The organism is Streptomyces sp. NPDC025784 (assembly GCF_055558435.1).
Genome location: NZ_JBVHMN010000006.1, coordinates 340,733 through 397,816, shown reverse-complemented (window position 1 = coordinate 397,816; position 57,084 = coordinate 340,733). Strand labels below are relative to the sequence as shown.

Below are 57,084 nucleotides of genomic sequence, written 5' to 3'. Positions count from 1 at the left end.
AGTGAACCATCATTCAGAGTTTCCCGCTACGACCGGTCGCCCGGTCAGGCTCGTCAGGAGAACGTGATGCACCTCGGTGCCCTGCTGGACAGCGCTGTTCGCTCGGCCGGAAACAAGGAAGCCGTCGTCTACGGCGGGCAGCGATGGGCCTACGAGGAGTTCGCCGAAGCCGCCCGCCGTGCCGCGACCGTGCTGCGGCAGGCCGGGCTGCGGCCCGGCGACCGACTGGCCGTGATGACGGCGCAGATCCTGTACACCTCGGGCACGTCCGGCACTCCCAAGGGGTGCGTGCACACCCGTCGCGGGGTCGCGCTGACGGCGACGTACACCGCGGCCGCGATCCCCCTCCACCGGGATGAGCGCTTCTTGATCTGCATGTCGATCTGGCACGCGCGGCACGCTGGAGACCATCCAGCGGGAACGCGTCACCGCGATGTTCGGGGCGCCCATCGCGCTCGTCGCCCCGGTGCAGACCGTCGAGGACTTCTCCGACCACGACCTCACGTCCGTCCGCTCCTGGATCTACGGAGCCGGACCGCTCGACGAGGAACACCGCACGTCGTCTGATGAAGGCGTACGGATCGGACGACTTCCACCAGGTGTACGGGATGAGCGAGATGGGCCCTGTGGGGTCGTCGTTGTCTCCGGCGGAACAGGTGGAGAGGGCCGGCGCGATCGGGCGCGGCGGCATGCCGGGCGTGGATCCGAGGGTCGTCCGACCGGACGGCGTCGACGCCGGCCCGGGGCAGACCGGTGAGATCTGGCTGCGCTCCGACACCCGTATGGTCGGATACCTCGACGACGCACCGGCCACTGCCGAGGCGTTCGCGGGGGACCGGTACCGGAGCGGCGATCTCGGCCGGGTCGACGAGGACGGCTTCGTCACCGTCGTCGACCGGATGAAGGACGTGATCGTCACCGGTGGTGAGAACGTCGCCTCCCAGGAGGTCGAGGGGGCGCTGCGAGCTCACCCGGACGTCCTCGACGTCGCCGTCGTCGGGCGCCCGCACTGGGGCGAGACCGTGGTGGTCGTCGTGGTGGCTCGGGGGAGTGCGATGCTGGGCCTGGCGGGGATGCGCGCGTGGCTGGATCCGCGGATCGCCCGCTACAGGATCCCGCGCGAGCTCGTCCTGCGGCCGGAGCTGCCCCGTACGCCCTCCGGCAAGGTCACCAAGCATGTGCTCCGGGCCGAGATGAGCGCGTAGACGTACGTGCGGCGGGCGCCGTACCCCGCGGGCGGCACGGTGCGGGGCCCGCGTATGGTCACGACATGTCCGAGGAGCAGGTGGAGCAGGCGCGCAGAGGGCCGGGACGACCCCGGGAGGAACGCGTCACCCGAGCCGTGCTGGACGCCGTCGTCGAGCTGGTGGCGGAGAACGGCATGGGCGCGCTGACCATGGACGCCGTCGCGGCTCGTGCCGGGGTGAGCAAGCCCGCCATGTACCGGCGCTGGTCCACGAAACAGGACCTCGTCATCGCCGCCGCCGAGTCCAGGATCGGGCCCCTGACCGTGCCGGACATGGGTGACTTCCGGGCCGAGCTGCGGGCCGTGCTGACGGCTCGCACGAAGGCGTACCGGCAGCCCGGTGTCGGCCGCCTGCTCGCCGGTGTGATCGGCTCCGCCGCCGAGGCGGATGCGGAACCCGCCGCCTATCGTGCCTACACCGCACGGGTCATGAGCGAGACCCGGCATCTGCTGGAACGCGGTGTCGCGCGCGGAGACGTGCGCCCGGACGTCGACGTGCCGGCCGCGGCGACGCTCGTGGCGGCCTCGCTGGTCTTCCGGCTGGTCGGCGAACAGCGCCTGCCGGACGAGGCGCTCGTCGAGTCCGTAGTGGATCTGATCGGACGGGCGGTCGCCGCCCGGGCGTGACCACGGGGCGGCGCCCCTTGTGACCACGGGGCGGCGCCCCTTGTGACGACGGGCCGACGCCCCTCGTCGAACTCCTTGAGCGCGCGGCGCGTTGTGACGCCGACGCGCCCTCCGGCATGCCCGGAAGAGCATCCGGAGCCGGCGGACCTGCTGGAAAACAACCTGTCCCGACCCCTTGCCCCGCCGCATCGCAATATCGATACTGCCGGTTACGTAATCAGCGGACCGCTGTCGGGAGGAACCCCATGCACGACGTCGCGACCCATCCTGTGAGCAACCCCAAGCCCGTCCTGGACAAGCCCCTCATGCACTACGGGAGCCGTGTCCTCGAACGGCTCGCGCCCGGCGCGGAGCCGTGCGCCTACCGGCTGATCGAGATCAGCCCGATGACCCCGCACTTCGGCGCCGTCCTCGGCGGAGTCGACCTGACCCGGCCGATCACCGAAGAACTCGCCGAGGAACTGCGGCGGGCGCTGCTGGAGTGGAAGGTGATCTTCTTCCGGAACCAGACCGGCTTCACCGCCGACCACCAGCTCGCGCTGTCCGGCATCTGGGGCCCGCCGGAACCGAACCCGTTCTTCCCGAAGGCCGGAACCGCGGGCGTCTCCCGGCTCGCCAAGGACGCCAAGGCGGCCGGCAACAAGAACATCTGGCACAGCGACCACTCCTTCATGGCCGCTCCCGCGCTCGGCTCCGTCCTGCGCGCGGTGGAGGTGCCCGCAGCGGGCGGCGACACCATGTGGGCGGACATGGGTGCGGCCTACGACAACCTTCCGGACGAGACGAAGGCGCGGATCGAGAACCTCACCGCGGTCCACGACTGGGAACCCAGCTGGGGCGCCCTCATGAACGACGAGCAGAAGACCGCCTTCCGCCGGCACTGGCCGCAGGTCGAACACCCGGTCGCGGTCCGCCACCCGCGCAGCGGCCGCAGGACCCTGTACGTCAACGAACCTTTCACCACCCGCATCAAGGGGCTGTCCGACGCGGAGAGCCGCGAACTGCTCGACATCCTGGTCCTCCAGGCACGCATCCCCGAGTACCAGGTCCGCTTCCACTGGGAGCCCGACTCGATCGCCGTCTGGGACAACATCGCCACCCAGCACTACGCGATCAACGACTACTTCCCGCAGCGCCGCGTGATGGAGCGCATCGCCATCGCCGGGGTCCGGCTGTCCTGAACCGGCTTCGGCCCGCACAGCCCGCCGTCCCAGGCGGTGCGGGCCCGGCTCGTCGTCCTCCACGGCCTACCGCGTACGGCCGTCAGCCCTCTTCCTCAGGAGCACCCATGACCGCCGTACCCGCCGCGACCCGGCACTCCGCTGGGCCCACCGGAGCCACCGGCAGCCCCAGTGCCCGCGCCTGGACGGTCACCGCGCTGCTCGTGGTCTTCATGATGGTCAACTTCGCGGACAAGTCGGTCCTCGGTCTGGCCGCCGACGAGATCCGCGGGGACCTCCACCTGAGTGCCACGCAGTTCGGCCTCGCCAACAGCGCGTTCTTCCTGCTGTTCTCCGTCGCCGCGGTCGTCGTCGGACTGGCCGCCGACCGGGTGTCGCCCAAAGCACTGCTCCTGGTGATGGCCTTCCTGTGGTCGGTCGCCCAGGTCCCCGCGGCGATCGGCGGCGGGCTCACCGTGCTGGTCGTGTCACGTGTCTTCCTCGGGGCGGCGGAAGGCCCGGCCTTCCCCGTCGCCCAGCAGGCCACGCTGGCGTGGTTCCCCGACCACCGGCGCAATCTGCCCGGCGCGCTGATCACTCTCGGCGTCACTCTCGGCGTGATCGTCTCCGCCCCCGGTCTGTCGTGGGTGATCCAGCACCACGGCTGGCGGGCGGCTCTGTGGGTCCTCGCGGCCGCCGGCCTGGTGTGGGTCGCGGCCTGGGCCAGGTTCGGCGCGGACGGCCGCCACGGCACAGCGCCCCAGGACACCGCCGTGCGTCCGTCTGCGCGGACCGCACCTCCGTACCGGAAGATCTTCGCCAGCCGCACCTGGATCGGCGCGACCCTGGCCTACTTCACCAGCTACTGGGCCGTCGCGTTGATGCTCGTGTGGCTGCCGTCCTACCTCCGCAACGCCCTCGGCTACTCGGCTCACGACGCCGGCATCGTCGTCGTGGTCCCCTGGACGATCGGTGCCGTCGTACTGCTCGCCCAGGCCGGGATCACCGGGCGTCTGATGCGGCGGGGCGTCAGCACCCGTCGGGCCCGTGGCTGGGTCGGCGGGTGGCTGCTCGCCCTCGGCGCCGCCTGCTGTCTTGCCCTGCCGCTCGTCGACGGCCCTGCCCCGAAGACCGTCCTGGTCGCTCTCGGCTTCGGGCTCGGCGGATCGTACGCGACCGTCGCCGCGACCACCGTCGCCGAACTCGCGCCGCCCGCCAGGAGCGGCGGTGCCCTGGGCACGATGAACGCGGTGGTGACGGCGGCCGGTCTCGCCGCCCCCGTCGCCGTCGGCGCCCTGGTCGACGCGCAGGGCAGCGGTGGCTACGAGAGCGCCGTCCTGCTGTCCGGCCTGCTCCTCGCCGCCGGAGCCGCCGCGTCCTTCCTGCTCGTCGACCCGGCCCGGGACGTCGCCCGGCTCGGCAGCTGACCCGTCCCACCGGGCCGCATGCCGCAGCGGCCCGCGCACCCGTCACCGCACTGGAGTGGACCCTTGAACGCCGCACCCGCACTCGAACGCACCACCCTCGATCACGCCGTCGCCGATCTGCGCGACCACGCCGCCACCTGGTCCGCCACGGCGCTCCCGGAACGGATCGCCCTGTTGGAGCGGATGCTTCCCCGCATCGCCGCCGGAGCAGCCGAGGTCGTTGCCGAGGCCGCCCGCGCCAAGGGGTACGGACCCACATCGGTGTGGGCCACCGAAGACTGGGTGACGGCACCGTGGGCGCTGGCGCAGACCGTGAGCGCCTACCTGCACGTGCTGCGGCGCCTCGCCGCCGGACAGGACCCCGTCGCGGCGAAAGCCGTGCGTGAGCGCGACGGCCGCACCGTCGTCGACGTCTTCCCCGCCACCGTCTCCGACCGCCTGCTGCTCAACGGCTTCAGCGCCGAGGTGTGGACACTGCCCGGTACGACCCGCGAACAGGCGCTGGTCCGTGCCGCGGGGCAGTACCGCGGCGCCGCGTCCGGCCCGCGCGTCGCGCTGGTGCTCGGCGCCGGCAACGTACCTGCCATCACACCGCTCGACATCCTGCACAAGCTGTACGCCGAAGGGCAGGTCGTCCTCGCCAAGATGAACCCGGTGAACGCCTACCTCAGGCCTCACCTCGAGAAGGTGTTCACCGAGTTCGTGGACCGCGGCTGGGTCCGCTTCGTCGACGGCGGCGCCGGGGAGGGCGCCTATCTCACGGCGCACGTGGGCGTCGACACCATCCATGTCACCGGCAGCGAACGCACCCACGACGCCATCGTCTGGGGCACGGACGAGCGGGCCGAGCAGCGCCGCCGTGACGACACCCCGCTCAACGACAAGCCGTTCACGAGCGAGTTGGGCGGGGTGAGCCCCTGCATCGTGGCTCCCGGGCCGTGGAGCGCGGCGGACTTCCGCTACCAGGCCGAGCACATCGTCACCAGCAAGATGAACAACTCCGGCCACAACTGCGTCGCCAGCCAGATCCTTGTCGTGCCCCGCCACTGGGACGGCACCGAGCGGCTGCTCGCCGAGGTCCGCCGCGTGCTCGGCGAACTCCCGTCCCGCACCGACTACTACCCCGGCGCGGGCGAGCGCCTCGAAGCGGTGACCCGGGCCCACCCGGAGGCCGAGTCGCTGGGCGGTGACAACTGCCGCCTCCTCGTCCCGGACATCACCGACGAGGACGACCCGATGCTCACGGTCGAGGTGTTCGCCAGCGCCCTCGGAGTCGTGCGGCTGCCGGGCGACGACGCGTCCCGGTTCCTGCGCGCGGCCACGGAGTTCGCCAACGACAAGCTGCCCGGGACTCTCGGCGCCACGCTGCTGGTCCATCCTCGAACCCACCGCGCACACCGCACCGCCGTGGACACGGCCGTCACCGCACTCCGGTACGGCACGGTCGGTGTCAACTGCTGGTCGGCGTTCGGGTTCCTCCTGGGCTACACGCCCTGGGGCGCCCACCCGGGACACAGTCGCCAGGAGATCGGCAGCGGCATCGGATTCGTGCACAACGCCTTCATGCTGGAGGACGTCGAGAAGACCGTCCTGCGGGCGCCGTTCGCCCCCGCACCGCGCGGCCTGTTCACCGGATCGTTCTCGCTGTCACCCCGCCCCCCGTACTTCGTCACCAACCGCACGGGCCGCATCACGATGGCGCGTCTCACGGCCTACACCTCGGACCCGAAGGCGGTCAGGCTGCCGGGCATCTTCGTCTCCGCTCTGCGCGGCTGAGGTCAGGGCTTCGACCGCGTTGCGACGGTGCACCGCGCGACGCGTGGCGAGGCGGACGCGGAAACGCTGGGGCCCGGCCCGCACCGCCCGGTCGGCGGCGCGGGCCGGACCCACGGCTGGTGATGTCCGTCAGGCCCCGGTCGACACCGGTGCCGACGCGGACACGGCGGGCAGGTCCGGTTCCCGCGGCGGTCTCGGCGGCGACGCGCCGCAGGTGGTACGTCCGCAGCCACAGGGTGCACCAGATGCCGATGACGGAGACCGCCATGAGCGCGACCGCCGGGGGCCAGGAGGCGCCTCCGGCCGGGGACGACAGTCAGACCGCGGTGTCCGGTGCGAAGCCGGCGAAGACCAGGTTGCAGTACGACGCCCACGAGGCCGGCGGCGACGACCTCGTGCGCGCCGATCCGGTCGCCCAGAAGCGGCAGGAACGGGGTGACCACGAATTCCAGGAACGCGGCCAGGGTGAGGCCGTTGAGGAGCATGGACTCGGACAGGCGCAGGTCGTCGGTGCCGTAGGACAGCAGGTAGCTGGTCACGACGTAGTAGCCGCCGGTCGCGGTGGCGAGCGCGAACACGCCCGTGAGAACCGTCTTCCAGCTCTTGTGCAGCACCTCGGCGACGGGCAGCCTGCGGTCGCCCTGCTCCGCCCGGTCGGCGTGGATGTCTTCCATCACCGGGGAGTCCTCCAGCTCGGTGCGCACCACCAGGCCGATGACGACGAGGACCGAGGAGGCGAGGAAGACCTCCTGGGCGCGCAGCAGATGGTCCGCCATGATCTCGTCCGGCTCGGAGAGGTGGAAGTTCGGTCCGTGGTTGCCGATCTTCACTCCGGCCGGGCCGGTGAGCAGATCGCGGGCCGCGTCGCACAGCTGCCCGTTGGGGTCGCCGCCCGGGAAGCGGCCGGTGTCGATCGGTCCTCTCGCGTGGCCCCGCTCGCCCTTCGCGCCGCGTCCGCGGTCGCCCTTCGCGCCCGTCCACGGTGGCCCTTCGTGCGCCGCCCCGGTCGCCTTTCGTACTCCGCCCCGGCCGCCGCCTCAGGTGGTCCGCGGCCCGAGGTCGTAACGCTCCTTGACCAGCTCCAGATGCAGCCAGCTCTCCACCTCGCGCACCTCGGGCAGGGCGCGCATGTCCTCCAGCGTCGCGCGCACCGCGCCGAACGACTCCGCCGTGACGGTGCCGACCAGCTCCGCGCGGCCCAGGCAGGTCGACAGGAACGTGACCCTCTCGAACTTCGCCACCTGCTCGGCCACGGGTGCGGCCTGTCCGGCCACCCGCAGGCTGAACCCGCAGAGGTAGCCCATGCCCAGCACGTCGGGCCGGACCAGCGCGACCACCTTGGCCACGCCGCCGTCCAGCAGTCGCAGGGTCCGCGAACGGGTCGCGCCGGCCGACAGTCCGACGCGACCCGCCAGTTCCGCGAAGGGCAGCCGCCCGTCCTCCTCCAGTTCGGCGAGGATGCGGTCGTCCAGCGCGTCCTGCAGGGCGACCGTGGGCTCCTCGGGCAGCAGATACGGATCCTTCACATGCCGGGTCGCCACCAGTGGATCCACGCTGCGGACCCCGGGCAGGGCGCGGATGCGCTCGACGGTCCGCTCCAGTTCGGCGAAGCCGGACGTGCGCAGTTCCGTCATGATCGACCGTCGTCCGCTGGTCAGCGTCACGAACGGGGCCTCGGGGAGCGTGGCGATCTCCCGCGCGACCGGGGCGGCGGGACCGTCGGTGTCGATGGCCAGATGGGCCGAGGCGGTCAGTCGCCGCACGGCCGGATGCACGATGGCCACGACACGCACGACCCCCGACTCCTGGAGCCGCTGCACCCGCATGCGGGTCGCCGGACGGGACAGGCCGACCCGCTGGGCCAGCGTCTCGTACGTCAGACGGCCGTCCGTCTGCAGCTCCCGCACGATCGACAGGTCGGTCTCGTCGAGATCCACGTGAAGGTCCCCTCCGTTGGCTGGTTCTCCGCCCGGCCCCGGGGTCGGGCGGCCGTTCGCTCATTGTCGGTCAGCCGGCGGGGTGCCCCGGCACCACGGGGGCGAGGTCGTCCGCTTGCCGCTGGAACAACCATCTCATCCGGGCTGGACAATGCATGCTGCCGAAACGTAGGTTCTGTGCCACATTGACGAGCGAATCATTGATGGAGGATGGTGTGACGCGACCCGTCGCCGTGATCACCGACACGGGGGAACTCGATCCCGAACCCGGAGTCGGACTCCTGGACGAGGCCGGATTCGAGGTGCGCGTCGTCGGCAGCCCCGACGCGGACGCGATCGCCGCCGTCGCTCACGACGCCGACGCCGTCATCGTCGGCTACGCCCGGATCGACGGCGCGCTGCTGGACCGGATGCCCAAGGTGCGGATGCTCGCCACCATGTCCGCCGGCCACGACATGATCGACACCGTCGAGGCCTCCCGCCGGGGTGTATGGGTGGCCAACCTGCCGCACTCGGCAACCGAGGACGTCGCCGTCCACGCCCTGGCCCAGGCCCTCTCGCTGACCCGGCGCCTTCCGCAGGCCGACGTGGTCGTCCGGGCGGGCGGCTGGAGCACCGACTTCGGCGAAGTGCCGCGCCGGGCCGGCGAGATGACCCTCGGGCTCCTCGGCATGGGCCGCATCGCCCGTACCCTGGCCCGCCTCGCCGCCCCGGTCTTCGGCCGGGTCGCCGCACACGACCCGCACGCCGCGGACTGGCCCGACGGAGTCGAGCGGCTCCACCTGGACATCCTCGTCGAGAACGCCGGCGTGCTGTCGCTGCACGTCCCCTCCACCCCGCGGACCCGCGGCATGGTGAACGCCGAACTGCTCGCACGGATGCCCCAGGGCAGCGTGCTCGTCCACGTGGCCCGCGGCGACCTCGTCGACCCCGAAGCCCTCCTCGCGGCGCTCGACACGGGGCACCTCGCGGGTGCGGCCCTCGACGTCTTCCCCGTCGAACCCCCCGCCGCCACCGACCGCCTGCGCACCCACCCGCGACTGCTGCTCTCGCCACACAGCGCCTTCCTCACCGACGCCTCGCTGCGCGCCTACGCGACAGAGCCCGCCCGCAACGTCATCGCCTGGTGGAGGACCGGACGGCCCCACACGCCCGTGACCGTCCCGGCAGGAGTCGCCGCACCCGCCTGCGACATCACCGCCCGCACGCCCCGTACGCAAGGAGCACCCGCGTGACCGACACCCTCACGACCGCCGCCGCAGTCGACGCCACCGCGGAGGAAGAGCGGCGGCTGCGACGCGAACTGGCCGCCGTCTACCGGCTCGTGGCCCACTTCCGCATGACCGACCTGATCTTCACCCACATCTCGCAGCGACTGCCGGGCCCCGACAACCACTTCCTCATCAACCCCTATGGACTCCTCTTCGAGGAGATCACCGCCTCCAACCTGGTGAAGATCGACCTGGACGGCAACCCCGTCGAACCCACACCGCACCGGGTCAACCCGGCCGGATTCGTGATCCACAGCGCGATCCACAAGGCCCGCCCCGACGCGCACTGCGTGCTGCACACGCACACCAAGGCCGGCTGCGCCGTGGCCGCCCAGCGCGACGGGCTGCTGCCGGTCAACCAGATGTCGATGGAATTCCACAACCGCGTCGGCTACCACGACTACGAAGGCGTCGCCCTCAACCTCGACGAGCAGCAGCGCCTCGTCACCGACCTCGGGCGCCACCCGGCGCTCATCCTGCGCAACCACGGACTGCTCACCGTCGGCGAGAGCGCCGCCCGGGCGTTCCTGCGCATGTACTACCTGGAGAAGGCCTGCGAGATCCAGGTCACCGCCCAGGCCGGCGGCGTCCCGCTGGTCCTGCCTCCCGCCCAGGTCTGCGAGTACACCGCCCAGCAGCTGGCCGGCGAGGCGGACGCCGACTTCCAGGACGACATCGCCTACGACCTGGCCTGGGCAGCATTGCTGCGACTCGTGGAGCGGATCGCTCCCGACTACAAGGACTGATCGAGGCCGGCGTGTGGTGATCCGGCCGGGCCGGGGCGACCGTGGTGCGTCGGCCCGGCCCGCCGTCGACTGTCGGGCGACTGACCTGGGCATTCGAAAGCGGTTCGACGGAGTTGCCGCGTTCTCTCTTGTCAGGGCCATGCCCTACTCCTACAGTCTCGTTCAAACCGGGAGGATGGGAGCGCTCCCACCTTTCGACTTGTGGGAGCGCTCCCGCGATCGTCCTCGTCTCCCGGCACCCCCCCACAGAGAGGACCACCATGAGATCGCTCCGGCATCAAGCGCGCACGGCTCGCGCCCTGTGTGCGGCGCTCCTCATGACCTTGGGCGCCTTCGCGGGGCTCGCGATCGGCGCGGGTTCCGCGCAGGCCGACACCTCGATCTGCGAGGCGTTCGGCACGACCACGATCCAGGGCCGCTACGTCGTCCAGAACAACCGGTGGGGCACCAGCGCCCCGCAGTGCATCGACGTCACCGGCACCGGCTTCCGGATCAGCAGGGCGGACGGATCGGTTCCCACCAACGGCGCTCCGAAGTCCTACCCGTCGGTCTACAACGGCTGCCACTACACGAACTGTTCGCCCGGAACCAACCTCCCCGCCCGGCTGGACGGCATCTCCAGCGCCCCGACCTCCATCTCGTACACCTATGGGGGCGGCACGACCTACGACGCCGCCTACGACATATGGCTCGACCCGACCCCGCGGAAGGACGGTGTGAACAAGACCGAGATCATGGTCTGGTTCAACCATGTGGGGCCGGTGCAGCCGGTGGGATCCCCGGTGGGCAGCGCGGCGGTCGCCGGACGCGACTGGCAGGTGTGGTCGGGCAACAACGGTTCCAACGACGTGCTGTCCTTCGTCGCACCCTCCGCGATCGGCAGCTGGAGCTTCGACGTGATGGACTTCGTCCGCCAGGCGGTGTCCCGCGGACTGGCCCAGCCCTCCTGGTACCTGACGAGCATTCAGGCCGGCTTCGAGCCGTGGGAGAACGGGACGGGACTCGCCGTCGACACCTTCTCCGCGAGCGTCGACACCGCCTCGGGACCGACCGGCCCGGGTGACCCGCAGCCGTCCGGCGCCTGCACTGTCACGTACGGCACCAATGTCTGGCCCGGCGGCTTCACGGCCGACGTCACCGTGACCAACACCGGCTCGACCGCCGTCCAGGGATGGAACCTCGCGTTCGCCCTGCCGTCGGGACAGCGGATCGCCAACGCCTGGGACGCCACGGTCTCTTCGGCCGCGGGAGCGGTCACGGCATCCGGCCTCGCGTACAACTCGCGCATCCCGGCGGGTGGCAGCCAGACCTTCGGGTTCCAGGGCACCTACGGCGGCTCGTTCGCCAAGCCCGCGCAGTTCAGCCTGAACGGCTCCGCCTGCACGGCCAACTAGCGAACCCGACGGGCTGATCACCCGTCCCGGTGTCCCGGTGCCGGGGTCCGTCCGACTTCCTCGCCCCGCTCGGGCGGACCCCTCCCGGCACCGGTGTCCCAAGGCCAGGGGAACGCTGCCGTCACCGGCGCGTCAGGCGCAGGGCGACGAAGTGCCAATGCGTCTCGACCGCCTCGGGGTCCGCCGCCGCGCGGTCCCGCAGACCTGTGGCGAACGCCGCCGCCAGCGCATCGACCTCGACGTCGCTGCGGCCGGGCGCCAGCGAGCTGAACAAGGAGGGCAGGAAGGCGGCTTGGAAGAACGCCGTCACCTCGTGCGCGAACTCCTGGGCGTCACCGCTCCGCTCGAACCGCTCCAGCAGATCGTCGGGGAGCGCGACGAGAGTGTGCTCCTCGACCCGGAAGGCGTCCGACACGGGCCCCGTGCGCAGGGGAGCGAGGAACTCCTCCTCGGTGCGGTTCCAAGTGGGGATGGTCATCCGCGCGTACTCGTCCGGCGTGATCTCCTTCTGCCGCACCAGGTCGCCGAGTACGGCGTCGGCGGCGTCCATCAGCCCCTCGGCGGCACTGGACCCGTCGTCCGCGGACGCGCCGCCGAGGACCACGAGCTGCCCGCCGGCGCGCAGCTCCCGCGCCCGCAGTTCGAGGAAGGTCTCCCAGTCGCGCCGGGACTGCGCCCGCAGCGCCTCGCGCACGTCGCCGGTCGCCCGGGAGCAGAAGATGTGGTCGGGGACGGGCCGGGGGAGACGGGACAGCCAGTGCACGGCGATCGCGCTCCAGACCACGTGCAGCTCCGCGGGCGGGAACAGCGGTTCGTAGAAGGAGCGGGCCTCGGCGCAGGCGAATACCTCCGGTTCGTGCGCGTAGGACTGGGGGGAGCCGGTGACGGTGGAGAACAGCGCGTTGAAGTCGTTCGCCGGGATGTCGGTGTGGACCACCACGACGGGCGTGACGGCACTGGTGCGTTTCCGGATGTCCTCGACGAGAGCCCCCATGGGTTCGAGCGAGTTGGTCCCGGCGGCGACCCCGAGATCGGCGACGCGGAACACCTCGTCACCCTCCGGGAGCGGAACCACTTCCAGCGCCCGGTGCAACAGGGGCATCCCGTAGTCGGCGGCGTGGTGTTGGGCCCTGGAGTGCAACGCGTACCCCTGGCCCATGGCGCCCTCGGCGGGCCGGGGAGCGACTCGTCTGCTCATGACGACCTCGCCTCGCCGGCAGTCACATCCCCCACGTCATCGTATCCACGATGGGGAGGCCGGGCGACATCACGGAGCGGGGCCGACGGCGCACGTCGCTGCGAGTCCTTACGCAATGCTGACGCCTCGGGAGAACGCTTCCGGCGGGCCCGGACCATGCGGCAGCCTGGGCTCGCCCGTCGTCGAGCGGCATGCCGATTCCGGACCCGGACGCGCGAGGCGCGGCGAGACGGAGCTGCCGCAGCGGTCGGCGGAGCACGGCTGCCCGCACCGCCGGGTCGGGCGTGGCAGGCATCGTCGCGGTGATAGGAAAGCGGCCGCCGCGGCGCCGGTGCCCCGGTCGCCGGACCGGGGCACCGGAGTGCCGTGCGAGATCCGCTCGCCCGGACCGAACCCCGGGGTCTTGATGGCGCGGGCCGGTGCCGGGGTGACCGGTCTCCGGGGGGAATGCTTGCGCGATCTTGACGCCATGGAGGCGGTCGGCCTGGTCGTTGGCTCCTACAATCGTGCTCGAATGCACGTGCGGGGGTGCGCGAGACAATTGAGGAGACACGGTGGGAGCGGGGGACAACAACCCGGCGCGGAACGTGATGTGGCTCTTGATCGCAGTCGCGACGCTCGCCGTAGGGGTGGGATCGGCCGTGGCGATCCGCGGAGCGCTGGAGCGGGAACGGGAGTTCCGCGCCGCGCCGGCCTGCACCTCCGTGCCGGTACGAGCGTCAGGATGCCTGTGGAAGCAGAAGTTCACCGTTCGGACGGCCGACACGCGCCGTGGTAAACGCGCCGCACCGGAGGCGCAGTTGGTGCTGCCCTCCGGCAAACCGTGGCACGTGACCTTCCGGAAGGCCGATCCGGTGGTCTCGGAGATGAAGCCGGACGACAAGGTCGTCGGTTTGATCTGGCACGGGCAGGTCGTCGAGGTACGGGATGCCGACGGACGGCGGCAGCAGACGTCCGAAGGGCCCGTGGGGTGGCCCGAAGACCGCCTCGGCGGTGCGCTCGCCTGCCTCTCGTTCGGCCTGACTGCCCTGGTCGGAGCGGTGTGGGGCCTCTTCGCCCGGGACAACAGGCGTCAGGCGACAGCGGCGAGGATCGTGCGGTGGCACGGCGTGGGCATGGGCGGGGCAGCCATCCTGACGCTCTGGGCCCAGTCGGCCAATGACTGGCCGATGTGGGCGATTCCGGTGATCTGGGGGTCGGTCGCCGCGCTGCTCCTCGTCACCATGCTGGGCTTCGCTGTCGGCGCGGTCCGCGGCGACCTGGACGACGAGACTCCGTCCTCCCCAGGACCGTCGTCACCGCCCCCGCCTCCACCACCGGCCCTGCCGACGGGCGGACCGGGCGGGAGGGCGACCGGCTGAGGAATTCGGTGCGGCCGACGGTGTGGTTCCGATGCGGTGTTCGCGACGGGGCGCCCGGCGTGATCGGCGGCCACCGTTCTCCGAGGCGTCGCCGGTCGCCGCCTGAACGATCGGTTTCCTCTACGGGTACCGGTCGAAAACTTTCGCTGGACCGATCGATGATCACCCGCGCACGCTGGGCCTGTGCCAGAGACTGTTGCCTCCCCCCGATCTCCCTGCGGCCCGTACGGCCCCCCGCCCGCACCCGGCGGGGTGACGGCCGAGTGGGCCGAGCCGACCGGACCGGTCACCCCGCCCGGCGGGAGGCCGACGGCGTGCTGACTCACTTCGTGGCCGCGCTCGGTGTGCTCTGTCTGCTCGTCGTGGTGCCCGGCCCCGACATGGCTGTCGTGACCCGGCGTGCCGTCGCGGCCGGCACGCCCGACGCGTTGCGGACCGTGGGCGGCATCGCGACCGGGCTGCTGGTCTGGGGCGCCCTGACCGTGGCGGGTCTCGCAGCGGTGCTGGCGTCTTCACCCATGGCCTACCTGACGGTCAGACTTCTGGGCGCGGGCTACCTGGTGCTCCTGGGGGTACAGGCGCTGCTACACAGCCGCCGCCCCCCGCCCACGGACGAGGGCAGGAGCAGTGCCCGTCTCGCGGGGAGCCCCTGGCGAACCGGTCTGATCGGCAACGTCCTCAACCCGAAGATCGCGGTCTTCTACACCGGACTGCTGCCCACACTCGCCCCTGCCCAGATGCCCGTCACGTGGGCCATGACGGTCCTGGTCCTCCTCCACACCGGTCTGACCCTGGCATGGCTGGGCAGTTACGTGCTGCTGCTGGCCAAGGCCCGGCCCGTCCTCGAAAGACCGGGGACGTTCCGCCTGCTCGGGCGGGCCACGGGCGTCGTGCTGATCGGGTTCGGCCTCGCGGTCGCCACCGCCGCCCACTGATCGCGTACCGAGTCGGCCGCCGTCACGGCGCGTTCGGGCGGCAGGGTCACGAGCCGGCGTTCGACTCGTGGCCGTTCCTGGGCCTGGACAGGCGTTCGCGCACGGCCCGACAGGCGCGTCCCCAGTTGGTGACCATGTACCAGCCCGAGCACAGGCTCAGGAGCGCACAGCTGACGAAGGTCTTTCGGTCGTCGCTGAGGGCCGTGCGATAGACGGCGTATCCGGTGAAGCAGGTGAGGAGGCCGGCGAGCAGGGTCCAGAAGGCGATTCTCATGGTGGCTCCCAGGATCACGCGACGAGGCGCCACCGTAGCTTCGGCACCCGCTTTGCGGGCCCTTTGGTCCTTGTTGGTGAACTCCTGACCCGGCGTGGCCACTTGAGTCACGACAATGATCCGCCACACGACGCACCAGGTGTCTTGACCGCACGCCTGTCCGACGACGTCACGGGACGACACCGCGCCTCCTCCTCAGGACGCGGACCCCGTCGGCGAAGCGCTGGACGTGGCGTTCTTCGGCGGTGCGGTGCGCAGACCGAACTGGGCCGCCTCGAGGGTCCCTGTTCCCGTACCCGCGGCGTGGAGGTCGGCGAGCGAGAGGGTGAGATCGTTGCGGGCGGCGTAGCGGGTGTACCAGATCTCGTCGATGGCGAGCTTCTTGAGGGCGGTCTTCTGCGCCTGGGTGGGGTCGGTGACGTACTGCCGGGCGACGATGAGCTGATCGGTGTCGGTGAAGGAGAAGTCGGCCTGGTCCTTGCCGTTCCTGTAGGTCCAGCGGACCGTGCTGAAGTAGTCGTCGGGGTAGGCGGAATCGGGGTGTGCCACGGGATCGGACTCCTGGGCCGTGACCTTCTGCGGATCGAACGCTCCGACCAGGCGCTCGCCGGACTTGGTGTCGTCGACGAGGAAGACGGGGACGACTGCGGAACCGTACTCCTTGCGGAGATGGAGATCGGCGCCGATCACCGCGTACGGGCCGACGGCTCCGCGGCCCCAGCGCCAGTGCTCGACGGAGTAGGGGAAGGGCCGGTTGCCCCAATTGTGGTCGTGGTAGCCGAGCCCGGTGAACGACCGCTTCTCTCCCTTGACGGTGACCGTGCCGGTGGCCGTGCCCGACGGCACCACGCACAGCCAGCCGAAGTAGTCCTCCGTGTCGCCGAAGTAGATGATGCCCGTGCCGGGGCGGAAGGGGGCCACCGTACTGGTCAGGGTCAGGTCGACGGTCACGTCGCCCGACTGGCCCTTCATGTGGTACGTCTTCAGGTCGCCGGTGAAGGTGAACGGACCCAGGCGCACGTTGCAGTGGTCCTTCGAGCTGCTGAACTCGTCCCAGCCGTAGGTGTGGACTCCTCCGTGGCTGGTGCCGTCGGGGTCGGTGACGATGACGCTCGACTTGGGCCTGCGGCCGGCCTCGCCCGGCTCGGGCACGAAGCCGTCGTCGACGCGGGTGCTGAGAGTGAAGGACACGACGGTGCCGTCGTCCCCGGTGAAGTCGGAGTACCACCACTCGAAGACGTTCGGGTCGTCGTTGTCCGCGGCGGTGCGGAAACCGTCCTCCCAGCTCTGGACGCTGTCACGCTTGAGCCCCGAGCGCGCGAAGTCGGCATCGGTGTGTCCGTATCCGTTGGACGTCAGCACACCTTCCGGCCCGGTGCCACTCGGTGTGGCCGCCGCGGCTTGCGTCTGCCGGTCCCGGGTGCACGCCGACGCGGCCAGACCCGGCACGGCAGCGAGCGCCCCCGCGGTCGCCGCCCTCGTCAGGAAGGCGCGACGGGACGGACGGGCGGTCTCATGAGCCATGGGATCTTCCTCGCATTCCGGTGCACGCGGCGCTGTCGTACAGGCCGCTCCCCGGCCTGCTCCCAACCGACGGCCTGCCTTCAGTCGACGCCGCCGGGGAGGCACGGGCATCCAGGAGGGACCCGAACGGGTGAGAGCCGTCACCGAACCCGCGGCATGCGACGAAGCCGCTCTCCGCGCCGCGGGTGACGAGCGGCCTCAGGACGACGGGAGCGCGTCGTGGTGGCCGACCGTGATGTGGCGTTCGCGACCCGGTGTCTCGAGTTCGTCGACCACGGCGACTGCGAGGTCCTCGGCGCTGATCCACGACCGGCCGTCGGCACCGGTGAGCAGGGTGTCGGTCCCGCGTCGGTAGCGGCCGGTCCTCTCACCGGGTTCGAGCAGTGCCGGCGGGCTCAAGTACACCCAGTCGCCGGTGTCATGGGCCTCGCAGATCCGTAGTTGAGCGATCCCGGCCGCGGCGACGGCCTTGTATGCGGCCGGCACATAGGCGTCGTTGTCGGCGACCGGCAGTTCGCGGTGGCCGGGGCTGCGCAACGCACCGGCCCCGCCGACCACGAGGACGCGGATCCCCAGCTCCGCGGAGATGTCCAGCACCATCCGGGTGGTGCCGACCAGGAACTCCTCGTCGACCGGATCGGTCCGCACCGCCAGCACGAGCACGTCCGCCACGCCCTTCGAGGAGGAGCCCGCAAGGGCCTCGCGGACGGCGTGCGCGTCGCCCGCGTCGACTGCCTTCGCCGTCACGTTCGCGGACCGGCGCGCCGACTCACGCTCCGACGCACGCGCGGGCTTCCGGGACAGGGCGAGCACCTGGTGCCCTCGTGCGCCGGCCTCGTCGGTCACACGGCTGCCGACCATGCCGGTGGCGCCGAGCACCGCGATCCTCATAGGTGTCCTCGCCGGATCCGCCCGCACCGTACTCCTCGCCACCGAACCGTCCCTCGCTGAACTCGTCAGTACCGAACTCTCCTTCACCGGTCCCGTCTTCATCGAACCCGTCCTCCTCCGGTCCGGTCTTGACCGCGATTCCGGATCTCGTCCCGGATCCGGTCCTCCGCTCGGATTCGCCGCTCTCCCTTGTGCGGGCCTGCGGATGCGCGGCGCGTGACCGGGCGGTGCAGGCCGTTCAGGCTCGGGGGATCGAGCTGCGCGGCGAGCAGGGCGGCCAGGGCGAGCACGAAACCGAAGGCCTGCGGCAGGCTGAGCGACTCGCCCGACACGATCCCTATGACGGTCGCGACAAGCGGTGACAGCAGCACCAACGGTGCGGACGCACCGACCGGCAGCTTCCCGATCCCGCGGAACCACAGCGCGTACGCGATCAGCCCACCCATGCTGCCGAGCCACAGGTAGCCGACGGTCGCTCCGGCGTCGATCCGCTCCGGCACGCCCTCGATCGCGCAGGTGAGCGGGAGCAGCAGCAGCCCGCCGGCCGTCAGTTGCCAGCCGGCCAGGGCCAGCGGACCGACCCCGGCGGGACGGCCCCACCGCTTGGTCAGGACGACCCCGCCGGCCATGGTGGCCGTACCACCGAGACCGGCGAGCACCCCGACGACGTTCAGCCCCGCCTCGGGCCCGAGCACGACGAGCCCGACACCCACGACACCGAGCACGCCCCAGGTCAGTCGCCACACCGTCGGCCGGTCGTGCAGCACCGCGACAGCCAGCCCGGCGACCAGCAGCGGCTGGGTGGCGCTGAGCGTGGCGGCGACACCGCCGGGGAGTCGTTCGGCCGCCAGGAACAGGAGCGGGAACAGTGCACCGATGTTGAGCGCGCCGAGAACGGCGGCCCTCCACCACCAGTCCCCGTGCGGCAGCACGCGGGTGATCGCCAGCGCGACCAACCCCGCGGGCAGGGCCCGCATCAGCCCGGCGAAGAGCGGATGCCCGGGCGGCAGCAGCTCCGTGGTCACGATGTACGTGGTGCCCCAGGACGCGGGAGCGAGCGCGGTCAGTGCGACGGTGGCCGCCCGCCCCGCGTACGCGGTGTGCGGAGGGCCCCCTGAGGGCGGGGTGGATGGATGCATGGGGGGAAGTCTCGGCGGAATTCGTCATGTGTCCAAAGCATGCTTGTCATCCCAGCCATGAACCACAACGATGGTTGCGTGGATCTCCAGCAGATGCGATACGTCGTCGCCGTCGCCGAAACCCGCAACTTCACGCGCGCCGCGGAGCGTTGCTCCGTGGTCCAGTCGTCCTTGAGCCACCGGATCGCCGGTCTGGAACGTGAGCTCGGGGTCAAGCTGTTCGCCCGGTCCAGCCGACGCGTCGAACTGACCAGCGCCGGGGCCGCGTTCGTCGTCCGCGCCCGTGAGTGCCTGGCCGCCGCGGACCGCGCGGTCGCCGACGCGGCCGCCGCGACCGGCGTGGTACGGGGACGGCTGGCGGTCGGCGTCATCGTGACCGCGGCCGCCGTCGACGTACCCGAACTGCTTCAGCGGTACCGCGCCCAGCACCCGCACGTCCGCGTAGCCCTGCGCTCCGGACGCAGCGACGAACTGGTGGCCGCGATCCGCAAGGGCGAACTGGACATCGCCTTCCTCGGCCTGCCGGAGGACGAGCGACCGTCGGGTGTGGAAGCCCTTGTCCTCGACCACGACGAACACGTACTCGTGGTGCCCTCCGGACACCGGCTCGCGGATGCCGCCAGGGTCACGCTGCCGGAGATCGCCGAGGAGACGTTCGTGGACTTCGTGGACGGGACACCCGCCCGCGCCCAGTCCGATCAGGCCTTCGCCGCGGCGGGCCTGGTCCGCGAAGTCGCCTACGAAGCGGGCGTCGTCGAGCTGATCACCCGGCTGATCGCGCGCGGACTGGGCATAGCGCTGCTGCCGTCGGCCTTCATACAGCCGCTGGCCGCCGACAACCCCGCACTGGCGTTGGTCCCGGTGGCTGACGGACCGCATCGCATCGAGTATCTGGCGTGGAGCCGGTTCAACCCCAGCCCGGCCACCCGGGCGATGCTCGACGTCCTCGGTGTCGGATCGCAGTCGGTGGCGTCCTGACCGGTGTCCCGACGCACAACAGCCGCCCCCGTCACGCAAGAAGGGGCGTTCGACATCCTGTGTTCGGTTACCGCCTAAGCCGCCGCCCAGGACGGGCGTTGGCCTACGCGGCCCGGCGCGCGGTCGCGGACCTGTCCATCGTCAGGAGGGCCGTGTTCGCCAGGATCACCAGGGCGAACACGACGGCCCAGGCCTGTCCCCGGACCACCCAGAGCGCTGCGGTGGCCGAGCCGAACACCACGGCCTTGACCACCAGCACAGTGGGCGCAGACACCTTGAAGCGCGCCCGAGGGGCAGCGAACATTCCCCAGAGCAGCGCAGCCGCGGCGGGAGCGGCGACGGCCGGCAGGATCCGCCAGATCTCGTCCGTGCTCTCCCATCCCCACCATGCGAGAGCGCCGAGCGCCAGAAGCTCGAGGACGAACGCAAGTCCTTCGTTCACCACGCGCAGGGAAACGGGTAGGGTCACCGACTGCCCACCTTCGTCAGGGAATCAGGGCGTCATTGGAACAGAGATCCGCACGTTCCGTCCGGCCCTGTCCGAGGTCGACGGCGCCGGTCCGCGCGACTCGTGCCGCGGCGACGGCGCGGGCGGCGTCAGCTGCCGGACAGCTTGCCCTCCAGCCAGTCGAAGACGACCTCGCAGTGCTGCTGCGGGGCCATCGGGGAGCAGTGCAACTGCGCACCGGTGGCGGCGGTCAGTTTCACGTAGTCCTTGGGTGCCGTCAGCTTCTCGAACATCTGGTGCGGCTGGCCGGGATAGAACTGCTCGTCCTCGTAGTCGAGGACCAGCGTGGGCGTCGTGATGCGGCCGACGACGTCGGTGATGTCGAGCGACTCGATGAGCTTGGCCGGGGTGTAGAAGTCCGTGAACATCCTGCCCGCGCGGGCGTCGAGCATCGCCGCCACGGAGAAGGGTTCCATGCGCTTCTTCAGCGTCGCGGCATCCGACGGCGACAGTGCGGGGACGACCTCCTTGTTCCAGGTGTCGTTGGTCTTCGCCTCGTCCGGGGTGAGGATCTCCCGGATCTCGGAGGGAAAGCCCAGCCAGGGCGTGAGGACTCCAGGCATCGCGACCAGGGCGGCGATCCTCTTCTCGAAGGCGGCGGCTCGCGGTGCGAGATCACCGGCCATGCTCAGCCCGGTGAGGGCGATCTTCCCCGCCTCCACGTCCCGGCGGGCCGTCAGCCAGTCGACGAGCGGCGTCACCACCTTCTCCCAGCGCGGTGTGAACACCACACGGTCCACGAAGAGCAGCTGTCCCTGGCCGGGCCCGTCGTACACCAGTGCGTTCCAGCCCCGCTCCAGCGCGGCGGCGACACCGTAGGTCCACATGTCGACGTTCTGCCCGTCGCTGCCGTTGGTGAGAATCACGGTGGGGCGCCGTTCGCCGGACGCGTCCGGCCGGAAGAACCACACCGGCAGCGGGGTCTTTCCGTACGGGACGTTCGCCGTCACCGGTGCCGGGTCGGACAGCCTGCAGAACGTGTCCCAGGCCTTGCGCCCGGCCCGGTACAGCTGTTCCTCGCTGCCGGGATCGTCGGATCCGAGGACGAAGAACAGCGCCTGGCCGTAGTACTGGGAGGCCCGCAGGGCGCGGAAGCGGGTGGTCTCCCTGTCCGGCTCACCGCCCTGGGGTGCCTTCATCAGCTGATCGCCGAGTTTCGTGAAGGCCTGCGTATAGGACTGCGCCGAGAGGCCGGACTTGTTGATCGTGTTGACGGCCGTCAGTACCTCGCCCACCTCGGCGGCACCGTAGCCGGAGGCGCCGAGCGCGAGAAGCCCGTTGAAATTGAACGCGGCGTCCTCGAAAAGAGTCATGGCGCCGGGCGTGGGACCGACCGTCAGGACGGCGGGGGCCGATGCGGTACGGCCGGGAGTGGGCGCCGAGGCGAGCGACGTGTCCGACGAGGTGCACCCGGGGGCCGCCAGTGCGGCCCCCGCCCCGCCGACGATCCCGGCCAGAGCGGTGCGGCGGGTGGGGCCGGATGCGCGATCACTCGACAGGTAGGTCACGGCAGACGAAGCTACGAGCCGAATCCGCCGCCCCCGCTTCGCGACATGCGCCGTTCCCTCGAACGTCGCAGCACAGGTGCGCCGACCGCCGCGGGGGCGGCCGGGGCGCCCCCGCGGCGTCGATCAGCAGTACAGGTTGGCGCCCGCCGAAGTGCCCAGGATCTGCACGAACCGCTGGTAGGCGTCCACCCGGCTCTGCACCTGTGCCGGGTTCTTGCCGTCGCACTCCAGGGAGCCGTTGATGCTGCGGATCGTCTGCCCGAAGCCTGCGCTGTTGACCATCGCGTTGTGCGGCGTCATCGTGCCGGGGCCCGACTGCGTGTTCCAGTACCAGAGCCCGGTCTTCCAGGCCACGGAGGCGTCGGTCTGCACGAGGTTGGGGTTGTGGAGCAGGTCGATGCCCAGAGCGTCGCCCGCCGCCTTGTAGTTGAAGTTCCAGCTGAGCTGGATGGGGCCGCGCCCGTAGTAGGCGGACTGGCCCGCGGGACAGCCGTAGGGCTGGCTCCAGTCGCAGTAGTGCGGGTAGTTGGCGGTGTTCTGCTCCACCACGTACACCAACCCGCCGGTCTCATGGCTGACGTTGGCGAGGAAGGCCGCGGCCTCCTGCTTCTTGACCGTGTCGCTGCCGGTGTTGGCGAAGCCGGGGTACGAACTCAGCGCGGCCTTGAGGCCGCTGTAGGTGTAGAACGAATTCCGGTTCGGGAACATCTGGTTGAACTGCGCTTCGCTGACGACGAAGCCGTCGGACGGATTCGTGGGGCCGCTGTCGCAGGCGTAGGGCTCCCAGTACCAGGTGCTGATGGTGGGGTCGTAGCCCGGGTTGTCGTGCTCGGCTATGTAGGCCTTGCCGTCGGTGTACCGGACGATGTTGCCGGTGACGTACGACGTGCCGGCCACCCAGTTCGGGTAGCTCGAACACGATGCGGCGGAAGCGCCTGCGGCCGGCAGCAGCACCGGCGCGGCGGTTCCGACGACGAGGGCGGCCATGAGCGCGGAGAGGCGTCGCTTCGACACGGAATCAGATCCTTTGCGGCCAGGCCGCACCGGACGCAAGGCAGAGCCTTGTGCGCACGTGCCGAAGGACCGGTCACGGCGTCCGGGGCGGCCGCGGTGGGGGGTGTGGAGCCACACTCAACCGCTTTGGTCTGTACCAGTCAAGGGTGTAGACCAGTCAGATCTGACAACGTTGGCATGGAACTGCCTTGAGCTGCACCGGTGTTGGCGAAGTCGCAGAGGCGCAGCGGAGCAGGTGTCACCGGTTCGGCATCACCGAATGTCCCACTCATGGACCGGAACGCAGTCGTGCAGCGTGTTGGCCCAGTCCTGAAACTCGGCGACGAAGAAGGCTCTCGTCAGGAGGATGTCGCCGGCTCGCTGGACCCGTATCAGCAGTCCGAGTTCTTCCGATCGCGGATCGCCATCGACGGAGACCATGTCCACCATGCCGCGGTCCTCCGCGTATCCATGGAGCTGTTCCGAAAGTTCAGACGGCACCCGGCCGATCAGGCGGAGCCCGTCGAGGGAGACTTGCGGGCCACGCAAGGCGTCAACTGCGACGGCGGCCAGTGCACCGGACTTCCTGCAGTAGGCCGTGACGGCCTCGTCGCCCATGTACAGCGGTGCGTCCTTGGAGTGAAAGCCGGCGTCCTGCGTCAGAGCACCGTGCGGCGGGCCCATGTAGGAATAAGAGCTGACGAAGCCTTGTGCGTCCATCGCCGTGGCCACTTCCTCGATGCCATGCCGAACCGAAGCGGGCCGACCGCCTCGAACGGTACGAAGTCCCACTGGGCTCGCTCGGCGTCGTCGACTACGGACCACATCTGTGCGCATTCCTCCAAGACCCCACGCAACCGCCTCTCGCGGCACGCTGATCAGCGACGACTGTACAGCTGCGCCACGCCGGGGTTCTGAAGCCCTGATCCGGCAAAGGGGAGTCCCCGGCCACGGCCGGAGGGGTGAGCGTGAGGTGCCGAGGGCGGGTGTCACGCTGCCCGGGAGGTGGTCGTCGGCACCTGTGTGTCCAAGGCGTCCTCGCCGTACAGGTGCCGGACCCAGTCGGTCTGGTAGACGGTCTCCAGGTACCGCTCACCCAGATCGGGGGCGATGGCCACCGCGGTCAGTCTCCGTCCTTCCTGCCGGGCGAGCCACTGCGTCGCGCCACTGACCACCGTCCCGGTGGAGCCCCCGAACAGGAAACCGCGCCCGGCCAGCCGGTGACAGGCCCGGATGGTGTCGGGCTCCGACACGTGGACCACGTCGTCGACGAGGGACTCGTCGAGCAGCTCGGGGCGCCGGCTCGTGCCCAGGCCCGGGATCAGCCGTCGGGCCGGGGCGTCTCCGAAGGTCACCGAGCCGACGCTGTCGACGGCCACGATGCGCACGGGCCGGTGCCACTCGCGGAAGTAGCGCGCGCAGCCCATCAGCGTGCCGGTCGTTCCGGCACCGACGAACAGCACGTCCAGGTCGGGGAACTGCCGGGCGATGGCCGGGGCGGTCCGCCGGTAGTGGGCCAGACCGTTGCCGGGATTGGCGTACTGGTTGAGCCACACATGGCGTTCGTCGGAGGCGCACAGCGCGTGGACGTGGTCGATGCGGGCGCCGAGAAATCCGGTGACGGGGTCGGGCTCGGTGATGACATGGACCTCCGCCCCCAGCGCCTCCATCGTCAGCCTGGTCGACAGGTTGCAGCGGGGGTCGGTCACGCAGACGAACCGGTAGCCCCTGCTGGCCGCGATCATGCTCAGCGCCACGCCGAGATTGCCCGAGGAGGACTCGACCAGGACGGAGTCCGGCGTCAGCAGACCGTCGCGTTCGGCGGCCTCGACCATTTCGGTGGCTGCCTTGAGTTTGATCGAGCCGGCGAAGTTGAAGCCCTCGCACTTCAGGAACAGCGGGTGCCCGACCAGTCCCTCAAGATCGACGTAGAGGTCGTCCTCGTTGAAATCCTGGGGAACAGATATGACGGGCATGGTCATCTCCTCGGCTGTGGGCGGAGCCCTTCCTGGCCGTTGATCGCGTCTTGGCGAGGGAAGAATCCGGCGGACAGTTTCGACTCGGCGGGACCTCTCCAGTACGCCTGAGTCCGGTTTTCCGGTCACGTCACAGAAATTCGGGGCTTGACGTCCGACGTGTTTACGCGTACACGAAGCGGCTGATGCCCGGCGAAAGGCGAAGGAGGCGGCTGGAGCCGGTTGCCGAAGCCGCGTCGGTGCCCACGTCGCGGGGTTCATGTCACGCGACGAAGGCTTTCGCCTGGGAGAGAAGCCCCCGCCTGCGGTGTGCGGCGGCGATGGGTCACCGCGTGCACGGAGAATTGCACCTCGCGCACGGAGCGTAGGGAATGAGTGAAGGCGCCCGCCGAATGCCTCGCAATATCAAGGTGAATATCTCCTGTCAAGATCCGACATTCAGGGGCGGGACAGAAATTGCCTGGCCGGGCCTACTGGAAAGGCGGGCGTGACGAATCCGCGCCAACCGATCGGCATTCGCCGAAACTTCCCCAGGGAGCTCATGTGTCAGGGAAATCCGTCGAGGTCTCGACGTCCGATCCGGCCGGTGTCACGACCGTCCAGGACAGAGGGGACACCGGCCCGGCCGCCGCCACCGCGGTGCTGCTGGCCGAGGTGCTCGCGGGCGTTCTGCGCGCCGAGCAGGTGCCGGCCGACAGCCACTTCTTCCACGACCTGGGAGCCGACTCCCTGGTCATGGCCCAGTTCTGCGCACGGGTCCGGAAACGGGCGGACCTGCCCACGGTGTCGATGAAGGACATCTACCGGCACCCCACACTCCGGAGCCTGGCCACCGCGTCGGCCGACGTCACGCCGGCCCCCGCCCCCGCGCCGGTCTCACCCGCGCAGGCGTCGGCCGTGGATACGGAGACGTCGGCTGCCGATACGGAGGTGTCGGCAGCGGACACGGTGACGCCGTCGCCGCGGACGCCGACCGCCGCCCCCGCGCCGCCTGAGTCGAGGGGAGCGGCCGTCACACGGCGCTATGTCCTCTGCGGGGCACTGCAACTCCTGTTCTTCCTGGGTCACTCCTGCCTCGCCGCGCTCGTGGCCGTGGAGGGATACGAGTGGATCTCAGCGGGGTCGGGTCTGCCCGACATCTATCTGCGGTCGGTCCTCTTCGCCGTCCTGTCCTTCCTGGGCCTTTGCGCCGTCCCGATCGCGGTCAAATGGACGCTCGTCGGCCGTTGGCGCTCCGGCACATTCCCCCTGTGGGGCACGGCCTATCTGCGTTTCTGGATCGTCAAGACCCTGATCCGCACCAGCCCCCTGCGCCTCTTCGTCGGCTCGCCGCTCTACGTGCTCTACCTCAGGGCCCTCGGCGCACGCATCGGCAAGGGCGTCACGATCCTCACCCGGTCGACACCCGTCTGTACCGACCTGCTCACCGTCGGGGACGGCACCGTCATCCGCAAGGACGTGCTCCTGTCCTGCTACCGCGCTCACGCCGGTGTGATCCAGACCGGCCCGGTCGGCCTCGGCAGCGACGTGCTCGTCAGCGAGCACACCGTGCTCGACATCGAGACCTCGATGGGCGACGGCACTCAGCTGGGCCATGCCTCCTCCCTGCACTCCGGCCAGGTGGTGCCCGCCGGTGAACGTTGGCACGGCTCGCCCGCGCAGCCCACCGACGTGGACTACCGGACGGTCGACCCCACCGACTGCCCCACGTCGAAGAGGACCACCTACGGAGTCCTGCAGCTCCTGACTCTGCTGACGGTGTACCTGCCTCTCGCGCTGGGCGGCCTGAGCATCCTGTTCGCCGGTGCCCCGCAATTGCGTGAACTCCTCGCCCCACAGCAAGCCGGCTTCACCAGCCGGGAGTTCTACACCTACGCCCTGGCCGTGTCCGTGGTCGTCTTCTTCGGTTCCCTGCTGGCCGGTCTCGTCGCCGTGGGCGTCGTGCCGCGCCTGCTCAACCGCGCCATCAGACCAGGCACGGTCTATCCGTTGTACGGATTCCACTACGGCATCCAGCGGGCGATCGAGCTGATCACCAACAGGAAGCTCTTCACCACCCTCTTCGGCGACAGTTCCGCCATCGTCCACTACCTGCGCTACCTCGGATACGACCTCTCCCACGTGGAGCAGACCGGGTCGAACTTCGGCACCGAAGTGCGGCACGACAACCCGTACCTGAGCTCCGTCGGCACCGGCACCATGATCGCCGACGGGCTGTCGATCATGAACGTGGATCTCTCGAACACGTCCTTCCGCCTGTCCCGCACATCCATCGGCCCCCGCAACTTCCTCGGAAACCGCATCGCCTACCCGTCGCAGGGCAGGACCGGCGACAACTGCCTGCTCGCCACGAAGGTCATGGTCCCCATCGACGGACCGGTCCGCGAAGGCGTGGGCCTGCTGGGCTCGCCCAGCTTCGAGATCCCGCGCACGGTGATGCGCGACAACCAGTTCGGCCACCTGCAGACCGGCGACGAGCTGCGCCGCCGCCTGGCCGCCAAGAACAGGCACAACGCCGTGACCGCGGGCCTGTACCTGCTGGCGCGTTTCGTGCACTTCTTCGTGATCACGCTCATCACCATGGGCGCCGCCGACCTCTACCCCGTGCTCGGTGCACCGGCCATCGCGCTGGCCGGCGTCGTCATCCTCGCGTTCACCGTCGTCCACTTCGCTCTGATCGAACGGGCATCCACCGGATTCAAGGACCAGAAGCCGCTGTACTGCTCGATCTACGAGCCCTCCTTCTGGCGCCATGAACGCTTCTGGAAGATGGCCTCGGTCCACTACATCGAAGCCTTCGACGGCACTCCCTTCAAGAACGTGATCTGGCGGCTGCTGGGCGCCCGGATCGGCAAGCGGGTCTTCGACGACGGCTGCTTCTTCCCGGAGCGCACCCTCGTCTCCGTCGGCGACGACAGCACGCTGAACGCCGGGACCGTGATCCAGTGCCACTCGCAGGAGGACGGCGCCTTCAAGTCCGACCGCAGCACCCTCGGCAGCGGCTGCACCTTGGGAGTCGGAGCCTTCGTCCACTACGGCGTGACCGTCGACGACGGCGCCGTACTCGCTCCCGACTCCTTCCTCATGAAGGGCGAGGAAGTCCCCGCCCACGCCCGGTGGGGAGGCAATCCGGCCCGGGAGATGCCGGACGGCCACCCCCGTCCCGAGGACCGCCGATGAGCCGACACTGCCCATGCCACTCCGGGCCGCAGCGACTGAACCCGCGCCCACCGACACCGAACCGACGGAGACTCCGATGACAACACAGGTGAACCACAGCCAGGCCGACCGCGACTACTGGCGCGGGGTTCTGACGTCCGGGAACCTCACCTCCCTGCCTCGCGGGGCCGCCGACCCGGGCACGGGGGTGGGGGAGTACGAGACACCGGTACCCGACGCCACCGTGCGCGCACTGCGCATGCTGGCGAGCGATTCGGCGGTGCCGCTCAGTGCGCTCCTGCTGGCGGCGCACGCCAAGGTGCTCGCGGCACTGTCCGGCGAGCGGGAGATCACCACCGGCTACGTCGCCGCGGGAACAGGTCCGGTGCCGTGCCGGCTCACCACCGGTCCCGTGAGCTGGCGCGAACTGCTCCACCACGCCCGGCACATCGTCGCGGACGTGCTGTCCCACCAGCAGGACGCGACCGAGTGCATCGATGCGCTACGGCACGAACTGGTCCTGGCCGGACCGCTGTTCGAGACCATTCTCGATCCGACCGCGATCGACGGTGACCTCACCGAGGACACCGTCCTCCGAGTGGGCGTCGGTCACCACGACGGCGGCCACGTCCTGCGTCTGCGCTACCGCACCGACGTGCTCGACGCCGCCTGCGCCGCTCGCATCGCCGGCTATCACCTGACCGCTCTCGCGCTCCTGGTCGCCGACCCCGACGCCCGACACGCACACCAGTGTCTGCTGTCCGGCCAAGAACTGCGGTACCAGCTCGACGGACTGGCCGGACCGGAGCGGGAGTTGCCCGATGCGCCGGTGCACGAGCTGTTCGAGCAGCGGGTGCGCGAGTATCCGGACGCCGTCGCGGCCGTGCACGGCGACCGCCAGTGGACCTACACGGAGCTCAACACCCGCGCCAACCGGCTGGCACGCGCTCTGGCGGCCCGCGGGCTGACCGGGGAAGGCGTCGTAGCGGTGGTGACCGAACGCAACCTGGACTGGCTCGCCTCGGTGATCGCCGTCTTCAAGGCCGGAGGCGTCTACCTTCCCGTCGAGCCGCACTTCCCCGCCGAACGCATCGCCGCCACGCTCTCCCGCGCCGAATGCCGCCTGGTGCTGACCGAACCCGGGAGCACCACCACGCTCGATCGGGCACTCGACACCCTGCCCGGGGTCGAGCGGGTCTTCGCCGAGGCGGCTTACGAAGAAGACCATGCCGACAACGATCCAGGCGTCCCCGTACGGCTCGATCAACTCGCCTACATCTACTTCACCTCCGGCTCGACCGGCGAGCCCAAAGGCGCGATGTGCGAACACGCAGGCATGCTCAACCACGTCTACGCCAAGATCGACGACCTCGAGATCGGCGAAGGGCAGGTGGTGGCCCAGACCGCACCGCAGTGCTTCGACATCTCCCTGTGGCAGCTGATCTCGGCACTGCTCGTCGGAGGCCGGACCCTGCTGGTCGAACAGGACGCCGTCCTCGATGTGCCGCGCTTCCTCGACACCGTCGCCGACGGCGGGGTCACCGTCCTCCAGGTCGTGCCGTCCTACCTCGAAGCGGTTCTGACCGAGCTCGAACAACGCCCCCGTACGCTGCCCGGCCTGCGGTACGTGTCCGTCACCGGAGAGGCGCTGAAGCAGGATCTCGCCGAACGCTGGTTCACCGCCCAGCCCGGGATCGCACTGGTCAACGCATACGGGCTCACCGAGACCTCGGACGACACGAACCACGAGGTCATGCGCGAAGCGCCGGACCGAATCCTCCTGGGTCCTCCGGTGAACAACGTGCGCGTGTACGTCGTCGACGAACACCTCCTACCGGTGCCCCTGGGCGCCCCCGGCCTGATCGCGTTCTCCGGGGTCTGTGTCGGCCGCGGCTACGTCAACGACCCCGAACGCACCCGAGCGGCCTACCTCGCCGATCCGCACCGCGCAGACACCCGGCTCTACCTCGGCGGCGACCACGGCCGCTGGCACCCATCGGGGAAGCTGGAGTTCCTCGGCCGCCGCGACGCCCAGGTCAAGATCCGCGGGTTCCGGATCGAGATCGGCGAGATCGAGAACGCCCTGCTCCGCGTCCCCGGCGTGCACGACGCGGCGGTGGTGGTGACCGAACGCGCCGACCGGAGCACGCACTTGGTCGCCTTCTGCTCCGGCCCGCAACTCCTCGACACCACAATCCTGACCGACCGGCTGGCCGAGTCACTGCCCGCCTACATGGTTCCCTCGGCCTTCCAATGGCGCCACAGCCTTCCGCTCACGCCCAACAGCAAGATCGACAAGAAGGCGCTCGAGGCGCTGGCCGCGGACCTCGCCACCACGGAGGACGACCGGGAGCCACCGGTCACACCGACCGAGCGTCGGCTGGCCGCGGCCTGGGCGCAGGTCCTGCGCCTCTCGCCCGGGCGGATCGGACGCCGCGACCACTTCTTCGACCTCGGCGGCACGTCCCTGTCCGCGGTGAAGCTCGCCATCACGCTGGACCGCGTGGTGTCCCTCAAGGACGTCACCGCGCATCCGGTCCTCACGGACCTGGCGGCCGTGGTCGACGAGCGAGCGCACGGCCGCGACGGCCGACGGAACCGGTCCCGGCCGCACGACGTCTGTCCGGCTACAAGATCGGCAGCAGGGTGAGGAGCATTCGATGAGCGGCACTGCCACGCGGTACCTCCACCTCGTCCGTCACGGCGAGGCGTCGTCGGAGGAGGGCGGGTTGACGGAAGCGGGCCGCAAGCAGGCCACCTTGCTCGGCCGGCGGCTGCGGGACGTTCCCCTCGCCGCGGTTCATCACGGCCCCTCGGCGCGGGCGGAGCAGACGGCACGGCTCATCGGCGACGAATTGAGCGACGTCTCGCTCCACTCGTCCGAGGTCGCGGGCGACTACGTCCCCTACCTGCCCGAGAAGGAGGAACTCCCGCCGGAGCACGCCGACTTCTTTCTCCGCTTTCTCGATGGTGCCACCGCGGAGGAGCGCGAGCGCGGTCCTGTTCTGGCTCGTCAGGCGCTTGACCGGTTCACCGGGCCGGTGGACGGCGACGAGCCCCGGCACGAACTGGTCGTGACCCACAACTTCCTCGTCGCCTGGCTCGTGAGGGAGGCCATGTACGCGCCCAAGTGGCGCTGGCTCGGCCTCAACCACGCCAACGCCGCGCTGACCGTCATCCGCTACGCACCGGACCGGCCCGCCTCCCTGCTCGTCTCCAACGACATGCGTCATCTGCCCGCCGAGCTCCGGTGGACGGGTTTCCCGGCCGAAGGGCACGTCTGACGGGACGAGGCCGTGAGGTGTTCACGGGTGCCGATCGACCCGTCAGCCGTGAAGCCGACCAACTGCCCACCCAGTGCCTACGGACCGGTCAGCCGATCATGGTGACTCACGTGGACGAGTGTGACCTGGCGCGCATCGCGCGTGATGCCGCGGCCGCCGCCGTCCTGGCCAGTGTCGGCATCCACTCATGTCTCGCGATACCACTGGTCGCCCAGGGCCGGGCACTCGGCGCCCTGGGACGCACGCACAGCGGACATTGCCGTACGCCCTGAACGCCAGGCCGAGTTCACTTCGGAGCAGGGCTGTCCGCGAGTCCTGCAGTTGCCGCGAGGATCGCCTCTGCTTCGTGCAGGATGCCGTGCAGAATATCGCTCGCGGGAAGAATGTCGTGGACGAGTGCGGCGGATTGGCCCGTGAACGGAAGATACTCGTCGCCGCGCCCGTGTTTGATGGCCTCCATCAAAAGCGGAACAGTGTCCTCGGGGTTCACTTGCTCAGGATGATCACGCAGGGTATCCACCAGATGGGTACGCAGCGCACGGGGGACGCCGTAGCTGCCGGGACGCGAGTAGGGCGGCAGGATCCGTTCGCTGTTGAGGGCCTTCACGGCGTCCACGGCGTCCGCCCGGACAATCCGCTGTTTCCAGTCGTCGGAAATGTTCATCTCGGTGGAGGCGAGGAAGCGCGTGCCCATCGAGACCCCCTGGGCCCCCAGAACGAACGCCGCGGCGACGCCGCGCCCGTCCGCGATGCCGCCGGCGGCGACGACCGGAGTGTCGCCTGCCATGTCGACGACCTGCGGGACCAGCACCATGGTGCTCACGTCGCCACTGTGGCCGCCGGCTTCGCCGCCTTGCGCGATGAGGACGTCGGCTCCTGCGTCCAGCGCCTGAGCCGCCTGGCGAGCGTCCGTCACCTGCTGGATCCACTTGATTCCTGAAGCATGAGCCCGCTCGATCAGATCCTCGGGAACCGCCAGGTGGAAGGAGATGGCCGCGGGGCGGTCCTGGAGCGTGGCCTCGAAGGCTTCCTCGTCGAAGGGCCGTGTCGTGTGGTTGACCGCGTAGGGGCGATCGGTCAGCCGGCGCAATCGGGACCACTGAGCCCTCAGCTCAGGCACGGTCCGAGCCGCGGTGCCCAGGCTGCCGAGACCGCCCGTGGTGCACATGGAAGCAGCCAGGGCCACTTCGTCCCAGGGGCCGAACGGGGCGCAGATGATGGGCGTCTCAATGCCGAGCAGTTCACACAACGGGGTGTAGAACATCGCTGCCTCCGCCACAGCAGTATGACGAGCTTCGGCCGACCGGGGCCACCCGATCTCTCCAGTATCCTCTTCCGCTTGGTCACCGCCACGCCGATGCTTTGCGCAAGCGTCGGGCGACCTTCCAGAGCCGCGGTGAATTTCTGGCTTGCGCAGTGCAGTTGGAAGAGGAGGCCGAATTCCCCGGGAACGGAAATCCGGCCGATCGGAAAAGGAGCCCTCACACCCGTCCGTCCAGTGTGGCCAGCACCTCCGCGCAGATGGCCAGAGCCGTCTCGGCCGGGGTGCGGGCACCCAGGTCGAGGCCGATCGGTCCGTGGATGCGGTCGAGGTGCTCCGTGCCGAGGCCGGCCTTGATCAGCCCCGCGGCACGGCGGGCCTGGGTGCGGCGCGAGCCCAGCGCACCCACGTAGGGGATGCCGGTGGTGAGCGCCGCGGACAGGACCGGGACATCGACATCCGGTTCATGACTGAGGACGACCAGGCAGGCGGCGGCCGGTCGACCGGCAAGCAGGCCGACGGTCTCCGGCGCGCCGGCCTCCACCGTGGCGTCCCAGCCCAGCAGACGCGCCTGCGCGACCAGCAGGTCGGCGAGCTCGCCCCCTCCGACGATGACGAGATGGGGTACGGCCGGGAAGGTCTCGATGAGGACGAGCCCGTCGTCGGCGTCATGCGTGTCCCGGCCGGCCCTGCGGCGGGCGAGAAGCTCCCGTGCGCGATCCACCGCCTGCGCGGGGCTGCCCGTGTCGGCCGTGCCCGGGGCATCGGGTGTCGTCACCGTGCTGGCGGCCAGGGTCCGGCTGTCGTCCACGTGGGTGATGAGCGCCGCGTCGGCACCCTCGGCCAGCAGGTCCCACCACCGGGCGGGAACGGCGTCGAGGGACTGCAGCAGGATCTCGGCCTGCCCGCCGCACGTCAGACCGGCCCGCTTCACCCCGTCGTCGTGGACGGACACCGTACGCACGCCCGCGGTGTGCCCCGCGGGAAGGGCAGTGGCTTCCGCGGCCAAGTACTCGTCGAACGCGCCGCGGTACAGCGTGCCGTGGCACCGGCCGTCCTCGTCGATCAGGAGCGCGTCGGCGGGGTGCCGCGGGCCGAAGCCCTGCTCGGCGAGGGGACGGGCAAGGACGCCTGGCCGGCCTTGGGTCGCCCACTGACGTGCAGTGTCGGCCAGTTCACGCATGGTCGCGGCCTTCCTCGTGCCGGGCGTCGGCGCCCGGAAATCGCCTGGTGGGTGTGGGCGCCATGCCCCGAATTCTAGTAAGGCCCCGGGCGCCGCAGCGCGCACTCGCGCCACGAGCCCCCGCTTCGGCCGGCCTCGCGACGGGTGGACGCCTGAGCCGCATGCGACGGACAGCGCCACGACGGACGGGGCGCGAAGGCCAGGTGGACATGGCGGCCGTGTCGTTCGTGGGCGCCACGCCGGTCGCCCGCCACGTCCCCGGCTGAAGCCGGTCACCCGTGCAGCCAGATCCGCAGCGGGCCGATCGGTTCGAAGCCGTGCCGCACGGCGGACGCCAGGTCGTCGCCGTGCTCGTAGCCGACCACCGGCAGGGTGGGAAACAGGTGGTGCACCCCGTCCAGTACGCCCGGCCAGGCCCGGTCCGGGCCGCCGTCCACCGCGAAGACGTTGGAGACGCCGACGACCTCGTCGCTTCGGCTCGCGACTGCTCCGGCGACCACACTCCCGTCGGCCGAGCGTCCGGCGAGCATGAACGTGCCCGGATCGGCGAGCAGTTCGGGCCGGAAGAGGCCGGCGTCGCCCTCGCCGCGATCCCACGCCAGCGCCCAGGCACGCTGCGTGTCCGGGGCGTCCGCCACATCCCACAGGAGATCCGACGCGACGGCCGGTGCACCCGCCGGGCGGTGGATCCACTGCGCCTCGAACAGGACATGGAAGCCGGCCTCTGCCAGATCGAGGCAGGCGAAGCTGTCCTTGACGGAGGCGCCAGGCGCGGCGGTGTCGATCCGGCCCGTCAACGCGGCCGGGTCGGCGTCCGGATGCAGCGTCACCGCATCGGGGTAGTACAGCGGCGTGCGGGCCGCAGCGGTCCAGGCGTGCCGGCCGAACTCGCTTGCCAGACCGTGCGATCGGCTCACCGCCGCGCACCACTCGGCGTTGTTGCGGGCGGCGGCCCGGACCAGCAGTTGCTTCGCCGTCGTCTGCTTCGATGTCGTCACGAACGGTGAATCATGGACGGCCCGAGGGCCCCGCTCAAGTGGTTTACGCCCTTCGCCGGGCGCTCCGCCCCGTCACGACGCGGCGAGCGCGTCCCGCCACGCGGGGCTGTCGACGTAGTGGTTGTCGTAACGCTCGGAGGACTCCGCGATCTCCTTCGGGTCGCTCTCGCCGCGCATCACCCTGCCGAGCAGCCGCAGGTAGTCGAAGCGGGCCATGCCGGGCGTGAAGGTGAACAGCACGTCGGCGGTGCAGCCGGGAGCCGCGGCGAACGCGTGCGGGGTGTGCGGGGGCACGGCGAGGAAGTCGCCGGCGTCGAGGAGCGTGATGTCGTCGCCCACCAGGACCTGAAGGGATCCACTGATCACGAAGAAGAGCTCCGTGGCCTTGGTGTGGAAGTGTGCAGGAGCACCGACGGCTCCCTCGGTGAACGTGGAACGGTACGTCGTGAACCCGCCGCCCGGCCCGTCGGCGTCGGCCAGGAGGGTCATCACACTGCTGGGGTCGGCGGAGGTCTCGGCCTTCGCGGCGCGGGTGAGAAGGGCCCGGAATTCGACGTTCTTGCTGTTCATGGTGGTGTCCCCTTCGGCTGTGCAGCGGGTGCGCCGTCGTTGTGATCACCACTGTATGAAGGCGAAAGACCCACCGGAGAGTGCAATTCGGTACGGGAAACACCGGTCAATTCCACGACCTCGGGCAGGAGCGTTCCGCCGGCGGGGCCCGCTGCCTGTCAGTCTGCGTCCGGGCGCAGTCCTTGGGCCGTGTGGCGTAGCGTCGGGGAGCGGTCCGTGACGTCGGCCGGCCCCGCCTCCCGGTCCTGACCGGGAGGCGGGGCCGAGGCGGCTGTGTCCGTCGCGGCCCACGATGGAGCCGCGGACGCCGACGTCAGGAGGCGCCGGGGCGCGACGGCCCCGCTGCCTGCCTCACCAGAGCGGCAGGTCCTCAGACAGTGCCGCAGTCGGAGACGATGATCTCCTTGGAGGTGGCGCCGGAACGGCTGCCGAGCGTCTCGATCGCCTTCACCACGTCCATGCCCTCGACGACCTCGCCGAACACGACGTGCTTGCCGTCCAGCCAGCTGGTGACGATGGTGGTGACGAAGAACTGCGAGCCGTTGGTGTTCGGGCCGGCGTTGGCCATGGACAGCAGGCCCGGCTTGGTGTGCTTGAGCTTGAAGTTCTCGTCGGCGAACTTCTCACCGTAGATGCTCTTGCCGCCGGTGCCGTTCTGGTTGGTGAAGTCACCGCCCTGGAGCATGAAGTCCGGGATGACCCGGTGGAACGGGGAGCCCTTGTAGCCGTAGCCGTGCTCGCCGGTGGCCAGCTCACGGAAGTTCTGCGCGGTCTTCGGGACGACGTCGTCGAAGAGCTTGAACTCGATACGGCCGAGCGGCTCGCCGTCAGCGGTGACCTCGAAAAAGACGTTCTGGCTCATTGCTCTGCTCCTGTGGAATCGAATGGATGCCCCGAGCATATGAGGCCGGGGCGCCGGGTGCGTAAGCGGCACGATCACGCGCCGCCCGGGTCACCCGGACCGAGACCCCGGCCGGTCGGGACCGAGTGCCGGATTCGACCGCGTCCCGGGTACCGTCTCTGCGGCCCCACGGATCGCGCTTCGCCTCGGGGAATGTCAGTCGACGGCCAGCTCGCCGAGCAGCGACCAGTCGTCCTGCGGGATGTTCATGTTCACAATGCGCGGTGTCGCGGCCAGGTGGGGCGGCAGGGTCCGCTGCGCGGCCTTGAAGTGGGCGGACTGGACGTGGGCCGCGCCGGCCTCGTCGTCGCGGAACGCCTCGACCAGCACGTACTCCGTCGGATCCTCGACACTCCTGGACCAGTCGAAGAACTGGCAGCCGGGTTCGGCGCGGGTGGCTGCCGTGAAATCGGCGACGATCTCCGGCCACCGGTCCGCGTCTTCGGGGCGGACACGGAATTTGGCGGTGATGAAGATCATAAAGGCTCCTCACGTACGTGGTGGGTCGTGCTCCGGCGCCGGCCGCCGGTGAACGCCGGGGAAAACGTACGCCGAGTACGGGGCACCGTGCAGTCGACCGGGCCGAGGAGCGGGCGACCGGGTTCCTCCTGCTGCGCGAAAAGGGATCGTCTGCTGCTGTTCCTGAGAGGAAAGCGGATTTCCACACTCTCTGTGCACGGGCCGGCCGGTGCAGGATGATGGCGGTCGACAACTCCGCCCACAGACAGGAGATTTGGTCGCTCATGTCGCGCCAGTCCGACGACAGCCCGCCCATCGACCTGGTCTCCGCCGTGCGAGCGCTGCGCACCCAGATCACCGAAGCAGCCGGGGCCGACCCCGATTCCGACATCCGTTTCCGGATCGGGCCGATCGAGCTCGAATTCACCGTCGCATTGACCCGGGACCAGAGCGTCAAGGGCGGTGTCAAAGCGTGGGTCGTCACCGCGGACACCGAGGGCCGATGGTCGACGGCACACACGCATCGGGTCACGCTCAACCTCGAACCCCTGTCCGCGTCCACCGGCACCAGCCCGGAGATCGGCACCGCCGACGCCGGCCATCGCATCGTGCGGTGACCGTGGCGCGGCATCCCCGGCGCGCACATCTCGTGGCCGTCACCACGGGGGACGACCGGGTGCTCGGCAGCGGCTATCTCCTGAACAGCCGGGTCGTCCTGACGGCGGGGCATGTCGTCAAGGACGTGGCGGGCGACGACCTGCGCGTGTGCCGCATGGTCGGACTGCGCACCGTCCGGGCGGAAGTGGTGCGTGTCGAACGCGACATCGCCCTGCTGCTGACCGCCGAGGAGATCGCGGAGCCGGGCGACCTGTCCGAAGTCGAGATGAGCGAGCTGGCGACGGACGCGCACTTCGACGACTGCTCGGCCCTCGGCCTGCCCACGGTGATGACACGGCCGGCCGCCGGAGTGGCTCCGCTGGAGGCGGACTTCCGGATAGCCCCGAACAGCGCCGAAGGACACGGATACCTCTCCTTGCAACTCGTCGGCCATCCGCCGCAGGGCGCACACCCCTGGGGCGGTATGTCGGGCGCTCCCGTCTTTCACGCCGGACGCTGGCTGGTCGGCGTCATCGTGCGTGATGCCGCAGGCTGGGCGCACGCCCGGCTGGAAGCCGCACCGATCGGCGGCTTCTTCGAGGCTGTGCCCTTCGCGGACCGGGTGTTCCGCGTCACGCGGGCCATCACCGAGACGGACGCCCGTGACGCCGCCTTCCTCGACGTCTACCGGCGCGAGGTGGTGCGGCGCTACGGGCACATCGAGCTCTTCGGCCTGGGCCTGCGCGGACTGGCGGACGACATCGGCATCGAGCACGCCTACGTCAGTCTGCATGCGGGGCTGCGCTCCCTCGCACTGTCGTCGACCGATCAGTCCAGGCCGGTGGAACACCTCATACCCAAGAACGCCCGAATGCTGCTGCGGGGCGATCCGGGCGCGGGCAAGTCCACCCTCCTCGAATGGCTGGCCGTGTCGATGGCACGCCAGTCGTGCAGGGGCCCCCTCGAATCGTTCAACGCCCGGGTCCCTTTCCTCATCAGGCTGCGCGACATGTACGCGCCGCGCTGGAAGCAGGAGGAGGGCCTCGACGGGATTCCCCCGGAACCCGATCGCTTCCTGGACTTCAACCGCATCGCCACTGGAACCCGGCCGCCGGACGGGTGGGTCCGCCGGCTCCTGGACGACGACCGGGCCCTGCTGCTCGTCGACGGTCTGGACGAGGTGCTGGAGGCCCACCGCGACGGGGTACTCCGGTGGATCGTCGGCCTGCTGAGGGAATTCCCCTCCGTACGCATCATCGTCACCGGCAGACCCGAAGCCCTCGCCCAGTGGAGCCCGCCGAAGGAACTCGGATTCGTCGAGCTGAGGCTCCTCGAACTCAACGAGACCCAGCGTGCCGAGCTCATCCGCAAATGGCACCAGGCGGCCAAGCTCGGCGCCCGGTCGTCCTGGCTGGGCGACGAGGAACGGGAGCGGCGCACCACGCGGCTCTCGGTCCTGGAGACGGGACTGAACAAGCTCATCAACGCGTCACCCGACCTGGCCGCACTCGCCGCGACCCCTCTGCTGTGCGCCGTGCTGTGCAAGCTGCACGAAGTGCACGGGTCCAGACTTCCGCGATTCCGCCAGGAGTTGTACGCCCGCACCATCGACATGATGCTGGGCCTGCGTGACGCGGATCGCGAGGTGCCCGACCCGCTGCCGCACCTGGACGTGGACCAGCGATGTGCGATCCTCTCCTGGGTGGCCGGTTACCTCACGACGGAGGGGGAGCGGGAGATCACCCAGGACCGCTTCGACGAGAAGGTCGGGCAACGACTGGGCAGCCTCGGCCGCGAGGCCGGCGCGCACAGTCCGGAAGAGATCCGCAGGGCCCTGCAGCAACGCAGCGGGCTCCTCGTCGCACCGGCCGAAGAAAGCCTGCGCTTCAGCCACCGCACCTTCCAGGACTATCTCGCCGCGACCGACATGGTGGCGCAGCGTGCGTTCGGGCAACTGGCCGGGCACGCCGGGGAGGAGACCTGGGACGACGTCCTGCACTTCGCGATGAGTCAGTGCAACCTCGCGGACACCCGTGAATTCGTCGCACAGTTCCGCCGAAAACTCCGGCTGGTCGCCGGCGGGCGGCAGCGGGCGCGGATGCGCATGGCGGCAGCCGCCTGTATCCCCTACGCCGTCCAGATGGACGAGGACGACCGGCGATCCCTCATCACCGGAGTGGCCAAGTCCTTCCGGACCGTGGCCAAGAAGTCCGGGACGAAGACCTTCGACTTCAGCCCGTACACGGCCGTGGGCCCCGATCTGCTGGCAGCTCTGCAACGCGACTTCGACTGGCAGGACGGCCTGCTGTGCCTGCACGCCGTCTACCTGGCCAGCGAGGTCGCGGGCCCGGAGTCACTCCAGTTCCTGAAACACATTCCACGGCAGCAGCGCCAAGTGCTGTCGGCGCAACTGGCCGCCGCCTGGGACAAGTTTCCCGGCGCCGAGTTCGCGGACGACGTACTCGCCGGCCTGGACGTCGAGGCCTTGGCGATCGACACCGCCGAACGGCTCACCCACGCACGGGTGGTGGGGCACGTCGACAGACTCACCGTTTCGCGGGCCGATTCCGTGGAGGACATCGCCGGATTCGCCCTCGGCCACCGGGTCCAGCACCTCCGGGTCACGGGAAACGTGCTGGGCGACGACGTCTCCCTGGCGCCGCTGTCCCGCGCGACGGCGCTGTCCACGCTGAGCCTCGGTACGTCGCTCCCCACCTTGCATCAGGTCTTTCGCACACCCGGCTTCTGGATCAGAACGGGCCGGAGCCGGGACAAGATGCGCTACGCCCTGCCCGCCATCCCGCACGTGACGGAACTGGCCCTCGCGGCTCTGCCCACCGACTGGACGGAGCACACGGCGGGCTGGACAGGACTGACCTGGCTGGGACTCTTCGCCGGCGCGGTGGAGGCACTCGCCGAACTGACGAACCTCCCCGCCCTGACCCACCTCGTCGTCCAGTCGGAACGTTCCTACACGATCCCGGCCACACTGGTGCACGACGGAGTCACTCACCTGGCGCTCCAACTGCCCGAGGGACCGGAGTACTTCGACCTGCACACCCTGCCGAAGGCGTTCCCCGCCCTGACCGAACTCGTCCTCACCGCACCCTCGGTGGCCTGCCCGGCGGTGGACCTCTCCAGCGTGTCACGCCTGCCGGGACTCGTCGTCCGCCTGGGCGGCTTCCCACGCAACGACGCACGGATACGGGGTATCGACGCCTTCGCGAAAGAGCGAGTCAGGTGGGAGTGAGCGGAAGTCGGGGACGACTGGCCGGGGCACCGTTGATCTATGCTGCTCCCTTGAACCAGCGGGGGAGACGCGCAGTGAGTCAGTACTTCAAGGTCGACGGCCGGACCCTGTGGAACCCTTCCAATGGCGCCGCCCGGCTGTTCCTGCGGCAGGTGGCCGTATTCGAAGCCGAACTGGAACTGCCCTCCGGTATCGGCCTGATGGAAGCCGACGAGTCCCGGATCGACCCCGTCACCTTCCAGATGTTCGTGGCCGCCCTGCTGGCACAGCACCGCAGGACGAGCCATGGTGTCGTGATCGCACTGTCCGAAGGGTTCGTCGCCACAGTGTTGGTCCTCGCCGAGCGCGCACATCTCGAAATCGACTGGAAGAGCGTCGACCTGGCCATGGGCAACGGACGGACCGACGTCCAGGTCCCGTCGCCGTCCACGCCGGTCGGCGATGAGGCGTGGGCCGTCGCCCTTCAGGACCGGTCACGCGAGCTGGGCCGTTTCATGGCGTGGTGATCACCAGCCGGCGCGATGGGCCCGCTCGGTGTCCCGGGCCCAGCCGCGTTCTCCAGTCGACCGTCGTCGCCGAGCGCCGTGGAACCTCGAAACGCTGCGCCACCAGCCCCGGCAGCGCGGCCTCCAGGGATTCGATACTCAACAGCCACCTCCATTTGCGTTCCTGTTTTCTATCCGCACACGGAACACGGAGGCGAACCTGCACGTCGTCGAGGGTGTCGCCCTGATCGGCACGCCTGACGGCACGGCGTTCGAAGCGCACCCCGGCGAGACGGTGACGTGCCCGCCCGGTGAGGAGCACTGGCACGGCGCGACACCGGAACGCTTCATGCAGCACCTCGCCATGGGGGAGGGGCCGGGCGACGACCGGCCGGAGACCACATGGCTGGAGAAGGTCGCCGACGAGGAGTACGGCAGGCCGCGGACCCGCAGTCACTGACCCCCGGTGTCCGGCGGGCCCACTTCTTGATCACCATCTCCCACGAATGCGAGACGGCGCGTTCGGCGCCACCGGCGGGCAGGATCGCAGCGGCCTGGCACTCCTCAGCGGGCGATGCGGTGCTTTCGTCCGCCGCGTCGGATGCGCATGGCGGCGTAGACGAGGTCGGCGAGCAGGACGACGGCACCGATGATCAGCAGATAGAAGAGGCCGTGCACGGCGAATCCGATGATGCCGAGGACAAGGGCCACGAGAATCAGGAAAAGAAACCAGCTCATCAGCTCTCCCGGCGGGTTCCGGCGGCTCAGCGTCGGGCGAGGCGGCGTTCGCCGCCGGTGCCCGGTGCGTAGTCGAGTTCGTAGTGCGCGAAGACCTTCGGCTCGTCGGGTGCGGGCAACTCGCCGTCGGTGTCGATCGCGGGGGCTTTCCTGACCAGGTCCTTGGCGTAGGTGACCGTCAGATAGCCCGGACCGACGGTCGCGCCGGGGAGCGGCACGAACACCAGTCGGCGCCGGGTGGGCAGGCCGACGGTCACCGTGGCGAAGAACGGCTTGTCCGTCGCGGTGTCGACGTACACCGATTCCAGGACCCCGATCTTGTGACCGCCGGGATCCCTCACGTCATGACCGCGCCACTCGCGGATGTCGGCTGCCTCGAACATCGTGAACCTCCGCAGACTGGAGTACCCCTGAACGCTTTTCCGAAGCGCTCAGTGGCTATGGTTGCTCAGAAACGATCAAATGCCGCCAACAACTCACCGGGGCGCCGGGTCGGGCGGTGCGGATGTCGGCATGTCGGCATATCGGGATGTCGGCCATGGAGCATCCCGCCGCGTCACAGGCCGAAGGCGCCGCCGTCGTCGAACGTGCCGGGCTGCGGCACACCTGGCTTCCGACCGGGCCCCGCATCGAGGTGCCGCATGCGCGGATGCATGAGGCCTGTTCGGCCTGATCGATCCGCCGCGCGACCACGGCGTGTACGAGATGTCCTGGGTGGGTCCGACGGCAGTGCTCGTGTCGACCATGGCTGATCTCAACGGCCTCTACGGGCAGTTGCACCCATCGACGACGGGTTGTCGGCGCCGTACCTGCGGGCACTGGACGGCCGCCGGGAGGCACCGGACGCGGGGGACTTCGCCCTGGTCCGGCAGCCGGAGTGCGGAGCAGGCCGGCCGTTCGGCTCCGTCGCGGCCGGGACAGGGCGAGACGGCCGGCGGTCACCCGCCGCCCGCGTCCTCCTTGGCCGGCACGCACCGCCAGGCGAGCGCGGCGGCCGTCAGGTAGGCGAGGGCGCCGATGCCCATGCTGACGCGCAGTCCGGTGCCGTAGTCGCTGCTGGTGGCCAGCAGGCTGCCTCCGAGTGCCACACCGGTGGCGCTGCCGACCTGGCGAGTGGTGTTGAACAGCCCGGAGGCGGCTCCCGCGTACGCCGCGGGTGCCGAGGCCATCACGGTGGCGGTGGAACCGGTGAGCGCGAAGGACGTGCCGAACCCGGCGGCCATCATCGGGGCGACCAGCAGCGCGTAGGCGGGATCGACCCCGGCCGCGGCCCAGCCGGCCAGGCCCAGGGCACCCAGGAGCATGCCGGTGACCACCAGCGGGCGATCGCCGGTGCGGCGGGACAGGCGGCCGGACAGGACGGAGGCGAACATGGTCATCGCCACCGCCGGGAACAGCGCCAGTCCGGTTTCCAGGGCGCTGAAGCCACGCTGGTGCTGGAAGTACAGGCTGGCGGTGAACACCATGCCGTAGAAGCCGAAGTTGAAGAGCAGACCGATGGCGGCGGCACCGCTCATGGTGCGTGAGCGCAGCAGGCGCAGCGGAAGGGCGGGGCGCCGTGCGAGCCACTCGCGGACCACGAACGCCGCCCCGGCCGGCACGGCCAGTCCGAGCGCGGCGAGGACGGCGGGATCCGACCAGCCGCGTCGCCCGGCCTCGTTCAGCGCGGTGGTCAGCAGGGCGACCGCGGCCACCACGGCACACTGGGCCGGCCAGTCCAGGGCCCGGTCGGCGCGCCGGGGCGACGGCGCGACATGACGCAGCGTCAGGAACAGGCAGATCACGCCGACGGGCAGGTTGATGAGGAAGACCCACCGCCAGCCCACCGTGGACACCAGCAGCCCGCCCAGCAGTGGTCCGGCGGAGGCCGCGACACCTGCCATCGATCCCCACAGCCCGAAGGCGCGCGAGCGTGCCGCCGGCGCCGGGTACGCCTGCTGGAGCAGGGCGAGGGAGCCGGGGACGATCAGCGCCGCGCCGAGTCCCTCCACGAGACGCGCCACGACGAGGAAGGCGGTGCCCGGCGCGGAGGCGCACGCGGCCGAGGCCAGCGTGAAGACGACCACGCCCGCACAGAAGACGCGCCGGTTGCCCAGCCGGTCGCCGAGCGCGCCACCGGTCATCAGGAATCCGGCGAAGACCAGGGTGTATCCGTCCGTGATCCACTGGATGCCGGTGAGCGAGGCCGACAGTTCCCGGCCGACCACGGGCACCGCCACGTTGATGATGGTGACGTCCAGGATGACCATGAAGTACCCGGCGCACACCGCCAGCAGCGGTGCCGTGGAGCGCTGTGCGGCCGTGGCGTCGGGTCCAGGTGGTCCGGGCTCGCCGCCACTGACCGATGCCGCGATGGGCACGTCGCCGACTCCGTCCTGTCCGCGGACATCCGACCAGGTCAGCATGCTAGGGCGAGCAGGACGGCGAGTCGACGACCTACGGCTCCTGGGGTACTTCGGTGTCGGGGGTGGCTCTCGGCGGGCGGGCGTTGAACCGGCGCAGTCGGTCGGCCGGGACCCGCTCCTTGATCAGCGCGGAAGTGGCCGGAAGGGCAGGGCGCTGACCGCGGGGGGCCTGAGACCGCTCCGACGCGGTCCGCAGTCCCCCTAGCCCTCGACGAACGTGACCGTCTCGTCGAGCGGCGCCCGGCCGGTACGGGTGTAGCCCACCGCGCCGTCCTCGTACCCGATGGACATGCCGCAGAAGAGCATGAGGTCGTCGGGGGGTGACAGGACCTCCGCGACGGTCTTGCGATACACCGACCACGCCATCTGCGGGCAGCTGTGCAGCCCTTCGGCGCGGAGCAGCAGCATGACGGTCTGCAGATACATGCCGACGTCGGACCACTGGGGCCGCCCCAGGTCACGGTCGATGTAGCAGAACAGGGCGGCGGGCGCGCCGAAGCATTCCCAGTTCGCGGAAGCGGCCCGCTGACGCGCCTCCCAGTCCTCGTGTGCGATTCCGAGTGCGCTGTAGCGCTCGTGGCCGAAGGCGGATCGGCGCTCGCGGTACGGGGACTTCAGCGCGGCCGGGTACATCTCGTACTCCCGCTGGTCCCACGGGTCGCCTGCTGCCACGCGCTCGCCCGCGCGCCGCTTGAGGTCGGCCAGCGGCTCGCCGGTCAGCACGTATGCGTGCCAGGGCTGGAGGTTCGATCCGGACGGCGCCCAGGCCGCGGCGGACAGTACGCGCTCCAGCACCTCCCGCGGGACATGCCGGTCGGTGAATCCGCGGACCGCCCGTCGGCTCGTGACCGCCTCGTAGACGTCCAAGACCGTCTGCCTCCCGTCCGCTCGCCGTGTCCGCGGGCCTGAGTGGGAGCCGGCCGTCAGGAGAGCCAGTCGGTGTAGCGGGTGGGGGCGATGCGGGCGTCCTTGTCGGTGAGGACGTCGCCCTCGACGGCCGCGAACATGCCGGCGGTGGGGTCGGTGACGACGGTGCGCTTGTCGCCCTTGTGGGACAGAGTGATCCGGCCCAGTTCGTCGAGGTGGAAGATCTCGGGGCCACCGACGTTGCGAATGCCGTTCAGCGGGGCGCCCGCGGCGACTTCCGCCACCGCCTCGGCCACGTCCTTGGCGGCGATCGGCTGGATGGGTGTGGCGGGCAGCCGGACGGTGTCGTCGTCGGAGGTCCAGGACAGGACGGCGTCCATGAACTCCATGAACTGGGTCGCGCGGACGATCGAGTAGGGGACCGGTCCGGCCGCGAGGATCTGCTCCTGGAGCGCCTTGGCCCGGTAGTAGTCCAGCGCCGGCACCTGGTCCACTCCGACGATCGAGAGGATGACGAAGTGGCCGACGCCGCCCTTCCGGGCCGCGGCCAGGAGGTTGTCCATCGAGGTCTGGAAGAAGGCCGGGGAGGCTTCGTCGAAGGTCGGGGAGTTCGTCAGGTTGACGACGACGTCGGCTCCGGCCACCGCCTCGTCCAGCCCCTGGCCGGTGAGTACGTCGATTCCGGTGGACTTCGAGTGCGGTACCGCCTCGTGCCCGGCGGCGTTCAGATCCTTGACGACCTGCGAGCCGATGAGCCCCGTACCGCCGATGACCGCGACCTTCATGACACACCTTTCGTCGGAGGATATATCTGCAATATGGCATATGGGACGCCGTGTGGGCGCGGCAAGGAGCGGAGTCCTGATCCGTGAGGGGCGCGCCGCCTGTGGCGCCCGGCTTCAGGTGGGGCTGCTGTGGTCGCGGTCATGACCCGACTCCGTTGCGCGGTGGGATGGGTGCGATTCAAGCAAAACGAATGTTCGTCTTGACGTCCGGATGATCGATGTCGCAGGATGGGGGACGCAAAACGAATGATCGTTCTCGGAAAGGGAGGAGGCGACATGGGTCCCGCACAGACCGGGGGGTCGGCGATGACCGCGCACCGGGTCCCACGGGACGCCGGGGCGCCGGCCGGGCCCGGCCCGGTGGCGTCCGGCACCGTGGCGTTCGTGCTCCAGGGCGGAGGCAGCCTGTGCGCGGCGCAGGTCGGTATGTTGCGAGCGCTCACGCGGGCGGGGATCAGGCCCGATCTCGTGGTGGGCTCCTCGGCCGGCGCGCTCAACGGCGTCGCCTTCGCCACCGATCCGAGCATCGAGGGCGTCGACCGGCTGGAAGCGCTGTGGCTGGGTCTACGGCGACGGCATGTCGCACCGATATCGCTTCGGACCCTCGTCAGGGCCGTGACGGGCCGGGGAGAGGCGGCGGTCTCCAGTACGTCTCTGCGGCAGGTGTTGCGGTCCGTCATCGGCGTCGGCGGGCTCGAGGAGACCGTAGTGCCGGTGCACGCGGTGGCGACCGACTTCGAGACCGGCGCGCCGGTCGTACTGTCCCGGGGCGACGCCGTTTCGGCGCTGCTCGCCTCGGCGGCCTTCCCGGGCCTGTATCCCCCGGTGCGCGTGGGGGAGCGCCGGCTCATCGACGGCGGTGTGTCGGCGGACGTGCCCGTTCTGCAGGCCGAAGCGCTCGGCGCGACCACCCTCTACGTACTGCCGGCGGCAGTCACGCGACAGGCCGGCGGCCATGGGCCCGGAGCTCTGTGCGTCGCCTTCCGGGCACTGGAGCAGATCCTGGTCGAGCGAGAGCGGCGGGACCTCGCCGCCGTCCGCGGGTCGGTTCTCCGGCTGCCCGCGGCCACCACCCGCGTCGCGAGCGTCGTCGACTTCCGCGACACCCCGCGGCTGATCGAGGCCGGCTGCCGACTGACCGAGGGCTGGCTCACCCGGCAGCCCGCGGCCGCGGCGTGAGGACGCCCGATGGTCGACCTGGCCTCCCCCGCGCCCCCTCTGGCGCCGAACCCCTCACGAACACCGCGCGGACGTGCGCTGCCACGGTGGTGGGCGGAGTTGCTGCTGCTGGGGCTGCTGTACGCGGTCTACGAGATCACTCGGGGAATGCAGCGGGGCTGGACCACCACGGCGGACCGCAACGGCCGAAGCATCCAGCGCTGGGAAGACGCCGTGCATCTGGCGCCGGAGCAGTCGCTCAACGAGGTGCTGCACCACCTTCCGGTCCTGGCCGTCCTCGCCGCGTACTTCTACGCCACCCTGCACTACATCGTCACGCCCGCCGTACTGATCTGGCTCTACCGAAGGCATCCCGCGCACTACCGCAGGGCCCGCACCTGGCTCGCCACGGTCACCTTGAGCGCACTCATCGGATTCTGGCGCTTCCCGGCCACACCGCCCCGACTGCTTCCTCGGGCGGGGATCCACGACACCGTGGCCGATGTCGAGCAGTGGGGGTGGTGGAGCGGGCAGACCAGCGCGCCGCACGGGCTGGGCGGCCTCGTCAACCAGTACGCGGCCATGCCGTCCCTCCATGTCGGCTGGGCCGTGTGGTCGGGCTGGCTCCTCTTCCGGCACGCCCGCCGCGGGTCGCTGAGGGGGTTCGGCCTCGCCTACCCGTTCCTCACGACGCTGGTCGTCGTCGCGACGGGCAACCACTACCTCGCGGACGCCGCCGCGGGAGCCCTCCTCATCGTGCTCTTCGGCGCGCTCGCAGGCCGCGTCCACCCCTTCGGCGGACACGTCGTCGGGCGGGCGTCCCAGGCCCGTCCGGCCAGGAATGTCCCGCGCGACACCGACGCCACGTCCAGAGCACACCGCCCAAGTCCCCACGTGAAGCGTCCCCCAGGTGACTCACCATGACCCATTTCGTTCCACCCCAGTCGCCACCCCCGGACGACGGAGACACCCCGAGCATCGGGTCCCGGCCACCCGGGGCGCGACCCGGCAACGGCAAACGTGTGCAAGGCAGTTGGCTGCGCAGTCAGCGCCGCGGCCAGGGCCCCACGCATCTGCCGTTGCACCTGGTGGAGGCCTTCCTCATCGGTCATGACTCCGGAGGGCCGACCGGGGGGCTCCTGCGCTTTCGGACCGCCGACGCCGACGGGCCCGGCCGCTCACGGCCGTCCTGGTGGCGCCGCCCGGACCTGGGGCACCAACTCGCCGGCTCCAGAGGGGAATTGCGGCTCTTCCGCAACGACCGTTCCGACGGGACCGCTATCCGACCTGCCCCGATCGCCATCCTCACTCTCAACGGCATCACCGACGCCGCCACCCTGATCCGGCTGGACATCGGTGGCTCGTTCCTCTCCATCACCGGGAAGGGAGCCGGACGCGTCGCGCCCGTGGACGTGGACGTACGGTTCCCGGCCGGTCTGTGGGGTCTGCTCCTCCCGGAGCACACGCGATGCCGGGTGCACCTGGAAGGTCCGGCCCGCCTGATACCCGACTGGCCGATGCAGCGATGAGCAACTCGCAACAGGCCGGGGTGGATGGCGAACAAGATCCGGGCGGGGGAGCGGGCATCCTGGAGGGACATGCCTGTCCGACGGACGAGTTGATCCCTCCGGTGCGCTTTCGCCGACGGACCGTGCTGACCGCGGGCGTCATGGTGGTCGTACTCGGTACGGAATCCGTTCTGGTGGCGCCCTACGCGCGTCGTGCGGCGGGCCAGTTGGCCCATGTCCGGCCGATGTGGCTCCTGTTGGCCCTCGGCGCCGAGATGGCTTCCATGATGGCGTTCGCCCGCCTGCAACGACTGGCACTGGGAACCGGTGGTCTGCGCGTCGCGCTCGGCTCCGCCGTCGCCACGGTGTTCGGCGGGAACGCCCTTGGTGCCACGTTGCCCGGCGGAAGCCTGGTGTCGATCACCTACCGGACTCGCCGCATGCGCTCCTGGGGCGCCAGCGTGCCGCAGATCGGCTTCACCCATGCGGCCACCGGCGTGCTGAGCACGATCGCACTCGTCGTGCTGGCCGGGGCGGGCAAGACCCTCGCGGGGGACGGCTCGCAGCTTGCCCGGGTCGCCGTCCACGTCGGGGTGATCTGCGCGCTCACGAGCGCCGCGCTGGTTCTGATCCACCACGCGGCTGTGCTGCGCCGGCCCGTGAACGCCCTTCTCCGGCTGTGGCGCAGACTGCGACGCGGTTCGGTGGGCGACGTGTCGGCCGACCGACTGCTCGACGAACTGGCCGCGATGCACCCGCCGGCCCGATTCTGGGTGCGGGGTTTCGCCTTCGCCCTGCTCAACTGGACCACCGACTTCCTGTGTCTGCTCGCCGTGTGTCACGCGGTGGGCGCGCGGCCCGCGTTGGGGACGGTGCTGCTGGCCTACACCGCAGGGGTCGCCGCCGCGTCGGCCATGCCGCTGCTGCCCGCAGGGATCGGTGCCCTCGACGCGGCCCTGGTGCTCGCTCTGCACCACGGTGGGGTGGCGAGCAGTACCGCGACGGCCGCCGATCTCCTCTACCGGACGATCACCCCCGGGCTGGTCGGCGTCGCGGGATGGGTGCTTCTGCTGCGGCAGCGCCGACGGTCGGCCCACAGCCATGCGTCGTGCGACAGCGCCTGCACCGTGCCGACGGCCCCGTCCACGAGCCCCGCAGCGAGCCTGGCCGGCTGGAGGAGATAGCCGGGTCGGCATCCGCCCAGGTCGGCACGGGTGCACGTGAAGAAAAACGAACATTCGTCTTGACGTTTCCCCGACCGCCGAGCCATGCTGGCTCGGCAAAAAAGAATGTTTATTCGCCTTTGGAGGCTTGATCGTGAAGAACCCGTTGGTGCGATTGCTGTCCTTGCGACGGGCCGTCATCGTGATCGTGGCGCTGCCGCTGGTGGTCTCGTTGGCCGTGATGGCGTACGCGTGGCCCGCGTCGCGCATCGCGCCGCGTGATCTGCCGGTAGGGATCGTGGGTACGAGCGAGGCCAGCCAGAACGTGGTCGAAGGCCTGGCCCGCAGCAAGCCGGGCGGATTCGACTTCCATCTCTACGCCGACGAGGCGTCGGCGCGCTCCGCGATCAAGAGCCGGGAGGTCTACGGCGCCTTCGTCATCACTCCAGGCAGTCTCACCGTGCTGGAGGCCTCCGCCGCGAGCACCTCCGTGGCCCAGCTGATCCATACGTCCGGCCAGCAACTTGCCGCGCATGCGCTCCAGTCGACCGCGAAGGAAGCCCCGGCGGCCGACAGGACGTCCGTCAGGTCCAAAGCCGGAAGGACAGCCAGGAGGGCGGTCACGAAACCGTCGGCCAAGGTCGTCGTGACGGAGGTGGATGTCGTCCCGAGTTCTGCGGACGATCCCCGGGGAGTGGTGTTCAACTCGGCGGTTCTGCCGCTCACCATATGCAGCATTCTCATCGCGTCGTTCCTCACGATGTCCGGCCTCCGGATGCCCAGGTGGCGTCGCGTCGTCGAACTGGTCGCCGCGTGCGCGGCGGCCGGCTTCACCGCCTACTTGGTCGCCCAGGGCATGCTCGGGGCGCTGCCGCACGAGCAAGTGGCCACGTGGGCGGCCGTCTCTCTCACCATGCTCGCCATCAGCGCGACCAGCGCGGGCCTGATCACGCTCGTCGGTCCCGCGGGGCTCGGGCTCACCGCGCTGCTCATGGTCTTCGTCGGGAACCCCTTCTCCGGTGTCACGTCCGCACCGGAAATGCTGCCCAAGGCGGTGGACACCATCGGCCAGTGGTTGCCTCCGGGCGCCGGCGCGAATCTTCTGCGCAGCACGGCGTACTTCGACGGCAACGGCTCCGAAGGCCACATCACCGTTCTCGCCCTGTGGTGCGTCCTCGGCCTGACGGCCGTCGCCCTCGGCGGTCGGACCCGCACCGCCGCGGACGGAGCGCCGGTGCAACACGTCGACACGGCCGACGGCGCGGGGTCCGAAGCCCCGGTCCAGAGCGAAACCGCGACGCCCGACTCGCACCCGGCCCCCGAAGGGCAGTCCGAGTCGCCCGCGCTGATGTTGGAAGCGGGGCCCGCACGCTCGCACGCACGGCACGCGGCCGACCACTGAGACGGGCCGCGACGGGGGCCGTCTGACGCCGTGTCGCGCCGGCGGTGAAGGAGCGCCGGCGCTGCCTGCGAATGAGGCCCCGGCCGGCCGCGCAACGCAGCATCGGGCTTCTGGTGCGCCACGACACGCTTGGGTCGTCGTGGTGCACCAGAAGCCCGTATTCGAGTGCCGCCGTCATGGGCGGGACGGTCCCGTCATGGCAGCGGAACGCACGCTGAAGAGCTGCCCCGATCAGCTTGATCTGGCGGGGCAGCCTCCTGTCGGAACCGATGACCGGTCAGGTCAGTGGCGACCGTCCAGTCTCAGGACGCGGCAGCGTCGGGCCACAGCGCCCGCAAGGCGTCGGGCACTCCCTCCACGTCCTTCGACCCGCCGATGGCCAACTGGAGAAGGTAGCCGGGCAGGGCGCACATGAGAGTGGCCGCGATCGCTTCGGCAGTCGCCTCGCGCGGGAAGGCTCCGCTGTCCTGGTGCTCTCGGACGACCTCGGCGAGATCGGCACGCATCCGGGTCAGCAGGTCGTTGAACTGCCTGGCCAGTGCGGGGTTCCGCAGAGACTCGGACCAGGCCAGCACGGCCAGTCCGGCGACGTTCTGCTCCACCGTCTTGGTCTTCACCATCTCGAAGACATCGGCCATCATCGCACCGACGGAACTGCTGGACCGGTCCGTGGCGACGCTGTGGACCATCGTCACGACCTCACGCATGTTCTCCTCGGCGATCGCCGTGATCATCTCTTCCTTGCTGGCGAAGTGCCGGTACACCGCGCCTGCCGAGAGGCCGGACTCCGCGAACAGGTCCTGCATGGACGTCGAGTGAAATCCGTCCCGCAGGAAGCAACGGCGAGCCGCGTCCAGGATCTGCGCGCGGCGGGCCTCCATGTACTGCGGGGTGACCTTGGGCATGGATCCATCCTAAGCGATAAAAAACGAATGGTCGTGTTAGCTTAGCCTGTCGGCGGCCTGAGTGGCGACGATCGAAGCACCCCGATGAGAGGGGTGTGTACGGGTTTGAGCTTCGCGAATACGCCAACGCGATCTGTATGGCCCATTCGACACGAGAAACCGAACGCAAATACGCGGCGCCGGCGGCCGACGACCTCGGATGGCTGTCCGACCTGACCCGTGTGGCCGGGGTCGCCTCGCTCGCGGGGCGCGGCGTGCAGGAGCTGGACGCCGTCTACTACGACACCGACGATCTGCGGATCGTCCGCTCCCGCGCGTCCTTGCGGCGCCGGACGGGCGGTACGGATGCGGGGTGGCACCTGAAGCTTCCCCTGTCGGGCGACAGCCGTGAGGAGATCCGGGCCCCGCTGTCGTCGGTGGATGTCCCCGACGAACTGCGGCAGCTCACTCTCTCCCGCACCCGTGGCGCAGCGCTGCGGCCGGTCGTGCGTATCCGCTCCACCCGCTCCTTGAACCACCTCCTCGATGCCGAGGGCGACGTCCTGGCGGAGCTGAGCATGGACACGGTCAATGCCGACTCGCTGCTCGACGACGGCAGGCATGCGACGTGGAACGAGATGGAGATCGAACTCGCCGGGGACGGCGACCCTGCACTTCTGGACGACGTCGAGAAGGTGCTGCGCGAGAACGGTGTCGACCGCGCCCCGAGCCCGTCCAAGGTGCTCCGGGCGATCGAGGAGACCACGCCCCTCCTGCGACGCGAGCCGGACCCACGCGCCGGGATCGCTCCGGGATCCGCGGGCGACCACGTACTCACCTACGTCGACGGGCTGGTCCGCGCCCTCACGGACCTGGATCCCGCCGTCCGTCGCGAAGCACCCGACGCGGTGCACCAGATGCGCACCACGGCCCGCCGCCTGCGCGGATGTCTGCGTACCTACCGGTCCGTGCTCGACCGTGAGGTCACCGACCCGATCCGGAAGGATCTGCGGTGGCTCGCGCGGGCGCTGGGCGCGGAACGCGACCAGGAGGTACTCCGGGAGCGGCTGACCTCCGGGATCCAGGAACTGCCGGTGGAACTGGTTCTCGGCCCCGTCGGTGCCCGCCTGCAGGCCTGGGACGCCGCACGGCGGGCCGACGGCCGTCGACGCACCCTCGACGCGCTCGGTTCGGCCCGCTACCTGAAGTTGCTGGAGCGGCTGCAGCGTCTGGCCGACGCCCCGCCGCTGCGTGCCGAGGCGGCAGGCAAGCCCGAGAAGGTCATGGTCAAGGCGCTCCTGAAGGAGTACGACCGGCTCGCCCGGCGCATGGACCGGGCGCTCGACATGCCCACCGGATCGGAGCGGGACGCCTCGATCCATCACGCCCGCAAGACTGCCAAGAGGCTTCGCTACGCCGCGGAGGCGGCGCAGCCGGCCCTGGGGAGGTCCGCGCGGCGCCTCGGCAAGCGCGCCAAGGCCGTACAGCAGGTGAGCGGCGCTCAGCACGACGGCGTCGTGGCCTGCGGGACCCTGCGGGCTCTGGCCATCTCCGCGCACGCGGCGGGCGAGGCCGGCTTCACCTGGGGCCTGCTGTACGGCCAGGAGAGGGCCGCGGCCGGTGCCCGGGGGCGGGAGCTTCCCGAGGTGTGGGCTCGCGTTCCTGCGGCGGCCCGGCGCAAGCGCCTTCGCCGCTGAGGTGCTTCCCCATGTACGTACCGCTTCCGACCGCGAGCGGGCACGGCGGTCGATGTCGTGGCTCTGGGGGAAGTGCGTTTCGGAAGCCGCGGTTTCGGCAGGCTCGGACCGCGTTGTCTCGACGCGCGGGGCTCCGCCCGGCACTGGTCTCGGGGCTTCTTCATCGCCCAGATGCCGGCGGCGTCGGTCTCGCGCCGTTCATGCGGGCTGCGGGGCCCTGGCGAACTCCTCGACGATCGTCGCGCAGAACGCGGGCAGATCGTCCGGTCCGCGGCTGGAGATCAGCCCCCGATCGACGACAACCTTCTCATCGACGACCTCGGCTCCCGCGTTGCGCAGATCCGTTCGGATACTGGGCCACGACGTCAGACGGCGCCCGCGCAGCACGTCCGCTTCGGCGAGCGTCCACGGCCCGTGGCAGATGGTCGCCACAGGCTTGCCGCTGCCGATGAACTCCCGGACGAACGCCACGGCTTGCTCGTCCGCGCGCAGTTGGTCGGGATTCATGGTGCCGCCGGGCAGTACAAGCGCGTCGTAGTCCGCCACGGACGCCTCCGCGACCGTCTTGTCCACCGGGATGCTGCCGGCGGGGTCGATGTCCGACTGCCGGGCGCTGATCTCTCCGTTGTGCAGCGCAAGGACCTCTGTCTCGGCTCCCGCGCCGTGCAGCGCACCGCGCGGCTGCTCCAATTCCATGCGCTCCACACCGTCGGTGGCCAGGATGGCGACCTTTCGGCCGCTGAGCTCGTTGGTCATGGTGCTGTGCTCCAGTCGGCATCTCGACATCTCGACGTCACGGCCGTCGGGCCGCGACATGCTTCCGGTCCCGTTGGTGCACGAGTGACCACGTCGAACGGCTCCACACGCTGCAAGCCCCGTCAAAGAATCCTGAAGGTCCCACCATGCGAACCGTCCGTCGAGGCGCCCGCGCGCTCCGGTCGGGGCCCTAGTAGTTGCTCGGACAGGCAAATGCTCGGGGGGCGTGGCGCGGACCGTCCGTATGGAGGGACCCTTGCTGGTGGGGTGGGTGCGGGAGCAGGCGGCACCCGCACCCACCTCTGTGTCAGTCGAGCGTCGGGTAGTCGGTGTAGCCGCGATGGTCGCCGCCGAAGGAGGTGGCGCGGTCCGGGGCGTTGAAGGGGCCGCCTGCGGCGAGGCGGGCGGGCAGGTCGGGGTTGGCCAGGAACAGGGCGCCGTAGGCGATCAGGTCGGCGGTGCCGTCCTCGATGAGGCTCAGGGCGTCGGCACCCGTGGGCTCGGTGCCGGTGAAGGGGTTGAGCACGAAGGTGCCCGGCCACGCCTTGCGCAGCCGTACGAGCAGGTCGCGCGTGCCGGCGATCTCCAGCTGGTGGAGGTAGGCGAGACCGAGGGGTGCGAGGGCGTCGACGAGGGCGGTGTAGGTGGCGTCGAGGTCCGTACGGTCGCTCTCGTCGATGTCGTTGTGCGGGTTGCCGGGGGAGATGCGGAAGCCGACACGGTCCGCGCCGATGGCCCCGGCGACCGCCTTCGCGGTCTCGACGGCGAACCGGATCCGTCGTTCGGGGCTGCCGCCCCAGGCATCGGTGCGCCGGTTCGTGTTCGGGGCGAGGAACTGGTGGATCAGGTAGCCGTTGGCGCCGTGCAGTTCCACGCCGTCGAAGCCCGCCTCGATCGCGTTCCGCGCCGCGGAGGCGAAGTCGGCGACGGTCTCCTGGGTCTCCGCGTCGGTCAGCTCGCGCGGGGTGACGAAGTCCTGCGGTCCGTCGTGCGTGTAGACCTGCCCCTTCGCGGTGACCGCGGAGGGGCCGACGGGGGTCAGGCCCATCAGGCTCGGGTGGCCGACCCGGCCGGTGTGCATGAGCTGGAGGAAGATCACGCCGCCCTCGGCGTGCACCGCGTCGGTGACCTTGCGCCAGGCAGCGATCTGCTCGGGGGAGTGGATGCCGGGGGTGTCCGGGTAGCCCTGCCCGACCACCGACGGCTGCGTGCCCTCGGTGACGATCAGGCCGGCGCTCGCGCGCTGGGCGTAGTAGGTCGCCATCAGGTCGGTCGGGCTCTGCGCGGGGCCGTAGGCGCGGCTGCGCGTCATCGGTGCCATCACGATGCGGTTCGGCAGGCGGGTGCGCCCGAGATCGTAGGGAGCAAACGCTGTGGTCATGAGGAATTCCCGTTCGGATCGGTGGGTCGGCATCTCGACGATGTCAATACCTGTCCGAACAAGTAAATACGTTCCTCCATTCCGAAAGTCGTGTGATCTGCATCACTAAGCGCGTCGGGTTGGCCGGTAGGCGCCGCCTGAGGTGCAGAGGTCGGGCGCGCTAGGCTGCTCTTGCTCGATCAAGATTCTCGTGAAGCTCAGGAGCGACGTGGCGAAGGAAGCGGACACCGAGCCGACCGGGTCTCCCTCCGCTGACGTGGTGCGTCCTCAGCTGCCGCCGTCGGTGCAAGCGGGAGCCATGACGCACGCGATCTTCCGCGTGGCCCGTCTGCATCGCATGCTCGCCGGACAACTCCTGCGCCGCGTCGGCCTGCACACCGGGCAGGAGCTCGTCATGATGCAGTTGTGGGACCTCGGCCCCCAGCGCCAGACCGACCTCGTGCGCCTGCTCGGCTCCGACGCCGCCACCATGACCCGCACGGTCAAGCGGTTGGAGCACGCCGGCTTCGTCCGCCGCCGGCCCTGCGAGACGGACAAGCGCGCCACCATCATCGAACCCACCGCGGCCAGCCTCGCACTGCGCAAGGAGGTCGAACAGGTCTGGGCGGAGCTCGAAGACAGCGTCGCCGGCGACCTGAGTGCGGACGAACAGGACGCCATGCTCCGTGTGTTGGCACGCATCGAGGACAGCCTCAGCCGGGCCGCCGAACAACACAGCCCCCTCGCCTAGGTCCTGTCCGGATGGGCGTCCGCGCGGCGCCGCGACAGGGATCCGCGGTGTGGCGCACCTCTACCTCGAAGTGGTCGTCGGCGTCACGCTGTTCGTGCTCGCCGGACGGTTCCTGGAGGCGAGGGCCCAGCGGTCGGCCGACGCGGTCGCCGGTGTCCTCGTCCCCGTGGTGCCGGCGCTGGCCGTCACCGTGCTCGGGTTCTGGCTCGGTGCCGGGGCCGACCCGCAGGCCGCCGTCACGGCGTGCGTGGCCGTGCTGGTCATGGCCTGCCCGTGTGCGTCGGGACTGGCGACACCGACCGCGCTGATGGCCGCGGCCCGGCGCGGAGCCCGGCTCGGCGTGCTGGTCAGCGGGCCGCGGGCGCTGGAGGGGCCGCGGCATGTCGACGTCGCCGTACTCGACAAGACCGGCACCCTCACCTCCGGGCACAGGAGCGTCGCCCGGTGCACGGTTGTGCCGGGCGGGCTGGAGAAGGACGCGGTGCTGCGGCTGGCCGGTGCGGTCGACTAGAGCTCGGAACATCCGCTGGGGCGGGCGATCACCGCGTATGCGCGACGGACAGCGGAGGTGCTGCCGGACGTCGTCGAGTTCAG

The 57,084-nt window shown here is 70.2% G+C and carries 51 protein-coding genes and 2 pseudogenes (1 of these 53 running past the window's edge); 27 read left to right on the top strand and 26 right to left on the bottom strand.

Annotated features, from left to right (window positions below; all coding sequences use genetic code 11):
- The first annotated feature begins 66 nt into the window (after positions 1–66).
- From ACZ4IF_RS17215 to ACZ4IF_RS17195, 5 genes and pseudogenes are all read left to right on the top strand, one after another.
- Positions 67–1,205: pseudogene (locus ACZ4IF_RS17215) on the top strand (class I adenylate-forming enzyme family protein).
- Positions 1,206–1,270: 65 nt separating this feature from the next.
- Entirely contained in the window at positions 1,271–1,873 is a 603-nt protein-coding gene (locus ACZ4IF_RS17210) for a TetR/AcrR family transcriptional regulator (RefSeq protein ID WP_467563669.1), read from the top strand.
- A gap of 245 nt (positions 1,874–2,118) precedes the next feature.
- A complete protein-coding gene (locus tag ACZ4IF_RS17205) occupies positions 2,119–3,054 on the top strand; it encodes a TauD/TfdA dioxygenase family protein (RefSeq protein WP_467563667.1) in 936 nt (311 codons plus the stop codon).
- Between the two features lie 107 nt (positions 3,055–3,161).
- On the top strand, positions 3,162–4,460 hold the full coding sequence (locus ACZ4IF_RS17200) for an MFS transporter (RefSeq protein WP_467563665.1): 1,299 nt from the start codon (positions 3,162–3,164) through the stop codon (positions 4,458–4,460).
- A 63-nt stretch (positions 4,461–4,523) separates the two neighbouring features.
- Complete coding sequence (locus ACZ4IF_RS17195; protein WP_467563663.1) at positions 4,524–6,236, top strand: aldehyde dehydrogenase family protein; 1,713 nt, start codon at positions 4,524–4,526, stop codon at positions 6,234–6,236.
- A 2-nt stretch (positions 6,237–6,238) separates the two neighbouring features.
- Here the strand turns inward: ACZ4IF_RS17195 and ACZ4IF_RS17190 are convergent, their stop codons facing one another.
- Positions 6,239–7,066: a hypothetical protein gene (locus tag ACZ4IF_RS17190; protein WP_467563661.1), complete on the bottom strand. Its 828-nt coding sequence runs from the start codon at positions 7,064–7,066 to the stop codon at positions 6,239–6,241.
- Between the two features lie 207 nt (positions 7,067–7,273).
- Positions 7,274–8,173, bottom strand: coding sequence for an Lrp/AsnC family transcriptional regulator (locus tag ACZ4IF_RS17185; protein ID WP_467563659.1), 900 nt, complete (start codon positions 8,171–8,173; stop codon positions 7,274–7,276).
- A 215-nt stretch (positions 8,174–8,388) separates the two neighbouring features.
- Between ACZ4IF_RS17185 and ACZ4IF_RS17180 the strand changes: the two genes are divergently transcribed.
- The 3 genes from ACZ4IF_RS17180 (at position 8,389) to ACZ4IF_RS17170 (ending at position 11,584) form a co-directional block, all read left to right on the top strand.
- Positions 8,389–9,408, top strand: a complete 1,020-nt coding sequence (locus tag ACZ4IF_RS17180; protein ID WP_467563657.1) for a C-terminal binding protein — start codon at positions 8,389–8,391, stop codon at positions 9,406–9,408.
- Complete coding sequence (locus ACZ4IF_RS17175) at positions 9,405–10,190, top strand: class II aldolase/adducin family protein (RefSeq protein ID WP_467563655.1); 786 nt, start codon at positions 9,405–9,407, stop codon at positions 10,188–10,190. The genes ACZ4IF_RS17180 and ACZ4IF_RS17175 overlap by 4 nt, the downstream gene beginning before the upstream one ends.
- Before the next feature lie 260 nt (positions 10,191–10,450).
- Positions 10,451–11,584 (top strand): glycoside hydrolase family 12 protein, encoded by a 1,134-nt coding sequence (locus ACZ4IF_RS17170; protein WP_467563653.1) that lies wholly within the window; start codon positions 10,451–10,453, stop codon positions 11,582–11,584.
- Between the two features lie 121 nt (positions 11,585–11,705).
- Here the strand turns inward: ACZ4IF_RS17170 and ACZ4IF_RS17165 are convergent, their stop codons facing one another.
- Complete coding sequence (locus ACZ4IF_RS17165) at positions 11,706–12,782, bottom strand: class I SAM-dependent methyltransferase (RefSeq protein ID WP_467563651.1); 1,077 nt, start codon at positions 12,780–12,782, stop codon at positions 11,706–11,708.
- A gap of 554 nt (positions 12,783–13,336) precedes the next feature.
- Between ACZ4IF_RS17165 and ACZ4IF_RS17160 the strand changes: the two genes are divergently transcribed.
- Both ACZ4IF_RS17160 and ACZ4IF_RS17155 read left to right on the top strand, forming a co-directional pair.
- Positions 13,337–14,143, top strand: a complete 807-nt coding sequence (locus tag ACZ4IF_RS17160) for a hypothetical protein (RefSeq protein ID WP_467563649.1) — start codon at positions 13,337–13,339, stop codon at positions 14,141–14,143.
- Between the two features lie 314 nt (positions 14,144–14,457).
- Positions 14,458–15,078, top strand: a complete 621-nt coding sequence (locus tag ACZ4IF_RS17155) for a LysE family translocator (RefSeq protein ID WP_467563647.1) — start codon at positions 14,458–14,460, stop codon at positions 15,076–15,078.
- 46 nt (positions 15,079–15,124) lie between these two features.
- On the opposite strand, the gene ACZ4IF_RS17150 is transcribed toward ACZ4IF_RS17155, so the two are convergent.
- The 4 genes from ACZ4IF_RS17150 to ACZ4IF_RS17135 form a co-directional block, all read right to left on the bottom strand.
- On the bottom strand, positions 15,125–15,352 hold the full coding sequence (locus tag ACZ4IF_RS17150; RefSeq protein ID WP_467563645.1) for a hypothetical protein: 228 nt from the start codon (positions 15,350–15,352) through the stop codon (positions 15,125–15,127).
- A 195-nt stretch (positions 15,353–15,547) separates the two neighbouring features.
- On the bottom strand, positions 15,548–16,876 hold the full coding sequence (locus ACZ4IF_RS17145) for a lipocalin-like domain-containing protein (protein ID WP_467563643.1): 1,329 nt from the start codon (positions 16,874–16,876) through the stop codon (positions 15,548–15,550).
- 198 nt (positions 16,877–17,074) lie between these two features.
- On the bottom strand, positions 17,075–17,767 hold the full coding sequence (locus tag ACZ4IF_RS17140) for an NAD(P)-dependent oxidoreductase (protein ID WP_467563641.1): 693 nt from the start codon (positions 17,765–17,767) through the stop codon (positions 17,075–17,077).
- A gap of 98 nt (positions 17,768–17,865) precedes the next feature.
- On the bottom strand, positions 17,866–18,906 hold the full coding sequence (locus ACZ4IF_RS17135) for an EamA family transporter (protein WP_467563639.1): 1,041 nt from the start codon (positions 18,904–18,906) through the stop codon (positions 17,866–17,868).
- A 78-nt stretch (positions 18,907–18,984) separates the two neighbouring features.
- On the opposite strand from ACZ4IF_RS17135, the gene ACZ4IF_RS17130 reads away from it, so the two are divergent.
- Positions 18,985–19,884 (top strand): LysR family transcriptional regulator, encoded by a 900-nt coding sequence (locus tag ACZ4IF_RS17130; protein ID WP_467563727.1) that lies wholly within the window; start codon positions 18,985–18,987, stop codon positions 19,882–19,884.
- 103 nt (positions 19,885–19,987) lie between these two features.
- On the opposite strand, the gene ACZ4IF_RS17125 is transcribed toward ACZ4IF_RS17130, so the two are convergent.
- The 5 genes from ACZ4IF_RS17125 to sbnA form a co-directional block, all read right to left on the bottom strand.
- Positions 19,988–20,353 carry a YrdB family protein gene (locus tag ACZ4IF_RS17125; RefSeq protein WP_467563637.1) on the bottom strand — a complete coding sequence of 122 codons (366 nt, stop codon included), beginning with the start codon at positions 20,351–20,353 and terminating at the stop codon, positions 19,988–19,990.
- Between the two features lie 128 nt (positions 20,354–20,481).
- Positions 20,482–21,900 carry an alpha/beta hydrolase family protein gene (locus ACZ4IF_RS17120; RefSeq protein WP_467563635.1) on the bottom strand — a complete coding sequence of 473 codons (1,419 nt, stop codon included), beginning with the start codon at positions 21,898–21,900 and terminating at the stop codon, positions 20,482–20,484.
- Between the two features lie 123 nt (positions 21,901–22,023).
- Complete coding sequence (locus tag ACZ4IF_RS17115) at positions 22,024–22,914, bottom strand: glycoside hydrolase family 19 protein (RefSeq protein ID WP_467563633.1); 891 nt, start codon at positions 22,912–22,914, stop codon at positions 22,024–22,026.
- 252 nt (positions 22,915–23,166) lie between these two features.
- Positions 23,167–23,625: a hypothetical protein gene (locus ACZ4IF_RS17110; RefSeq protein ID WP_467563631.1), complete on the bottom strand. Its 459-nt coding sequence runs from the start codon at positions 23,623–23,625 to the stop codon at positions 23,167–23,169.
- A 257-nt stretch (positions 23,626–23,882) separates the two neighbouring features.
- Positions 23,883–24,869: a 2,3-diaminopropionate biosynthesis protein SbnA gene (sbnA, locus tag ACZ4IF_RS17105; RefSeq protein WP_467563629.1), complete on the bottom strand. Its 987-nt coding sequence runs from the start codon at positions 24,867–24,869 to the stop codon at positions 23,883–23,885.
- Between the two features lie 543 nt (positions 24,870–25,412).
- Here sbnA and ACZ4IF_RS17100 point away from each other — a divergent pair.
- The 4 genes from ACZ4IF_RS17100 (at position 25,413) to ACZ4IF_RS17085 (ending at position 31,584) form a co-directional block, all read left to right on the top strand.
- Entirely contained in the window at positions 25,413–28,049 is a 2,637-nt protein-coding gene (locus ACZ4IF_RS17100) for a Pls/PosA family non-ribosomal peptide synthetase (RefSeq protein ID WP_467563627.1), read from the top strand.
- Positions 28,050–28,125: 76 nt separating this feature from the next.
- Entirely contained in the window at positions 28,126–30,678 is a 2,553-nt protein-coding gene (locus tag ACZ4IF_RS17095; protein ID WP_467563625.1) for a non-ribosomal peptide synthetase, read from the top strand.
- Positions 30,679–30,688: 10 nt separating this feature from the next.
- On the top strand, positions 30,689–31,312 hold the full coding sequence (locus ACZ4IF_RS17090) for a histidine phosphatase family protein (RefSeq protein ID WP_467563623.1): 624 nt from the start codon (positions 30,689–30,691) through the stop codon (positions 31,310–31,312).
- Positions 31,279–31,584, top strand: a complete 306-nt coding sequence (locus ACZ4IF_RS17085) for a GAF domain-containing protein (protein ID WP_467563621.1) — start codon at positions 31,279–31,281, stop codon at positions 31,582–31,584. The genes ACZ4IF_RS17090 and ACZ4IF_RS17085 overlap by 34 nt, the downstream gene beginning before the upstream one ends.
- 14 nt (positions 31,585–31,598) lie before the next feature.
- On the opposite strand, the gene ACZ4IF_RS17080 is transcribed toward ACZ4IF_RS17085, so the two are convergent.
- From ACZ4IF_RS17080 to ACZ4IF_RS17055, 6 genes are all read right to left on the bottom strand, one after another.
- Complete coding sequence (locus ACZ4IF_RS17080; protein ID WP_467563619.1) at positions 31,599–32,576, bottom strand: NAD(P)H-dependent flavin oxidoreductase; 978 nt, start codon at positions 32,574–32,576, stop codon at positions 31,599–31,601.
- 217 nt (positions 32,577–32,793) lie between these two features.
- Positions 32,794–33,756, bottom strand: coding sequence for an XdhC family protein (locus ACZ4IF_RS17075; protein ID WP_467563617.1), 963 nt, complete (start codon positions 33,754–33,756; stop codon positions 32,794–32,796).
- A 272-nt stretch (positions 33,757–34,028) separates the two neighbouring features.
- On the bottom strand, positions 34,029–34,754 hold the full coding sequence (locus ACZ4IF_RS17070; protein WP_467563615.1) for a hypothetical protein: 726 nt from the start codon (positions 34,752–34,754) through the stop codon (positions 34,029–34,031).
- A 72-nt stretch (positions 34,755–34,826) separates the two neighbouring features.
- A complete protein-coding gene (locus tag ACZ4IF_RS17065; RefSeq protein ID WP_467563613.1) occupies positions 34,827–35,324 on the bottom strand; it encodes a cupin domain-containing protein in 498 nt (165 codons plus the stop codon).
- A 370-nt stretch (positions 35,325–35,694) separates the two neighbouring features.
- Positions 35,695–36,186 carry a peptidylprolyl isomerase gene (locus tag ACZ4IF_RS17060; protein WP_467563611.1) on the bottom strand — a complete coding sequence of 164 codons (492 nt, stop codon included), beginning with the start codon at positions 36,184–36,186 and terminating at the stop codon, positions 35,695–35,697.
- Between the two features lie 195 nt (positions 36,187–36,381).
- A complete protein-coding gene (locus ACZ4IF_RS17055; RefSeq protein ID WP_467563609.1) occupies positions 36,382–36,705 on the bottom strand; it encodes a putative quinol monooxygenase in 324 nt (107 codons plus the stop codon).
- 263 nt (positions 36,706–36,968) lie between these two features.
- On the opposite strand from ACZ4IF_RS17055, the gene ACZ4IF_RS17050 reads away from it, so the two are divergent.
- From ACZ4IF_RS17050 to ACZ4IF_RS17035, 4 genes are all read left to right on the top strand, one after another.
- On the top strand, positions 36,969–37,301 hold the full coding sequence (locus ACZ4IF_RS17050) for a trypco2 family protein (protein WP_467563607.1): 333 nt from the start codon (positions 36,969–36,971) through the stop codon (positions 37,299–37,301).
- Complete coding sequence (locus ACZ4IF_RS17045; protein WP_467563605.1) at positions 37,298–40,531, top strand: NACHT domain-containing protein; 3,234 nt, start codon at positions 37,298–37,300, stop codon at positions 40,529–40,531. Before ACZ4IF_RS17050 ends, ACZ4IF_RS17045 begins: the two co-directional genes overlap by 4 nt.
- Positions 40,532–40,605: 74 nt before the next feature.
- Positions 40,606–41,037: a DUF6086 family protein gene (locus tag ACZ4IF_RS17040; protein WP_467563603.1), complete on the top strand. Its 432-nt coding sequence runs from the start codon at positions 40,606–40,608 to the stop codon at positions 41,035–41,037.
- Positions 41,038–41,065: 28 nt separating this feature from the next.
- A complete protein-coding gene (locus tag ACZ4IF_RS17035; RefSeq protein WP_467563601.1) occupies positions 41,066–41,476 on the top strand; it encodes a cupin domain-containing protein in 411 nt (136 codons plus the stop codon).
- Positions 41,477–41,580: 104 nt separating this feature from the next.
- Here the strand turns inward: ACZ4IF_RS17035 and ACZ4IF_RS17030 are convergent, their stop codons facing one another.
- The 5 genes from ACZ4IF_RS17030 to ACZ4IF_RS17010 all read right to left on the bottom strand — a co-directional run bounded on the left by ACZ4IF_RS17030 (position 41,581) and on the right by ACZ4IF_RS17010 (position 45,811).
- Positions 41,581–41,754, bottom strand: a complete 174-nt coding sequence (locus tag ACZ4IF_RS17030; RefSeq protein WP_359500162.1) for a hypothetical protein — start codon at positions 41,752–41,754, stop codon at positions 41,581–41,583.
- Positions 41,755–41,780: 26 nt separating this feature from the next.
- Complete coding sequence (locus ACZ4IF_RS17025) at positions 41,781–42,137, bottom strand: PRC-barrel domain-containing protein (protein ID WP_345651135.1); 357 nt, start codon at positions 42,135–42,137, stop codon at positions 41,781–41,783.
- A gap of 555 nt (positions 42,138–42,692) precedes the next feature.
- Positions 42,693–44,114: an MFS transporter gene (locus ACZ4IF_RS17020; protein ID WP_467563598.1), complete on the bottom strand. Its 1,422-nt coding sequence runs from the start codon at positions 44,112–44,114 to the stop codon at positions 42,693–42,695.
- A 246-nt stretch (positions 44,115–44,360) separates the two neighbouring features.
- The gene (locus ACZ4IF_RS17015) at positions 44,361–45,026 is read right to left on the bottom strand and encodes a nitroreductase (protein ID WP_467563596.1); all 666 of its coding nucleotides are present in this window, start codon (positions 45,024–45,026) and stop codon (positions 44,361–44,363) included.
- A 56-nt stretch (positions 45,027–45,082) separates the two neighbouring features.
- The gene (locus tag ACZ4IF_RS17010; RefSeq protein WP_467563594.1) at positions 45,083–45,811 is read right to left on the bottom strand and encodes an SDR family oxidoreductase; all 729 of its coding nucleotides are present in this window, start codon (positions 45,809–45,811) and stop codon (positions 45,083–45,085) included.
- Between the two features lie 276 nt (positions 45,812–46,087).
- Here ACZ4IF_RS17010 and ACZ4IF_RS17005 point away from each other — a divergent pair, with 276 nt between their 5' ends.
- From ACZ4IF_RS17005 to ACZ4IF_RS16985, 5 genes are all read left to right on the top strand, one after another.
- Complete coding sequence (locus ACZ4IF_RS17005; protein WP_467563592.1) at positions 46,088–46,990, top strand: patatin-like phospholipase family protein; 903 nt, start codon at positions 46,088–46,090, stop codon at positions 46,988–46,990.
- Positions 46,991–46,999: 9 nt separating this feature from the next.
- A complete protein-coding gene (locus ACZ4IF_RS17000; protein WP_467563590.1) occupies positions 47,000–47,893 on the top strand; it encodes a phosphatase PAP2 family protein in 894 nt (297 codons plus the stop codon).
- Positions 47,890–48,498 carry a hypothetical protein gene (locus ACZ4IF_RS16995; protein ID WP_467563588.1) on the top strand — a complete coding sequence of 203 codons (609 nt, stop codon included), beginning with the start codon at positions 47,890–47,892 and terminating at the stop codon, positions 48,496–48,498. The genes ACZ4IF_RS17000 and ACZ4IF_RS16995 overlap by 4 nt, the downstream gene beginning before the upstream one ends.
- On the top strand, positions 48,495–49,661 hold the full coding sequence (locus ACZ4IF_RS16990; RefSeq protein ID WP_467563586.1) for a lysylphosphatidylglycerol synthase transmembrane domain-containing protein: 1,167 nt from the start codon (positions 48,495–48,497) through the stop codon (positions 49,659–49,661). Before ACZ4IF_RS16995 ends, ACZ4IF_RS16990 begins: the two co-directional genes overlap by 4 nt.
- Before the next feature lie 133 nt (positions 49,662–49,794).
- Positions 49,795–51,042, top strand: a complete 1,248-nt coding sequence (locus tag ACZ4IF_RS16985; RefSeq protein ID WP_467563584.1) for an ABC transporter permease — start codon at positions 49,795–49,797, stop codon at positions 51,040–51,042.
- Between the two features lie 302 nt (positions 51,043–51,344).
- On the opposite strand, the gene ACZ4IF_RS16980 is transcribed toward ACZ4IF_RS16985, so the two are convergent.
- A complete protein-coding gene (locus tag ACZ4IF_RS16980; RefSeq protein WP_467563582.1) occupies positions 51,345–51,947 on the bottom strand; it encodes a TetR/AcrR family transcriptional regulator in 603 nt (200 codons plus the stop codon).
- 137 nt (positions 51,948–52,084) lie between these two features.
- On the opposite strand from ACZ4IF_RS16980, the gene ACZ4IF_RS16975 reads away from it, so the two are divergent.
- Positions 52,085–53,623 (top strand): CYTH and CHAD domain-containing protein, encoded by a 1,539-nt coding sequence (locus ACZ4IF_RS16975; RefSeq protein ID WP_467563581.1) that lies wholly within the window; start codon positions 52,085–52,087, stop codon positions 53,621–53,623.
- A gap of 198 nt (positions 53,624–53,821) precedes the next feature.
- On the opposite strand, the gene ACZ4IF_RS16970 is transcribed toward ACZ4IF_RS16975, so the two are convergent.
- Positions 53,822–54,379 (bottom strand): type 1 glutamine amidotransferase domain-containing protein, encoded by a 558-nt coding sequence (locus ACZ4IF_RS16970; RefSeq protein ID WP_467563579.1) that lies wholly within the window; start codon positions 54,377–54,379, stop codon positions 53,822–53,824.
- Between the two features lie 307 nt (positions 54,380–54,686).
- Positions 54,687–55,760, bottom strand: coding sequence for an alkene reductase (locus tag ACZ4IF_RS16965; RefSeq protein ID WP_467563577.1), 1,074 nt, complete (start codon positions 55,758–55,760; stop codon positions 54,687–54,689).
- 298 nt (positions 55,761–56,058) lie between these two features.
- Here ACZ4IF_RS16965 and ACZ4IF_RS16960 point away from each other — a divergent pair, with 298 nt between their 5' ends.
- Together ACZ4IF_RS16960 and ACZ4IF_RS16955 are read left to right on the top strand one after the other, a co-directional pair.
- Positions 56,059–56,490, top strand: coding sequence for a MarR family winged helix-turn-helix transcriptional regulator (locus tag ACZ4IF_RS16960; protein WP_359500136.1), 432 nt, complete (start codon positions 56,059–56,061; stop codon positions 56,488–56,490).
- Between the two features lie 115 nt (positions 56,491–56,605).
- A pseudogene (locus ACZ4IF_RS16955) lies at positions 56,606–57,084 on the top strand (heavy metal translocating P-type ATPase); its annotated part runs 735 nt beyond the window's last position; the annotation flags it as partial.

Bases quoted from the DNA above. Each gene is read 5' to 3' on its own strand.
- ACZ4IF_RS16965 (WP_467563577.1), bottom strand. From the start codon at position 55,760: ATGACCACAGCGTTTGCTCCCTACGATCTCGGGCGCACCCGCCTGCCG.
- ACZ4IF_RS17000 (WP_467563590.1), top strand. From the start codon at position 47,000: ATGGTCGACCTGGCCTCCCCCGCGCCCCCTCTGGCGCCGAACCCCTCA.
- ACZ4IF_RS16980 (WP_467563582.1), bottom strand. From the start codon at position 51,947: ATGCCCAAGGTCACCCCGCAGTACATGGAGGCCCGCCGCGCGCAGATC.
- ACZ4IF_RS17010 (WP_467563594.1), bottom strand. From the start codon at position 45,811: ATGAAGGTCGCGGTCATCGGCGGTACGGGGCTCATCGGCTCGCAGGTC.
- ACZ4IF_RS16960 (WP_359500136.1), top strand. From the start codon at position 56,059: ATGACGCACGCGATCTTCCGCGTGGCCCGTCTGCATCGCATGCTCGCC.
- ACZ4IF_RS17025 (WP_345651135.1), bottom strand. From the start codon at position 42,137: ATGTTCGAGGCAGCCGACATCCGCGAGTGGCGCGGTCATGACGTGAGG.
- ACZ4IF_RS17075 (WP_467563617.1), bottom strand. From the start codon at position 33,756: ATGCGTGAACTGGCCGACACTGCACGTCAGTGGGCGACCCAAGGCCGG.
- ACZ4IF_RS17210 (WP_467563669.1), top strand. From the start codon at position 1,271: ATGTCCGAGGAGCAGGTGGAGCAGGCGCGCAGAGGGCCGGGACGACCC.
- ACZ4IF_RS17050 (WP_467563607.1), top strand. From the start codon at position 36,969: ATGTCGCGCCAGTCCGACGACAGCCCGCCCATCGACCTGGTCTCCGCC.
- ACZ4IF_RS16990 (WP_467563586.1), top strand. From the start codon at position 48,495: ATGAGCAACTCGCAACAGGCCGGGGTGGATGGCGAACAAGATCCGGGC.
- ACZ4IF_RS17030 (WP_359500162.1), bottom strand. From the start codon at position 41,754: ATGAGCTGGTTTCTTTTCCTGATTCTCGTGGCCCTTGTCCTCGGCATC.
- ACZ4IF_RS17080 (WP_467563619.1), bottom strand. From the start codon at position 32,576: ATGTTCTACACCCCGTTGTGTGAACTGCTCGGCATTGAGACGCCCATC.
- ACZ4IF_RS17140 (WP_467563641.1), bottom strand. From the start codon at position 17,767: ATGAGGATCGCGGTGCTCGGCGCCACCGGCATGGTCGGCAGCCGTGTG.
- ACZ4IF_RS17055 (WP_467563609.1), bottom strand. From the start codon at position 36,705: ATGATCTTCATCACCGCCAAATTCCGTGTCCGCCCCGAAGACGCGGAC.
- ACZ4IF_RS17150 (WP_467563645.1), bottom strand. From the start codon at position 15,352: ATGAGAATCGCCTTCTGGACCCTGCTCGCCGGCCTCCTCACCTGCTTC.
- ACZ4IF_RS17065 (WP_467563613.1), bottom strand. From the start codon at position 35,324: ATGAACAGCAAGAACGTCGAATTCCGGGCCCTTCTCACCCGCGCCGCG.
- ACZ4IF_RS17205 (WP_467563667.1), top strand. From the start codon at position 2,119: ATGCACGACGTCGCGACCCATCCTGTGAGCAACCCCAAGCCCGTCCTG.
- ACZ4IF_RS16970 (WP_467563579.1), bottom strand. From the start codon at position 54,379: ATGACCAACGAGCTCAGCGGCCGAAAGGTCGCCATCCTGGCCACCGAC.
- ACZ4IF_RS16975 (WP_467563581.1), top strand. From the start codon at position 52,085: ATGGCCCATTCGACACGAGAAACCGAACGCAAATACGCGGCGCCGGCG.
- ACZ4IF_RS17095 (WP_467563625.1), top strand. From the start codon at position 28,126: ATGACAACACAGGTGAACCACAGCCAGGCCGACCGCGACTACTGGCGC.
- sbnA (WP_467563629.1), bottom strand. From the start codon at position 24,869: ATGCCCGTCATATCTGTTCCCCAGGATTTCAACGAGGACGACCTCTAC.
- ACZ4IF_RS17090 (WP_467563623.1), top strand. From the start codon at position 30,689: ATGAGCGGCACTGCCACGCGGTACCTCCACCTCGTCCGTCACGGCGAG.
- ACZ4IF_RS16995 (WP_467563588.1), top strand. From the start codon at position 47,890: ATGACCCATTTCGTTCCACCCCAGTCGCCACCCCCGGACGACGGAGAC.
- ACZ4IF_RS17135 (WP_467563639.1), bottom strand. From the start codon at position 18,906: ATGCATCCATCCACCCCGCCCTCAGGGGGCCCTCCGCACACCGCGTAC.
- ACZ4IF_RS17200 (WP_467563665.1), top strand. From the start codon at position 3,162: ATGACCGCCGTACCCGCCGCGACCCGGCACTCCGCTGGGCCCACCGGA.
- ACZ4IF_RS17005 (WP_467563592.1), top strand. From the start codon at position 46,088: ATGGGTCCCGCACAGACCGGGGGGTCGGCGATGACCGCGCACCGGGTC.
- ACZ4IF_RS17170 (WP_467563653.1), top strand. From the start codon at position 10,451: ATGAGATCGCTCCGGCATCAAGCGCGCACGGCTCGCGCCCTGTGTGCG.
- ACZ4IF_RS17165 (WP_467563651.1), bottom strand. From the start codon at position 12,782: ATGAGCAGACGAGTCGCTCCCCGGCCCGCCGAGGGCGCCATGGGCCAG.
- ACZ4IF_RS17145 (WP_467563643.1), bottom strand. From the start codon at position 16,876: ATGGCTCATGAGACCGCCCGTCCGTCCCGTCGCGCCTTCCTGACGAGG.
- ACZ4IF_RS17060 (WP_467563611.1), bottom strand. From the start codon at position 36,186: ATGAGCCAGAACGTCTTTTTCGAGGTCACCGCTGACGGCGAGCCGCTC.